Genomic DNA, 57,671 nt, shown 5'->3' on the forward strand with positions numbered 1-57,671 from the left:
GTTCTAAAAGTTTTTGTTCATTAGATTTAGGCATAACTGAGTCGCTTTTATTGGACATGTCAAAGTTACCATATTTTTTCAACCATGTTGCAACCGTGTGGCTACCTTGAATTCCATACTTGTCGTGGGCTTCTTTTACACTTATTAAACCCTGCTCAATTTCCTGAATTACAGCTAATTTAAAGCTATAGCTGTAGTCTTTTGAACTTCTTCTAACATACTGTTTCTCTGATTCTTCTTTCATAACGTTACTTTTTATGTATCGCTATTTCAGGACGAGACAATATATTCATAAAAAAAGGTCACGATAATTATCGAGACCTTTTTTTATGAATGAAAGAATGAAATTTATGCAAAAGAATTATTTGCCATTTGGAGGCGGCAACTGATTCAATATTTTTTGTGCCATCTTCGGAACGTTGTCGCTCACTATTTGATACACATAACAGTTGTTTGAATTGTAATGCACTTTAAATTTATCTCCGGCGATCTGTTTTCCATTTGCATCAAAGATTGAATAGTGTACAATAAATGTTCTTTCGTAGTTTAATGCAGCACGATCCAGACAGTTTTGATAATTCGTTTTCACTTCAAACTGATTAATGAAGATGTAATAATCAATGCTGTATTTCTCATTAAAATATTTGAAGAAATCCGGATTTCTAACTGCCACACCAAAGTACTTGCCGTTATCAGCAGGAGTAGAATATTGAGTCGGCACGTCGTTGTTGCTTCCGGTAATAGTACCTACCGAATTTTTTATCCAGTTTCCACCTTTCTTACTTGGAGCTGTAGCAGTAGCAGCAGAAGCCTGAGCATTTTGTGATTCAATAGAATTCGGATTATTTATAGATGCCTGATAATTATACGATACAGATGAATAAATTTTATTCAGATCTGTTAATGAATCATTATTCTTACCGCCTAATAAATGGATCGTTTCATAACCTGGTGCAATCAGTAATGTATTTAAACGTCTTCTGAATACCTCTCTTACTTTTGTACGCTGCATATTTGATTTTCCTGCAATTTCATCATCCGCATCAGAGAAATATAAATATGGATCGAAAGGTACTACCAGAATCTGCTTACGGGAAGAATCATATGTATATGGTGTTCCCAAATCATTAAATGGCGGAGCATATGTGCTTGTACTTACCAATACAGGCTGATCTGTTTTGATTGCAGGAGTTGTAGCGGGCTCAGTTGTTTTGGGAGTAGTCGTTGTAACCGTTGTGGTAGTAGTAGGTGTTGTAGGTGTCGTTGTCGTCGGATTCGTAGTTGTTGGTGTTGTAGGAGTAGTTGCAGTAGTTGTATTATTATATCCAACAACAATTTCCTGACCTGCTTTCAGATCCATATTATTCAGCTTAAGCAATTGCTCAACCGTTGTATTGTATTTTTTAGCAATACCATAGTATGTATCACCTGGCTGAACTTTATACACCTGTGCATCTGCTGGGGCTGCCTTTGGGGGTTTCGCCATTGCTGATGGATTGTATGGAATATTAATGACCTGCCCTACTTTCAATCCATTTTCCAATTCAGGATTGATCTCAAATAAATCGGATAATGAAATACCATACTTTGTTGATATACCATAGATCGTTTCACCGGGAGATATCAGGTATTGAATATGAAGTTTGTTATTCAATTTGGTTACTCCAATTGAATCTTGTACACCTGCGTTGCTTATCAACGAAACCAACACAAGTAAAATCGGTAGTGCAACTTTTTTTATCATCATAGTAATACGGTATAACACGGTTTATTAAAATAAATGTCGGATTGCATCATTGGAAATAGCATACAACATTAATGTTAGCAGAATAACCATTCCCACTTTCTGCGCATTTTCAAGAAACTTATCGGAAGGCTTTCTTCCTGAAATTATTTCATACAATATGAACATAACATGACCGCCATCCAATGCAGGAATCGGAAGCAAATTCATAAACGCCAATACCATCGATAAAGTTGCCGTTAAACTCCAGAAATGAGACCACTCCCACTTAGGACCATATGCATCAGCAATTGAAAAGAAGCTACCCACAGAATTGGATGCTTTTAACTCTCCTCTGAATATTTTTGAAAAGGCTTTAATCTGATCTGTGATTACTTTAACAGAATTTACAATTCCTTTAGGTACCGATTCTAAAAATGTATACTGACGCGTAGTCTCCTGCAATACATGTATAGGAGCAAGTTCAATACCGATCATGCCTGCGCTATCAACCTGAATAGATAAATGAGATTCTTTTTTATCTCTTATAATTGCAACATCAATTACGTTGTTTTTATTTTTTGCGAATTCTCCTTTTAATAAATGAAAGTAAGGAACCGCTGTACCATTGATGGACAATATGGAATCTCCGGCTTTCAAACCACCTTTCGCTGCTCTTCCATCTTTAATTACTTGTCCGACTTTATATTTATAAACAACACTTATAAATCCTGAAGCATCTTTTTCAGCGAGTTTATCAAGTACATTACTAGGCACGGGAATTACTTTCTCTTCACCATTTCGAATAATGGTAATGCTGCTATTCTCATTAATCAAGGTCTCTGCAACTTCTGAAAAAAGCACTGCTTCCTTTCCGTTTACAGCTTTAATACGGTCGCCTGTTTGCAATCCGATCTCCTTAGCAATAGGCTGCGCAACAATGCCGTATTTATTCAGTTCCTCAATACGAATATCTTCTTCTCCAACAATCCATAACAAACCGATACTAATAATAAAAGCAACAAGCACATTTACAATTACGCCACCCAACATCACGATCAATCGCTGCCAGGCAGGTTTGCTTCTGAATTCCCATGGCTGAGGTTCAGCTTTCATGGCTTCGGTATCCAACGATTCATCCACCATTCCGGAGATCTTAACAAAACCTCCTAATGGAATTGCGCCAACAGAATATTCCGTTTCTCCTTTTTTAAAGCCAAATAATTTGGGAGGAAAACCGATTGAAAATTTTTCAACCCGCATTCCAAAGAACTTGGCTGTAAGCATATGCCCTAATTCGTGCACTCCAACCAAAAACGACAAGCCCAATATTAATTGTGCTGCCTTAATTATTAAATCCATGTATTTTCCTAAAGCTTATTTAATTTTCATCTGCGTAATAGTGCGAGCCATTTCTCTGGTATTACGATCCGTTTGTATGTAATCATCCAAGGTCGGTATAGCAATATACGGTACTTTTGCCATACATTCAGCAATCAGGTCAGGCATTTCAAGAAATGTTAATTCATCCTGCAAAAATTTCTCAACAGCAATTTCATTTGCCGCATTCAGAATGCAGGCCATATTTCCACCTTTTCTTAATGCCTCGTACGCTAACGATAAATTTTGAAAGGTATCTGTATCAGGCTTTTCAAAAGTTAATGAAGGATAATTCAGAAAATCAAAACGCGGGTATTCAGAAGGCAAGCGCTCCGGAAAAGCCAATGCATATTGAATGGGCAGCTTCATATCCGGTAAACCCATCTGTGCTTTTATGGAACCATCTTCAAATTGCACCATCGAATGTATAATGGATTGCGGATGCACAACCACATCAATCTGATCTGCATTCAATCCAAACAACCACTTCGCCTCGATCACCTCTAAACCTTTATTCATAAGAGATGCAGAGTCGATTGTGATCTTTGCTCCCATGCTCCAATTCGGATGTTTCAGCGCTTGTTTTTTTGTAACCTGTTCTAATTCTGCACGTTTTTTCCCTCTGAACGGGCCACCTGAAGCGGTTAATATAATCTTCTCAATGGGATTCATTCCTTCTCCGGGTAAACATTGAAAAATTGCTGAATGCTCAGAATCTACCGGAAGTATAGCTACTTTATGTTTTTGTGCCAGGCTGGTAACAATATCGCCTGCCACTACTAATGTTTCTTTATTTGCCAATGCAATGTGCTTGCCAGCCTTAATTGCATGTATCGTTGGCATAAGTCCGGCGTAGCCTACCAAAGCTGTAAGTACAATATCAATCGTTTCCATTTCAACAACAGAAACTAATGATTTCGCTCCGCAATATACTTTAATATGTAATGGATCGAGTGCAGCTTTAACAGCATCGTACAAGGCTTCATTGCCTATAACAACCACATTGGGTCTGAATTCTGCAGCTTGCTCAATTAATAACGTAGCATTGTTTTCAGCTGTCAAAACTTCAACTACAAAACGGTCTTTATTATTTCGAATAACATCTAAGGCCTGTGTGCCAATCGAACCGGTCGATCCAAGAATTGCTATGTATTTCTTATTGGGGTCTTTCATCCTTCGGATTAATTCAAAATTGCATTAACAAAATTTCTATCATTAGACAAACGCGGTGATTTATTTTGTCCACCCAACTTACCCATTTTTTTCATTCCATTGATAAATCCACCTTCTGTAACAACGGTAATTACAAGCGGTCGCAAGACATTACCAACAATAAGATCTTTATAATAAATATTTCTTTTCACCATTTCCTGATCCAGATCCAATGCAAATTGAGTCGGGTTTGCAGGTTTTGAAATAAATTCTATAAACCATTCGTGATATGGCAATCCCTCTGCAGGCGTTACTTGTGGAGCAACTGTAAATTCTGTTACAGATGTTTCGGGATGCTTCTCTAATGCAGCTTTTAATGCCTGTTCTACTTCTTCTCCAATAACATGTTCACCAAATGCAGAAATATAATGTTTTACCCTTCCGCTAACAACAATACGATGTGGATTCTTTGAAACAAACTTTACAGTATCGCCAATAGAGTATCCGAATAAACCTGCATTTGTAGACATAATCAATGCATAGTTCACACCAAGCTCTACCTGTCCGATGGTTAAACGTGTTGGAGACGCTGTACCATATTCTTCCACAGGTACAAATTCATAAAACACACCGCTGTTTAACAACAACAGCAAACCTTCCTGACTGGGTTGATCCTGAAATGCGATAAATCCTTCAGAAGCCGGATAGGTCTCAATGGTATCAATATCTTTACCAATACTATCCATTAACTTTTTCTTATACGGAGCAAAATTTACCCCACCATATACCAACAATGAAAACGAAGGAAATACATCTTTTATTTTTTTACCTGTACGTTTATGAATAGTATCAAAATACATTTGTATCCAAGGCGGAATACCGCTGATCAGCGACATCTCCTGATCGATTGTCTCGTCTACAATGCGATCCAGTTTTTTCTCCCAATCATCCATGCAATTGGTTTCAAAACTTGGTAATTGATTCCCACGCAAGTATCCGGGAACATGGTGATTTACGATGCCTGACAAGCGGCCGATATAAATACCGTTTTTCTTTTCCATCACCGGACTTCCGGATAAGAAAATTAATTTCTTATCTAAAAAAGTAGACTTGCCTGTGGAATATACATAATTCAACAACGCATTTTTTGCTCCATTGATGTGATGCGGAATCGACTCTTTTGTGATTGGTATGTATTTAACACCGGATGTAGTGCCGGATGTTTTGGCGAAATACAACGGAATGCCAGGCCATAAAACATCCTTTGTTCCTTTTTTAACTTCTTCAATATAGTTTACAAATCCTTCGTATTCTCTGATCGGCACCAGACGACAATAGTCCTCATGTGTGCGAATAGATTCGAAATTATGATCTATACCAAAAGCAGTTTTTTTTGCAGATGAGAGTAAATACTGAAGCACATCATTCTGTGTTTCAATCGGTCTTTCGGACCAGTATTTTTGCTTTTTGACAACCTGCCGTGCCAATAGCTTGCTAAGAATTGAACGTATACCCATAATTTATAATAGCAAGTTAAAAAATATATAGTTAAATACATTCTTCTGCAACCTTAAAGCTAAATATGTTGCTTTATTGTGCCCCTAATCATAAATAATTACTAAATTCATGAATTATTTCTACCTCAGAATTTCACACATATTCAAAGCAATTTATCCTAATAAAGTACTCTTCGTATTACCGGCATTCTAAACAATGAAATTAATTTATCGTACGCTTATTATTTTTTTAGTTCTTTGGATAGGTTTGTTATTAATCACATTCAATAAACACCTAAGAAGGGAGCCAAATACGTATCACAGCGAAATATGGGCTGACAAAGCAGGCTATTATGTGTATCTGCCGGCTACCTTTATTTATCATTGGCAAGGAGATTCTATTCCGGAATCCATTCATAAACAAAAAGGTGACGGATTTAAAATTATTGGCAATCATGTTGTTACTAAATATCCAATGGGTGTTGCAGTAATGATGTCTCCTGTGTGGCTTGTAAATCATTATTTTATAGCAGATGTTAAAGATGGCTTTTCATTTTCCTATACGTTAGTTTCATCAGTAGCAGCAACATTTTATGTACTGATCGGCCTCTTTATCAGTTATGCCTGTTACAAAAAATATACAACATCAATACGCTCTTTATCGATTTGTATATTGCTATTCATTTCCACAAATTTATTTTACTATACCGTTCTTGAAAATGGTATGTCTCATGCATTTTCGTTTTTTTGGTTTTCTCTTTTATTATTTGTGATACTGGATATTAAACAAAGAACATCCATCACCTACAAAGACACCTTGTCACTTGGCATCATTACAGGTTTCATCATGCTGATACGACCGATTAACTGTGTATTCTGTTTGCCCTACTTTTTGATCTTGGTAATTCAAAATCCAAATATCAAGTCAACGATTAAAGAGCTTTTATTTACTACCAAAAGCCTTTTAATATACCTTTTGGCTATACTCATAATTACACCACAAATTATTTATTATAAGTCGATTTCATCCATAAAAGCACCTTACAGTGGCGAAGGCTTCTCCTATTTAACAAGTCCTAAAATACTAAGCGTATTATTTGCGCCGGAAAATGGCCTTTTCCTATATACTCCTATTGTATTATTTATATTCGTTTTGTTATTTATATACAGAAAATCCATCCCCTTTATAATACCAATATGTGTATTATTCAGCCTTGTAGTGTATGTATACGCCTCTTGGTCTAGTCCAGAATTGGGTTGCGCTTTTGGCTATAGAGGCATGGTAGAATTTTATTCGCTTATCTTTTTACCATTCGCATTCATAAATGTATCGAGAAAATTAAAATTTACATTTATCTTTATAGCTGTGCTTTGCACACTTTATACATTAAAACTTAGTCTTTCCTATGATGGCTGTTTTGGAGGCAGTAATTATTGGGACTGGAGTACGTATTCAAAATTGTTATTTTCAAATATAAAATAAAACATGTCTATTCAAACGCTCTCAATCGTAATTCCTGCTTACAACGAAGAACGCACCATTCATTTAATTCTGAATAAAGTGCTTGCTGTAAAACTGATGAACAACATTCAGAAAGAGATCATTTTAGTAAATGATTGTTCCAAAGACAATACGAAAGAAACAATTGAAAAATATATTGCAGATCACACATCTGAAAACATCGTTTTATATAACCACGAAGTGAATAAAGGTAAAGGTGCAGCTTTACATACAGGTATAAAAAAAGCAAAAGGAGATTATATTATTATTCAGGATGCAGATCTGGAATATGATCCGAATGAATACAATGCGCTTCTACAACCCATACTGGACGGCTTTGCGGATGTTGTTTACGGTTCCCGTTTTATTGGAGGAAAACCGCACCGCATTTTATTTTTCTGGCATACGATCGGTAACAAAATGCTGACAATGGCAAGTAATGTGTTTACCAATCTGAATTTAACAGATATGGAAACATGTTATAAAGTTTTTAAAGCAGAAATCATTCAACCTCTTCCTTTACAAGAAGCACGCTTTGGATTTGAACCCGAAGTAACTGCACATATTTCTAAGATTCCCAATATCCGCATTTATGAAGTTGGTATTTCCTACTATGGAAGAACTTATGAAGAGGGTAAAAAAATTGGAATGAAGGATGCTTTCAGAGCACTTTACTGTATTGTAAAATATAATTTATTCAAATAAGTGAAGTGAAGAATACGGAGTTTTTATTCAAAAAAATTGATAATGAAGGTATAGAAACATTAACCGTATTGGCCAGTGCGAATAAACTTAACATGTGGTTTTACGATACGATAAAACCTTTTTGTACTGGAAAAATATTAGAGATCGGATCCGGGATTGGCAATATTTCTCATTTTTTCATTCAGAATAAAAATGATATCACCTTATCTGATCTAAGAGCAAATTATTTAGAATCATTAACGAACCGTTTTCCGGACTTTCAAAAAACAAATTTCCATTCCTTAGATTTAGTCGATGTTGATTTTGACACAAAACACAAAGACAAATTTAATTCGTTTGATACCATTTTTGCGCTGAACGTAGTAGAGCATATATTTGATGACCAGCAGGCCATTAAAAACTGTTATAAGCTCTTAAAAAAAGGAGGGCGTTTAATCATACTTGTTCCCGCATATCAATCGCTTTATAATCGCTTTGATAAAGAACTCCAGCATTACCGTCGATACAATCAAACAACATTAAACACGTTGTTTATAAATGCAGAATTCAAATTAGAACACAATCAATATTTCAATGCTATGGGAATAATGGGTTGGTTTATATCAGGCAGAATATTAAATAACAAATTACTTCCTGAAGGCCAGATCAAATTTTACAATACGTTTGTGCCCTTCTTTAAAATTATTGATAAAATTTTGTTCAAAAAAATTGGTTTGTCTGTAATGGCTGTTGGGAAAAAATAAGTCTACCAACATTTATTTGCTCATATATATCCGCACAACATTATTTTCAGAAACCCTTTTGGAATATTCTTGTCTAAGATTTTTAAAAAGTGGATCATCCTTTTTGATATTGCAATCGACATTCATGAACCAATCTTCAGTAACCACCGCATAGCGCCCTTCAGGCTCACCTTGGTGTTTTAATGCTCCAATTCTCTTATACTTTGTTTCATCGAATACATCACAGCCCCATAAGGTCATAAGCGGAATGGATGAATAATAAATCACATCTGCTTTCATGGTATCTATTTTAATATCTTCAGGAATTTTTTTCATTGCAGCAGTTTCAGGATCCTCAACAAATTCCTTAGAAAATTTCCATGCACTTTTATTACTTGTAAAAGGAAACATAACGAGACAAACAATACAAAAAACTGTTACAATTTTTGCTTTATCAAATTTTTCCAGCAATTGGTTCAATAAATATAAAACCATCAATAAGCCTATTGGAACAATAGAAATTAAAACTCTGCTCATTCCAAACGAGTGAAACAATCCGAATTTCCAGAAAACCACATGTGCCAGAAAAAAAGAAAAGAATGATCCGAGCAACAAAAATTCAATCGTATTCAATCCTTCTTTAAAATTATCGACCAAACGACTGACCAGAATCTTCATTAAAAGAAGCGTAGCTCCCCAAAATAAAATCGTAAACGGAATACCCGTCATATAATAAAATTTACTAAAAAAATCCCCCCAGTTGCCTGAGCCATAATTATCAAAGCCATGATTCGCTGTATATGGATTGGTTGTAAATACCCAAAATATACTTTCGTATTGAAATATAAAACCTAAGACAGAAATGCATGCCAGTCCGGTCAGCATTAATAGCACATTTTTCCATTTATTCAACGCCAGCAAAAATACCGCAACAACTGTCATTGAAATAAATCCTTCACTTCTTACAAAAGGAAGAAATGAAATCGCTACAGCTGCCCAATGATAACGCTCAATAACGATTAAATATACCGTTGCGGTAAGCAGTAATGCATACAAAGGTTCTGTTAATCCGGAGTTTAGTGCTAAGGGGAAATTTGGAATGAAAAATAGCAAAAGCGCGCAATACGGAGAGATACTCCATTTTAATTGATGAATGATCTGAGCTACTAAACAACACGTTATTACTCCAGTAAGGGTATTAAAAAACGTGATACCCTTCCAGCCCAGTTGAGCAAAGGGTGAAGAAAGAATCGTAAAAACAGGTTTACCCCAATTATCAAATAACAACTGCGGGTGTTTCCATGAATAATGAGCAATAGCATAATGCGTGATACTATCTCCATTATCATATGTATTGTCGATTACCAGCCACAATATAAAGCCAATAATAGATGCCGCACCTACAAATATTTTAGAGTCAAATTTCCTATTTCCACTATTGTACATCTTAAAAAAGATTTTTTTAAATTTAAATATTATTTATGCGAATTCATATTTAAGTTTAGTGCAATGAAACATATTTTAACTCTTGCAATTGCTTTAACAGCAGGATTTATAGGTGCATTCCTATTTCAATCCACGCAGCCATCTGAAAATATAATTTCCGATGCTCCAAGCTATTCTACTCATCCGGTAGCCTACACTCCATCGCTTGTTAATACAGCTACGATGGATTTTACTGCTGCATCTGCAATCAGTACTCCAAGCGTTGTGTACATTACTACTGTATCTGCCAACCAAAACTCCAACAACTGGTTTGATTGGTATTTTAATGGGAATGGAAATAACTTTGTTGCAGGTTCTGGATCCGGTGTTATCTTTTCACATGACGGCTATATTATCACAAACAATCATGTGATTCAACGCGCAGAGAAAATTGAAGTCGTACATAATAAAACCACTTATCAGGCTAAAATAATCGGAACTGATCCTTCATCGGATTTAGCGGTATTAAAAATTGAAGCAGAAAATTTACCCGCAATCACATTAGGCAATTCCTCTTTGGTTAAGATCGGTGAATGGGTATTAGCCGTTGGCAACCCCTTCAACTTAACATCTACCGTTACAGCAGGTATTGTATCTGCAAAGGGCCGCAACATAAATGTAGTAAACAGCCGTTTCCCGATTGAATCATTTATTCAAACAGATGCAGCGATAAACCCTGGCAATTCAGGCGGTGCGCTGGTTAATACCAAGGGCGAACTTATTGGTATCAATACGGCAATTTTATCACAGACCGGAAGCTATACAGGATATGGTTTTTCTGTACCTGTTGATATTGTAAAAAAAGTTGTATCCGATTTGATCAAATATGGCGTTGTTCAAAAAGCATTTATCGGAGTTGAAGTAAATGAAATAAATTCATCTATTGCCAAACAGCTTGATCTATCTAGCCTTGACGGCACCTATGTAACCTATTTGCAAAAAGACGGAGCAGCAGAAAAAGCTGGTTTATTAAAAAATGATATCCTTCTGAAACTAGATGAAAAAATAATCGAATCAAGAAGCGATTTTGATGAATACATTGCTTATAAATCTCCGGGAGATAAAATAAAGATCGCATATAAACGCAATAACACTTTAAAGGAAACATATGTTACTCTTACAAATGAAGAAGGAACAAATGGCATTGTAAAACGTGAGCTATTCTCTTCTACAACCTTAGGTGCCGACTTCAGCACGATTCCTAAAGTTGAAAAAGATAAAATGGGATTGCAAAATGGTGTACGTATAGTAAATGTAAGAAACGGTCTTATAAGCAGACTTGGTCTGCAGGAAGGCTTTATCATTACAGCAATTAACAGAGCGCCGGTAAGCGACCCAAATGAAGTCATTCGCATTCTTGAAAACATTCGTGGGCAGGTTATTATTGAAGGCATTGCCAGCAACGGAGCACGAAGCTTTTATCAATATTATTTTTAAATTAAAAATTAACCTAAACTTTTATTCCAATGAAAAGAAAAATTGTATTGTTCACTTTATTAACGGGCGTTCTAGCATTAATGAGCTTCACGCACACAGACTTTCAAAAAACACTTGTTGGAAAATGGGAATTGCAAACAATTGAAAGCAACGGCAAACCTCCTATGAGTACAAAAGAAATATTAGGAGATATGTTCTTAGAATTTAAAAGTGATTTTACCTACATCGAAAGTACTGGTGGACCTGACACTAAAAAAGGAACGTGGAAGATTACAGATGGTGTGTACCTTCAAATGAAACGGGATAATCAGGCAGACTTTCAAGAAAAAGAAAAATTAAAAGAAATTTCACCAGACAAAATCGAATTGACACATTCAAACAAATCGAAATTTGTTTTTGCTCGTGTAAAATAACTTTTACCAAACTTCTGTTAAAAAGAAAGAGTGATGTTATTATATTAAGCATCACTCTTTCTTTTTAGGGCATAAAAAAACCGGCATGGCGTCCGGTTTTTTTCAATTAGAGGATTTATCTCTGACAATTTAAAATTAAGCCGATTTGATTTTTATTTTTTTAATCAAATCCTGCATCGTTGCTCTGAATTTTTTATCTGTATCCATCAAATCACTTACAGAAGTCAATGCATGAATAACTGTACTGTGATCGCGGCCACCGAAATGATTTCCGATAGATTTCAGTGACATGTTTGTATATTCTTTTGCAAAATACATTGCAACCTGACGAGCGATAACGATTTCTCTTTTACGAGTTTTATCTTTCATCTGCTCAATGGTTACTGCAAAATATTCTGAAACGAATTTCTGGATATAGTCAATGTTTACTTCTGTCTCAACATTCTGAACAATATTCTGAATGATCTGTTTTGCAAGCTCTAAGTCAATCTGACGGCCGCTTAACGTGTGTTGTGCAATCAATGAGTTCACTACACCTTCAAGGTCACGCATGTTTGTATCAACACTGTATGCCAAGTAATCAATCACATCTGGAGCAATTTCAATTCCTTCAAATTGCATCTTTTTACAAATGATCGCATTACGTGTTTCATAATCCGGCACTTGAAGATCCGCACTCAAACCCCATTTGAAACGAGACAATAAACGCTCCTGTAAGCCTTTAATATCTTTCGGTGCGCAATCACTTGTAATAATGATTTGCTTACCTGATTGGTGCAAATGGTTGAAGATATGGAAGAATATTTCCTGTGTCTTTTCTTTACCTGAAAGAAACTGAACGTCGTCTAAGATCAATACATCTAAGCCCAGAAATTGATTTGTAAACTCCTGAGACATGTTGTTTTTCATTGATTCAATGAATTGGCTCAAGAAACGCTCAGAAGGCATATATAATACCTTTTTATCTGCATGGTTTTTCTTGATCTGATTACCAATTGCCTGAACTAAGTGTGTCTTACCTAAACCCACATTTCCGTATACCAAAAGAGGGTTAAAAGACGTAACACCAGGCTTATTTGCAACTGCCAAACCAGCAGAGCGAGCGAGCTTGTTGCAATCTCCTTCTATAAATGTATCAAAACTATAATTTGCATTTAGTTGAGAGTCTAATGGTTGAGCTACAGAAAGCGATTCTGCCTTAGAATCTTTAGAAACTCCCGGGTTAACTGTTCTTGAAATAATACTGCCTTTATGTAAGATTGGTCCTGAAGATTTACGATTTAAATCACTTTTATCCACCAAAATCTGATATTCAAGTCTTCCTTCAGCACCTAATTGTTCGTCAATAGCTTTTCTTAACACATGTACATAATGCTCTTCCAACCATTCGTAAAAAAACTGACTTGGAACCTGTATTGTTAAGACATTATTAACTAACATCAAAGGCTCAACGGGCTCAAACCATGTTTTAAAACTTTGGTCTCCAACACATTGTCTGATATACTCCAAACAACTGTTCCAAACTGACTTACAGTCTCTTACATCAATCATATCCTAAGGGTGTTTAAAAATTCTAATCCCACTTTTTTGAGGGGATGACAAAGATGTGAAAAAATATTTTAGTAAAAAATTACTGTTATCACTTGACTTTTTCACTAGTCAGAGCACCACTAATTTAACAATTTCGAAACATTAAAATTCTTTAAATAATAATAAATATTCTTTTTATTATCCAGCAATTTAACATATGTTAATAACTATGTTATCAATTATTATTTAAGTGCACAACAAAATTCAGGTATGTAATAATAGCTATTGACAATATGAGATTTTTATGAACGACTGTGGAAAAGTACAATTTATAGAATTAAATCTGAGCAAAATTCAGTTCTTTATATAGAAATCTTTCTTAACTCTATCAAATTAGTATATAATTAATAATTGAGATCCCAAATTCAGTTTAATCACCTTATATTTTTACTATTTTTTAGTCTACTTAACCGTCATTTTTCCAAAGAGCAAAGAACTATCTCCGTAACTCAAAAATCGGTAATTGTTTGCCAAGGCTGAATCATATATTTTTTTCATCGGATCGACACCTATAAAAGAAGCGACCAAACAAAGCAAGGTACTTTTAGGTTGATGAAAATTCGTTATCAATGCTTTACATACTTTAAACTCATATCCGGGTTTAATAAGCAAAGAAGTTCTTGCAGAAAAAACGTTAGCGTTTCTTTTAGATATGAATGCAAGTAAATTTTCCATAGAATCCTTTAACGGCAAAGGATTCAAGGAATATGCATCCCATTGCTGAAGTTCAGGAAGTACGTCCGATCCTTCACTCAAATCATTTGTTAGCTTACAACCCAGCCAATACAGGCTCTCTAAGGTACGCATGGACGTGGTCCCAACAGGCACAATAAATTTATTATTATCATCTGCACACAAACATTCAATAATTTCTTTTGAAACTGTTATGTATTCGCTATGCATCGAATGATCTTTAAGAGAATCTGTTTTAACAGGCTTAAAAGTCCCCGCTCCTACATGCAGCGTAACTTCTCTGCATTCAATACCTTTTGATTTTAAGCTTTCAAAAACCTGTTCTGTAAAATGCAGGCCCGCTGTTGGTGCAGCCACCGACCCTTCATGCTTGGCATATATAGTCTGATAGCGTAGTTTATCGTTCTCTTCTGTTTTCCTCTTCATATAAGGAGGCAAAGGCAAATCTCCTAATAAAGAAAATATTTCTGAAAAGGTTATGTGTGTTAAATTCCAGGAAAATTCAATGATATAATAATCGTCTTTTTTATCCAGTTGCTTCGCATGAAATATTAATGCATCCCCTGATGGCAACATTACATTGCGCTCCAACACTGGTTGTTTCCAGCGTTTTGCATTTCCAACAAAACATTTCCATACCACAGGTCCCTTAGCACTCATACTTTCAGCGGGCCCGCCTTCATTTGGCTCAAGACTGAATATTTCAACTGCTGCACCTGTGGAGGTTTGAAACAAAAAACGAGCTTGCACCACACGGGTATTATTAAATACCAATAAGGAATTTGAAGGCAAGTGATCTGTTATAGAAGTAAATAAATCATCAACGATTTTTTCGTTCTTATATACCAATAAGTTCGATTGATCTCTTATTGCTAAGGGATATTCAGCAATACGTTCAAGCGGTAAGTCGTAATTATATGTTTCTATATTATCTGTATCAATCTTCATATTCTTAATAAACATAAGGCCCTCGTTGCTTGATAGGTTGATTCAGTGGTTTAGCGCTCAAGTATACAAAGCGGGCATTTGTGCCACCTATAATTGTATATGTTATGCCTGATTCTAAAAAATAAAATTGACCGGCAATCATTCCTGCATTTTTTATTTGAATAAATCCTTCGATCACATATACAAATGAAGTATATCCTGCTATTGGAGAAAAAATAATAGAGTCGCTTTTTAACTGTACATCCAGATAAGATAAATCGCAACCACAGTTCACGGTAAGCGAAGAACCTTTCCCTGCAATCGTGCGCACAATGCGTGTACTATCTTGTGTTGATTGAATTGGAAGAATATCTATCAGTTGGTAAGTTGCTTGTGTTTGCTTAACAGCCGTTGGAATATTCAGCCATAACTGCAATCCTTTATTGGCATTTGTTGTACCGGGCATTTCAGAATGAACCAATCCCTTTCCTGCAGTAAACCGCTGTGCCTGTCCGGCAATAATTGTATCGTTGTTACCAATATTGTCTTTATGTACAAAGCCACCTGCAATCATATAGGTGATTGCTTCAAAACCTTTGTGCTGATGAGCAGGAAAACCTGCAGGAGGTGATACATTAAAATCATCTAATAAAATAAATGGATCTGCGTGTTTGAATGACGTACCAGGAAACAACCGCAATACTTCCGCCCCTTCCCCATCCATAGCTTCTGTTGCAGTATATACGCGACCAGTCTGTTGAGCCAACACAGACGTGCTCAATACAAATGACATTAATAATGTATAAACAATTATAAGCTTCATAAATCTATTTTAGCAACAATCCAATTTAAACACAAAAGCCACCCATATAATTCATGGATGGCTTCTTAATTTATTTTGTATACTTATTCCTTCGTTCGCTCTTCGAATATCTGCATAATTTCCGGAGTCATGCCTGTTGACGAAAAGCCTCCATCATGCATCAAATTTTGCATGGTGATCTTGCGGGTAAGATCTGAGAACATCACAATCGTATAATCTGCACATTCATCTGCGCTTGCATTACCTAATGGAGACATCAGATCTGCAAAATCATAAAATGCTCCGAATCCGGAAATGCCTTTCCCAGCTGTAGTTTTTGTTGGTGATTGTGAAATCGTATTCACGCGAACTTTTTTTAATTTCGCAAAACGTGCTCCATAACCTCTTGCAATGGATTCAAGAGTAGACTTCGCATCAGCCATATCTGTATAATCCGGAAATGTACGCTGTGCTGCAACATAGGTTAATGCAATGATAGAACCATATTCATTCATTGCATCTTTTTTCTCTGCAACATGCATGATCTTATGAAACGACAATGCCGAAACATCCAACGTTTTCAAAAACCAATCGTAATTCAGTTCACCATATTCTTTCCCTTTTCGAATATTCGGACTCATACCGATTGAATGCAAAATAAAATCAATTTTGCCTCCTAATATTTCAATAGACTTATCAAACAAATTATCCAATTCTTCAATGGATGTAGCATCTGCTGGTATAACCGTTGCCCCACATGTTGAAGCCAATTTATTGATCTCCCCCATACGCATTGCTATGGGTGCATTTGTCAATGTAAAAATAGCACCTTCTGCATGTGCCCGTTCTGCTACTTTCCAGGCAATTGAGTTTTCATCCAATGCTCCGAAAATAATTCCTCTTTTACCTTTCAACAAATTATAAGCCATTCTTGTATTTTTTTATTGCTAATTCTATTCTGATAAAACAAAAAAATTAATTACTCATTAACATCTCCTTGGCATTTTTCAGTGCTGTTGCAGTTGGATTTTCTCCTCCGATCATTTTTGCAATTTCACTGATGCGTTCAGATTCTTTTAATTCTTTCATGCGGCTAATAGAACGCTGTCCACTGGCATCTTTGTAAACAAAATAATGTTTATCACCCATTCCCGCAATTTGTGGTAGATGCGTAATAACCATTACCTGATGACGTGCAGACATCTCACGAATCATTTTTCCCATTTTAATAGAAACCTCTCCGGAAATTCCTGTATCAATTTCATCAAAAATAATTGTTGGTAAAGCAACTTTATCTGCAAGTACATATTTAATTGCCAACATCAATCTCGAAAACTCACCACCTGAAGCAACTTGTTTCAATTCTCCTGGAGCAACACCTTTATTCGCGCTAAACAAGATATTTATTTTGTCTAAACCCTGCATCGATGGCTCATCCGGATTCAGTTGTATTTGCATCACTGCATCTGGCATGGACAATTCCTTCAACAAATTTTTAACTGCAGCTTCTAATTTAGGAGCACTACTTCTTCTATTTGCAGACACAGTACTTCCTTCTTTCAGGACTTCATTGTGTAATAATGTCAACTCTTTACCAAGCTTCTCAACTTCTTCGCTTAACTGGTCCGTAGAAAGCACTTTACTTTCAAGGGAATTCTGCAATGCAATTAATTCTGAAACCTCCTGAACCCGATGCTTTTTCAATAAGGTATTTAGCTTATTCAACCGATCTTCCAACGGAGCAATCAAGTGAGGATTATATTCTACCAGGGCAGATTCTGCGTCTAGCTCAGCTTCGATATCTTTCAATTCAATGTAAACAGATTGCATACGGTCTGCCAATGCTTCATACGCCGGCGACCACTGTTTAATGGATTGGATTTGTTTGTTGTAATTCTGTAAGACAGACAATACACTTTGTTCTGAATTATTCAGAGCAGATAAGGTTGCTTCAAGCTTTTGTTTAATATCTTCCGCATGCTCAATCTTTTTCAACGCTGTTTCCTTCTCTTCTAATTCACCCTCTGTTAAGTTGGCATCATTTAATTCAGAATAAATAAATTGGTTGTAATCAGATTGCGTTTGAAGTTCTTTTAATGCTTCCTTCTTACTTGCTAATTGTTGTTGCGCATCTTTATATTTTCTGAACGTCTGCTGATATTTTTTTAATGCTTCCTGATTTGAAGCAAAGGCATCTACGATTGATAATTGGTATGCCATACTGCCCAATAACAACGTATCGTGCTGAGAATGTACATCCATTAAATAGTCGCCTAATTGTTTCAGAACATCTAAGGTTACAGGCGTATCGTTCACAAACGCACGTGATTTGCCTGTGTTCGAGATCTCACGTCTGATAATGCATTGCGCAGAATGATCTAAATCGTGTGACTCAAAAAGAGATTCTAATTTATAGGTACCTATTTGAAAGACGCCTTCTATCACACACTTTCCGGCAGCATTCAATAATACTTTTGTATCTGCACGGTTTCCCAATAATAAACCTACAGCTCCTAACATGATCGATTTACCGGCACCCGTTTCGCCGGTAATAATATTAAAATTTGAAGAAGGGCTTAACTCTAAGTCTTCGATCAGCGAATAATTTTTGATACTTAATTGTTGCAGCATGTTTCTTAATAAGATGAAACGTTATCTGTAATGATTTCAGCAATCTGGTCTAAAGCAACAACGTGCTCGTAATTTCTAAAATCTTTAAACAGGCAGGTATTATTTTTTAATTGTCCGATGATTCCGTAAAAAGTTGATCCATTCAGCAAAACAATAGCAGCCTCAAGTCCTGCTAATTGTGGTAAAGATAAACGTATCTGTGGGCCACTTATTCGTGTTAAACGCTTACCCATATTTCTTTTATTATTTGTTTATAGTTAGATACATATTCACACTAACGTGTTATTGCCGAGTAAAACTGTGTATTTAACGGATCTAATTCGCGCAACAAATCAAATGCTTGCTGCTTCAATGCAGCATCCTGAGAATCTCTGAATATATTAATCAACTCATTTCGTTTTGACAAGAAAAATGTTCGGATTAAAATAGAATATGGCACCAGTTTATTTACTTCTTTAATTGCTTTAAACATATCTATCACCTTTAAACGAGCGGCTGCAGGATCCTTTAAATACGTGTCCAGCGCAAGACGATGGTAAATATAACTTTGATTTCTGTACGGCACCATCAACTGGCTATTCAAATTATACACCAATGCAAATCGGTTATTGGGATCTCCGCTTGTAGCCCACCCACCACCAGCTTCAACAGAAACATTTGCAATATTATACGCTTTTTCTACAAATGCCTGTCCGCCTAGTTTTCCAAAAGTGTCGTAATCCGTTGCCAGAATTACATTCGCATAAAATGCCAGCATGGCCGATAGATTTGAACTATACATATTGTCATTGTAATTGATTGGTTGTCCAACATTCAATTCAAAATTAAAATACTTATCAAAGAAATTAAGTGTAGTTGTCTCATAAGATGTACCATATACAGGTCTTGATGCTTGTATCTGCAATGTTGCTTCATATGTTGGAGAGCCTGGAGAGCCTTTAGTAAGCATAATAGAAAAATTGCAACGAATACGTTCTTCTGCTAAATATTCATCTGTAGACCATCTACGATCATTCAGAAATCTTGAAATGACTTGCTTCATATCATCAACAGTAGCACTCTGCATATTGGGAAGCTGGGTTGCATCAATCGTAACGTTAGCTAATAGTTCCTGGCCATGTGATTGAAGAGAATAAAAAAACAATACGACACATGTAACTTGTAAAAGGTATTTTTTCATATTCCCATTATGTATGTTAAAATTTCCCTGGCAATTATTTCTTTACTCTGTAATGTCGATTCGTATGCTGGCTGATGATTTGAATAAATCGTTATCTTATTCGTATCGCCGGCAAAACCTGCTCCTTCATCGTTCATTGAATTTAACACAATTGCATCAAAGTTTTTTGATTTCATTTTATTCAATGCATTCACTTCCTCATTATTTGTTTCAAGAGCAAAGCCTACAAACCGTTGATTCTCCTTTTTATGTTCGCCGCAGATCTTCGCTATATCCGGATTCTTTTTAAGCTGAATGGTAAAGGTATCTTCCGTTTTTTTAATCTTTATTTTTGATACAACTTCAGGAGTATAATCCGCTACTGCTGCTGCAAAAATAACAATATCCTGATGGTCAATAGATGTTTCTACTGCTTCAAACATTTGCTGCCCGGATACTACTTTTTTAACTTGAATATCCGCAGGCAGTCCAGCAAGCAGAGGGTCACTAACCGGCCCGCAGACAAGTGTAACCGTTGCTCCCATCTTCCATGCTTGCATTGCCAACGCAACGCCCATCTTACCTGAAGAATGATTACCTATAAAACGAACCGGATCAATTGCTTCGTATGTTGGACCTGCTGTTATTAATATTTTTTTAGATCCCAAAGGTGCTGTATTACCAATATACTCTTCAATAAAACGAACAATGTTCTCGGGTTCTGCTAATCTCCCCTGACCAATTAAACCGCTGGCAAGTTCACCACTTTCAGCATCGATTAATACAACATTATTGTCTTGTAATTTCTTGAGATTTTCTTGAGTTGAAAAATGTTTGTACATATCCAGATCCATGGCTGGACAAACAAAGACAGGACATTTTGCAGAAAAATAAATGGCTAAAACCAGATTATCACAAATGCCATGAACCATTTTACCAATGGTATTCTCTGACGCAGGTGCAATCAATATCAGATCAGCCCAAAGTGCAAGTTCAACATGGTTGTTCCATTCTCCCAACTCTCCTTCTGTAAAGGAATGTAATACCGGATTTTCGGATAATGTTGAAAGAGTTAATGGGGTTATAAAACCAAGAGCAGAAGGCGTCATTACAACACGCACTTCTGCTCCTTGTTTTTTAAGAAGTCTGACAATTAAAGCGGACTTGTATGCAGCGATGCTTCCGCATACTGCCAACAGAATTTTCTGTCCGCGTAAAGTCATATTCCTTTTATTATTTTTCGTCTTCTTTTCTTGGTGTTGCAGAAGCAATACCTGTATGACGGAACATAATTTTATCTTCTAGAAATTCTTCAGTAGCCAATGTTGAAGGTTTTGGCATTCTTTCATAATACTTAGAAATTTCAATTTGCTCACGGTTTTCAAAGATCTCTTCCAAATTGTCTTCTTTAGAAGCAAACTCTGCTAATTTAGAATTCAATTCTTCTTTTATCTTGATAGAAATTTGTCTAGCACGTCTAGAGATTACCACAAGTGATTCATAGATATTGCCAGTTTTGTCAGCGATCTTATCGTTGTCTCTGGTTACTAAGTTTGCGGATACAATTGGTGATTTCACTTTATTTATTTGCGTTATATGAAAGTACTTATTTTGTGGATTTCAATTCTTCTAAAGCCTTACTAATTTTGTCGTAATATTCAGTAGCATCTTTAACATGTTTACCATCCGGAAATTTATCTATATACAATTGATAATATTCAACTGCCTGATAATAGCGATCTATCTGAACTTTCCCTTGTACACTGTTTTCAGCTAAATGATACTGCGCTTCAAACCGTGTGAAGTAGGACTTATCTAAATAAGGCGAATTCGGATAATCTTTAATAAAATTACTGATGGCAACTACTGCTGATTTATAATTTCCAACTTTATGATACATCATTGAATGCTCATATGCCTTGTGCATCAATTTTGTATTCAATTCTGTGTAAATCATTTCACATTCTTTCAAATACGTTGTATTTGGATAACGCGTAGAAAACACAGATAATGCTTTTAAACATTCGTATGTACTTTGCTGATCAAGATTATAATCTGCTGAGCTTAAGTACAGCGAATACACATGCATATACATCGTCTCTTCTACAAATTTACTTCGAGGATATGTTAAGTAGAAATCCTTAAAGTAGAATGCACTCATTATGTACTGCTTCTGCTTAAAATAATTATTTGCCAAATAATACAATGCCTGCTCTGATTCTGCCTTACCTTTTAATATGGGCGAAACTTCTTCAAGTAATACACCTGCTTTGTATGAGTCATCGCTATTATAATACTCTATTGCTTTAGCCAGCTTTTCTTCCGGCGTTCCGGTTTTTTGTATACGGCTAAACTCGCTGCATGCAACATTTAGCATGAGTGTTAGAATACAAATAGAATATGTGAGTAATCTCTTAAAAGGCATAGCTTGCAAATATACAAAATGATTTTTGTTAAACCAATTCAAAATTAAACACTTAACTAATTGATTATAAATTCGTTCCAATCACACTGGTGCGCGTTGGACGCTCTTTAAAACGCCATTTAAAGCCTTTCAGCCTGGTATCTTCCTGTTTTATTTGCTGAGGCGGAATAAATTCGGCGGTTGGCTGTGTCACATATGTTATGGTACTCAACTTATCATCGGCAAATAAAACCACAATGGATCCTCCTTCGGCTTTATTTAAACCAATCAGTTTCTTTTCTTCTTCTAACGCATAATAAATGCTTTCCGCATTTCCTTCAACCAATATTTTATTGATGTGATTATTAGCAAATGAAGCCGTGATCTGACGGCCTCTGATTTGATTGAAATTGTCAAGAGTATCTTTTGAAATAACGAATGCATTTACACGCATATACATTTTATGCATCTTTCCATTCTTTTGTACCATCCAGATAGAATCGGCCACCAACTGATTTTTTCCATTCCACAAGACAGGATTCCGATAGAAATAGATTGTTGAATCATAAAAATTATATACCAGTGAATCACATGTTGCCTGCATGTCTTTACGAAACATCTGAACATGATAATAGGCCTTAAGTAATTTAACCTTATTCACTGTATCGTTGATAGATACTAGTGTATCCGCTTTTAAAAACAAGGTATCTTTTTGTGCAACCTGATACATCAATGGATTTCCTGTAACAATTGAATAGCCTTTGGTACCTGTATACTTTGCCTTTTGTCCTAAAACAGTTATGCTGTCTTTTTTATTTTCAATCCTTACATTTCCGGTAACAACTCCCAGTTTTGTTTTTTCTTCGTAGTCGATTTTATTGCCTGAAATTTTATTATCACCGGAGAAAACCTGAGCTCTTCCTCCAAAATACATAACTGCCGTGGACGTATTATATGAACCTTCCTGAGCTACGATTGTCCCGTCTTTAGTCGTTATTTTAGTCGCTCCCCGAAATGTTGCCAGCCTCGACAGTGTACTGTATTGCAAGGTATCTGCGTCGAGTAAGAAGCCTTGTCCGGGATTTGTGATATGGACATTACCTTTAAATGTAAATACTTTTGAGCTGGTATTATAGATACCGATTTTGCTGGTTAGATTATTTCCTTTATCGCTGACATTTGCGCCTGAAAAATAACTTACATTTTTTAAAACACGATCGTAATTAAGTGAAGACGTTTTTAAAATGGTTTGTTTATCTATGAGTATAACATTTCCAATTGCTTTAGCCTGTTTGGTATTGCCATCGTATTCGAGCTTTGAACAGGTCAGTGTAAGCGTATCCCCCTGCACCAGACGCACGCGTCCAAATGCTTCCACATAATTTGTCTTTGCATATTGAAACGCAGAATCACAATACAAAAACATTCCGCCTTGTTTAAAAATAACATTGTCTTTTAATTTCACATAGGGTTCTTTTCCTTCATGACCTTCTAAAGATCCTGCCTGAACCAATTCAATTTTTTCCTGCTCTGTCTGAGCAAAACATGTAATGCTATTCAAAATGATGAATATCAAGGCCGAGACAATACTTAATTTTCGAAACATGGACGTAATAATAATTACAAAAATAATTAAATTGTATATTGTAACCTATGTTACACGAATTGCGCCAATTTATTTCAGAGAAACAACTTTTTTCTCCAGATGAGAAGATTTTACTTACAGTAAGTGGTGGAATCGATTCGATTGTCCTTTTTGATCTATTTTTAAAGGCAGGTTTTTCTTTTGCTGTTGCACATTGTAATTTTTGTCTGAGAGGAGACGAATCCGACAAAGATGAACAGTTCGTTTCCGACCTGGCGATCCGTAATGGTATTTCATTTCATGTAAAACGTTTTGACACTAGTTCTTTTGCATCCGACAATGCATTGTCTATTCAGATGGCAGCAAGGGAGTTGCGCTATGCATGGTTTGAAGAACTTGCCCAGACATTTAAATACGATCGCATTGCAACTGCACATCAACTAAATGACATCATTGAAACAACAATGATTAATTTAAGCCGTGGCACCGGTATTGCAGGCTTACATGGAATTCCTGAAAAAAATGGCAACATCATCCGTCCGCTTTTGTCTTCAAGCAGAACTAGCATCCGGTCTTATGCAGAAGAGAATAATTTAGAGTGGCGCGAAGACAGTTCAAACATTGAAGAAAAATATGCCCGGAATCTTATCCGGCATCAGGTAGTTCCGGCTTTAAAAAAATTGAATCCAAATCTGGAAGAAATTTTCAAACAGAATACTGAACGTTTTAAAGGCACCGAGCAACTATTTAAACATCACATTCAACAATATCGAAAGGAATTATTAGTTCCAATTCTTAACGGACATAGTATCTCTATTGCCAGTATTGATGCAACTCCTGCTCCATTTACAATTTTAACTGAACTTCTTCTTCCATTTGGTTTCAATTTTGTTACCATTCAGTCAATCTATAAAAACAGATTCCAAGCATCCGGTGCTGCTTATTATTCACCTGCGTTTCTACTTCAAAAGGACCGGGAGGATTGGTTCCTGACTACGATTGAACAAATATCCGAATTTGAATTTACGGTGTATCCTGAATCTACTCTTACCGTCCCAACAGGTACAGTCCATTTTCAAACAATTAGTATTGAATCTTTTAAAGGATTCTCCAATGCTCAAAACATAGCCTACATAGATGCCGACAAGATCGACTGGCCGCTAACCATACGAAACTGGCAGGACGGCGATAAGTTTTATCCCTTTGGTATGCAGGGAATGAAAAAGGTTAGCGATTTTTTAATCGATTTAAAAGTACCCGTTTCCCAAAAGAAAAAAATCTCCATTCTTATTAATAAAGGTGAAATTGTATGGATTGTGGGATTTAGAACCGATAAAACGTATAAAATAACAGATTCAACAAAGAAAATTCTCATTGCAACCTTTTCACCGCTCATTCAGGACTTAGACAATATAATTTGAACGAACTAATTGAATATTTTTTACTAATTTGGAATCCTAAAATAATTGAATTTAACCAAACATAAATTATGAAAGTAACAGTAGTTGGTGCTGGTAATGTTGGTGCTACTTGCGCAGACGTATTAGCATACAGAGAAATTGTAAACGAAGTTATTCTACTTGATATTAAAGAAGGTGTAGCTGAAGGCAAAGCTTTAGATATCTGGCAAAAAGCTCCAATCACACAGTACGACACCAAAACAACAGGTGTAACAAACGATTATTCTAAAACTGCAAATTCTGATGTAGTAGTTATCACTTCAGGCCTTCCTCGTAAACCCGGTATGACGCGTGATGACTTGATCTCTACAAATGCTGGCATTGTTAAATCTGTTACTGAAAACGTTGTTAAATATTCACCAAATGCAATATTAATCATCGTATCTAATCCATTAGATGTAATGACATACTGCGCACACATCACTTCTAAGTTCCCAAGAAACAAAGTGATCGGTATGGCTGGTGTCCTTGACACTGCTCGTTACCGTGCATTCTTAGCAGACGAAATCGGCTGTTCTCCAAAAGAGATCCAAGGTATGTTATTAGGTGGCCACGGCGATACAATGGTTCCACTTCCTCGCTACACTACTGTTGGTGGTATTCCGGTAACAGAATTAGTTGCAGCTGATAAATTGAGCGCAATCATCGAACGTACTAAAAACGGTGGTGGTGAATTAGTAAAATTAATGGGTACTTCTGCTTGGTATGCTCCAGGTGCTGCTGCTGCTCAAATGGTTGAAGCAATTGTAAAAGATCAGAAAAAAATTATTCCGGTTTGTATCAAATTAGAAGGTGAATACGGTATCAACGATTGTTACCTAGGTGTACCTGCTGTAATTGGTAAAAACGGTATTGAAAAAGTTATTGAATTGAAATTAAATGCTGAAGAAAAAGCATTGATGGAAACTTCAAGAAAAGCTGTTAAAGAAGTAATGAGCGTATTAGATACAATTAACCAAGCTGTTTAATACAACTCCTCAATAAATAAAAAAGTCATCCCGATTGTTATCGGGATGACTTTTTTTATGCTTAGAAAAGTAGAATCTACTTTTATTCCTGAATAATAATTTTTTCAGAAACGATGCCCTTGTCTGTATACAAACGAACAAGCAATAATCCTTTAAATGTTGTTTTGAATTCAGTTGTAGCGAATTCTTCCGTTTGACCAGAAACGTTGCTTACAACTATTCTGTTAACAACTACATTATTTGCCGTTACATGCATTTGCCCATCGTTAGAAGGGTTAGGGTACAGGCTTAAACCAATATCAGAGGCTTTGGTAATTGCAGTTGTAAGTCCTGAAAGATTATACTTGATATTTCCAGTGTACACACCACCTGTTGAATTAGACGATGAATTGCTTGTGATGCTCATCGTAACTGTTCTATTCGTTCCATTAGTAGCAGACGCTGAAAGGTTAACCGTAAATGTTTGTGTAGCTCCTGCAGCAATTGTTCCGGTTAAAGAAGATTCGTTAATAGTAAAATCCGAAGCACCGCTTCCTGAAAGAACAATATATTTCCCTGATACCTGAGTCAATATAAGAGCGGCAGTGCCGGTATTTTTAATACTGACAGTAACAGGCAAATAATCTTTTAGATTAATTGGAATAGTCATATAATTTGTAGCATCAAATGTTGAACCGTTGGCAATTGTTTGAGTCAAGGTTGAAGCCGAAGCTGATATTTCAATTACCTGAGCATTCGCCACAAAGCCTAGTGTGATCAATGAAACGAAGAGGCTGATTTTTTGTATAATTATTTTCATAGTATAATTGTTTGAATTATTAATACAAAATACACAGTTTTGGTAACCAATTCTAACGAATCAACCTTTTTTTCTTTGCCATAAAAAATGGCCTATTTCATCAAAATGTACATTGTACGTTTCTTATCGGTAGCCGTCTCATAATTAATTTCATCTACCCTTGAAAAACCGGCCTGATCAGCATATTCCTTCATTTCTGAACTCAACGGGATATAACATTCTATTTCGCCAAAATCAGTTGTTAGTTTTATACGCTGCTGATCTATGTGATCGGCAATTGTTTTAATACCAATCCGCGGTATATCAATAAAAAGCTTTCCTTTTGCACTCAAAACTTGAAAGAGGTGCTTTACAACTGCCGCCTGCTCCTCTACAGAGAAGTCAATAATTCCCGACCACATCCAAAGCGCCGTGTCGATCTGGTTTTCAAATGAAATATTGTAAATATCACCTTCAATTACCTGCACACCATTTAAATATTTTTCGCGCAAATACTTACATAATACCGGGCTTTGCTCAACTGCAACGATTTTCCCTGCATGCTTTTTCTCAAATAAAAAATCCAGACACCGCCCATATCCCGCTCCTATTTCAACAATATTTTCAGAGGGTTGTATATATCTATATGCAATCTCCAGATCAACAAAGGTGTTAAAGCCACCTGTCTGAGCCAGTGATTGAAACGTATCAATTCCAATCTGGTTATAAAAATTAAAATTCTTCTTATTAATGTTTTCCATAAAATTGTTACAATACATTTCTCTATGCGCAAATTATAAGTACGCCCTTACAACGAGACTTATTAGCAAAACGTATGCCTTATTAAATTAAGAAGGGATTATTTTTCTATTATAGTTAAATACAAACTCCACTCTAAAAAGTAACTCTATGCAAGCGGCTTACCATCAGCCATTGTCATTTCGTTTAACGCAATTTTCACTAAATCATACAAAGACCAGATACCCAATCCTCCTAACGTAAGAAATTGAAAAATCCATGACTTATATCCCATCATAAAACGATGTCCTCCGGCAAAGCCTAAAAGCAAACAAACTACATACATCCGAGTTCGGGGTTGAACAGAAGGTGTTTTTAAGTAATAGGGTAAATTTATTATTTTCTTAAACATAAAATTAATGTACAATCTTACAACGCTCGTTTTTTAAAAGCTCAATATCATGCTCTTCAGAATGAGGTTGCTCGCCTAATTTTTTCAATTCTTTTTTGTAGAAGTCTTTTATTTCTTTACGCTTCATCGCATCCAGGAAATTTTTAACTTCTTCTTTTGTTTCAAGAATTAAACCAGGCACTTTTTTTATTAGATCGTTTTCATCTTTTGACACCATCGTAAAGTAAGACGTATTGGTATGGCGTACTGTTGAAGTATGAACATTCTCAGCGATTACTTTTATACCAATTACCATAGAACTGTTCCCCACATAATGCACAGAAGCAATTAATGCAACTAACTCACCTACTTCAATTGGTTGTAAAAAATCAACCGTGTCAACAGAAACTGTTACGCAGTATCCTTGAGAATGTTTGGATGCGCATGCATAAGCAGCTTTATCCATCAGCGACAGCAATATTCCTCCGTGAATCTTTCCTCCAAAATTTGCATAAGAAGGAATCATCAACTCGGTTATGGTTGTTTGTGAAAAACGAGCCGTTTTATAAAATTTTATATCTTCTGTCATGTTATTTCAATCGTTTCTCCAACTCAATTTTTATATCTCCTAACGAAGCTAATAACTGGTCATACGATTTAATGACAAAATATTTTTCCTGAAAATGATTTTTTACATAAGGTGTATCCATGATGATGGATACATTGTGATCATACTTTGGTACACCAGCATTTAACGCATATGAAGCCTCATTACGAGAAGTAATCATATGTGCACCATAAATACGTAACGATTTATTTACTTCCATCAAGCCATACTGAATCGTATGCCAATACACACGTTTCAAATATAAAATAGCTTTTGAATCATGGATATACTCCAACGCTAATTCACCTAGTTTTTCAAGGTATAAGCAATAGTCAGGCAAATACAACAACGAAGTATGTCCGAATACATCATGAAAAATATCGTATTCATCTTCCATTTTATCAACTTGATCGATGCTTCGAACCCATGTTCTGCAAGGATACAATTTTTCAGCAAGCATACTGATGAATTTGGTATCATCTACCATATCTTCTAATGGTACAATTCTCCAATCCGTATGCTTGGCAAGGTGTTCATTAATTTCATCTACATTGGGTACACGGTCTCCCGGTAAACCAATTGTCCGGATTCCTATCATTACAGTTTCGTCTGCAACATCTCCTAAAAAATTCAGGATTCTACTATAAGCAGTAGCCCAAATTTTATTTTCTTGTTCGGTATAATTATGAATCTGTTCCATCTAATGAAATTATTTACTTTCAAATTTAAGGAATTGAAGTGGATTTACCTTTTAATTCAATGATATGTATATAATATAAATATTACTTTATTCTCAGCTTTTTTGTTTCAAATCACGTTATAATACACCAGATAATTGTATATTTATAGTTCAACAGTTTCATTTTATGACTTTTAAGCGACTTTTCAAAGAGAGTTTTTTGGTAATGGCGTGGATATTGAGTTTTATTTGGGGCATCTCAAATATTCCGATCAATGCCGATGTTTTTAGCCCAATCTCTGATGCATTTAAAGATTTTGAGTTGACAGATATGTATTTCTCGCACTTTAAAGAAAGTGAGGGAGTGGAAGATAATATTGTTTTAGTCAATATTGGCAACCTTGATAGAGGGGGCGTAGCTGAATTAATCAATGTTTTGAACCAATACCATCCCAAAGCAATTGGCATAGATGCTTTTTTCAGAAGTCCTAAGGAACCTCAGTTGGACTCTGCGCTTGCACAAGCATTTTCAAGAACAACAAATCTGGTACTGGTTTCTGAATTGATTGAAAATGATTCGACTGGTAAGGTAGAAAGCATTAAATATTCAAATGAAATGTTTATGCGTTATGCGCAACCAGGTTTTGCAGATATGATTGCTCAGGGTAAACATAGTTTGAATACTGCGAGAGATTGTATTCCTAAAGAAATTGTAAATGGCGACACATTACTATCGTTTCCGTCCAAATTGGTCAGTATTTATGCTCCGGAAAAATTAAAAAGATACATTGCCCGAAAAAATGATGTCGAATCGATAAACTATCAGGGCAATATTAACGTACATGTCGAGGGAAGCACCGAAAACTCCAAAAATGTGTTTACTGCATTGGATTGGTTCGATGTTTTGGATAAGAAATTCACTCCTGAAACCATACAGGATAAAATTGTTATCATGGGTTTTATGGGTGAGACCATTGGTCAAAATAACTGGCAGGATAAATTTTGTACGCCATTAAATAGCCAATATGTGGGTAGAACTGCTCCTGATATGTATGGAGTTGTTGTTCACGCCAACATCGTATCCATGATTTTGAAAGAAAAATACATCAATGACATGCCTAACTGGCTGAACTGGTCATTATCATTGATACTTATCTTTATAATGGTATGGTTATTCAATTGGTTGTATTTAAATACTGCTGAATGGTGGGATGGAATTTCAATGATTTTATCGCTTATAGGCGTAATTCTGCTTTCTGTAGCGATGGTAATGATATTTGATTTCTATAATTATACATTTAACATTGCATTGGCATCTGTGGCATTATTGTTGTCAGGTAACTTAATAGAATTATACTGGGGAATCATTAAACCCCTTTATATGAGAACAAAAGAAAAAATCGTATCTTTAGAAGACCAAAATAATACAGGAGAATCGTTATGAAAAAATTATCACTTTTAATCGTAATTTTTGCTACTTCAATTTTATCTTTTGCGCAAGATGAAATTTTCAAAGTATTAATTACTAAAGGTAGCAATAAAGCAATCGTTGCATCTTCAACTACACCTCAAGACTTGATCGTTGGCAAAAAACTATATGCTACTGATAAAGTTGTTGTAGCAACAGGTGGTTACTTAGGCTTATCTCACAAGAGCGGTAAAACCATAGAACTAAAAACAGCTGGTACGTATGAAGTTGCTAAATTAGTAGAACAAGTAAATACACAAAATGCGAGTGTAAGTTCTAAATATGTTACGTATGTAGCAGGCCAAATGACAGCAAACAATGAAGATCTTGCTGCTAATCGTTACAAACATATGGCTGTAACAGGTTCGGTTGAAAGAAAAACAGATAAAATCAAGCCAATGGCACCAAGTCAGGCAACGGTTTTGGATGAATTGGTTATTCTTAAATGGAATTTGATCAAAGTCAACAATGAGCCTGCTAAAACATACGTAGTTACATTTACAAACATGTTTGATGAAGAATTGTTAGTTAAAGAAACTAGTGACACACAACTTGTAGTTGATCTAGCTAAATTAAACTTGAAGTCTGAAAAGAACATCGTTTGGTATGTAAAAGTTAAAGAAGCTCAAACCATCCGTTCCGATAAATACAATCTGCAATATGTTAGTGATGAGAAAAAAGCTGTTGAATTACACGATCAGTTTGCTGCATTAAAATCAGAGCTTTCTGAACAGACTGCATTAAATAAATTATTGCTTGCATCATTCTGTGCGGAGAACAAATTAACATTAAATGCAATGGAATATTACGAGGAAGCTATTGCTCTTGAACCTGAAGTTGATGAGTTCAAAGTGATTTATGGCAAATACCTTATAGATTCAGGTTTAGCTAAAGCCAGCAAATAAAAGAACACACTTATTATTTATTAGCATAAAAAAAACCTCTCGTAATGCGAGAGGTTTTTTTTTATGCTAATAAATAAAATAGTTAAACCATCTTTTTCAATTCTTTAATAGAATCTTCAGATAAAGGTTTTGTTATAAAATGAATTACATAATCATTGTCTACAATTCTATCAATGTCTTTTTTATTATCTGAACTTGAAAGGACAATAATTTTACAGCTATTTTTTATTGATTCAGGGAAGCTTTCAAATTCAAACAAAAACACAAAGCCATCCACAATTGGCATATTAATATCTAAGAAAATAACTTCAGGTATCAGCTCTGGATTATTCTTATTTGCCTCTAGATATTCTAATGCTGTTTTACCTGAGTTTTTTACTATAATTTGTTTAGAGAAATTTCCCATTTCTAAAACGCGCCTGTGAATGAAATTATCCGTTTCATTATCATCAACAAGCATTACTAATTTTTTATACGTTTTCTCTACTTCCATCATACGAACGTGTTAATAAATTGGGTAATTCAACGGTAAAGGTTGTTTCTTTGCCAAAGATAGAATCTAATTTTATTTTTCCTTCGAGCTTATCAACCGCACTTTTAACAATATATAAGCCCAGTCCTGAACCTTGTGATTTTTCTGAAGCTCTAAAAAACATCTCAAATATCTTGCTGTGAAATTCTTCAGCGATACCCGAACCATTATCATAAATTTTTATAATAGCTCGTAATTCAGAGACTTCAATTTCAATGTTAATATAAGGATTATTACTTTCAAAACTATGGTACTTGTATGCATTTGACAATAAATTGCTAATTATTGTCTCTACCCGATTGCTATCTGAATAAAATGCAATTTCTTGATTGATTGATGTTTCAATACGGATAGAAGTCGCATTTTCTTCATACTTTAAACTGCTATCTATCTTAGAAATCAGTTCATTAAAATCAATGTATTCTTTCACAATCGCCATTCGGCTGTTTCTGGAAAATTGAGTTAAATCTTTTATAAAAACATCCATATTACGGATGCTTCTAGTCATCATTTCTAAATACAATTTTACCGTTTCATCCGTATTCTCTTTTTGAGATAAATTAATCAACCCAAGCATAGATCTCAATGGAGCCTTTAGATCATGTGAAACTTTATAGACAAAACTATCCAATTCATAGTTTGTATTTAGCAGTTCATTTTCTGTCTCTATGCGCGCACTGATATCATGACAATTTACAATGATCCCATTTATTAAGGGATCGTTTAAAAAGTTAACGGCATTTACTTCGCAATGAATAATTTGACCAGTTTTATGGATCAATTTCAAATCATTTATAGCATAGGTAACGCCATGATTTTTCAATACTTTTTTAATTGAGACCCGATCCCGAAGTTCAATAAATGTATTGGAATTTAAGCCCAAGACTTCTTCAACTTCATACCCAAGCATTTTTTTAATAACCGGACTTACAAAAGTTATCTTAAAATCAGAGCTTAATACAATGATGATATCAAAAGCATTTTCTACCAGGATTTTAAATTTCTTTTCTCTATCAATCAGCAATCGCTGTTCAATTACCCCTTTTGTTATATCCCGGATTATTGCCTGATGCGCGCCATCATCAAATAAGCGTACACTCATTTCGCCATAAAAAGTCGACGTATCCTTACGAACAAATTCCTGTTGTACAACTACTCCTTTCTCTTCAATAATATTTGAAGAAAATGTCTGAAACAAATCTGCTTTTGAAACGATTAATTCATGAATGGGTTTATAAACCAATTCTTCATTTGTATAGCCAAAAAGGATGCATGCGCTTGGATTGGCATATGTAATCTCTCCTTTATTATTTACAAGATAGATCGCATCAGATGCTTCATTCAACAGTACTTCATATTTGCTCCGCTCAATCCTGAGTGAAGATTTTCCAATATGTATAGCTCGTTTTATGAAGGATTTGATACTACTTAGCATTGTTCTCTATTTAAAGTAATATATTAACAAGATACCTTATGTATTAAGGCAAGAGTATTTTTAATTGTTGCCCAAGACTTAAACTATAGTCGGGCAAATTATTCCATTTCTTTATTTCATCTACAGTTACATTATATTGTTTTGATATTTTATAAACTGTATCGCCAGCTTTAACAATATAAAGTATTTCTTTAGATGCTGCTTCCTTGGATTCCTTATTTTTATATCCGACAATTAATTGTTGATTCACCTGTATCGCATATCCTGTTAATTGATTCCATTCTCTGATGCTATCTGAATCAATTTGATACATTCTTGAAATTCCAAATACGGTTTCGCCAGGTTGCACTACATGATATATTGCATTGGTACTTATATTTTCAGACTTAGGAATTGCTGTAACAACAGTAACCGTAGTCTTTTCAATCAATTCAACCTTTACTTCTGTTACCGGTTTAGGTTCTTCCTTTACAATAGGCTTGGCAGCTGCTTTGTATTCAACCGGCGTGTCCTTAGGCCTTGTACTTTTCAACCATAGTACTCGATTCTCTTGAACGAATTGTTTTTTATCTAATCGATTATGCTTTCTGATAGATGCTGTAGTGATCGCATACTTCTGTGCAATCGAATGTATGGTCTCTCCTTTCGAAACTGTATGGTAAGCAACCAAAGCTTTACTACGTTTCAACTGCATATAATAAAAATCTCCTGCGGTTACCGTTTCATATCCTTTCAATTCATTGAAAAACATAAACGATGATTTTGACATACCCGCCTTAACAGCCAAACTATTAATATCATCTCCTTTGCCGGCACGAATGGCTTTGACTTTATTGATCAAAACAAAAATCGGGATTTTTAATGTATCCTGAAACGTTCGTATATCCGGAAATGATTTTGGTATTACCAAAACAACAACCTCCGGAGATTTAGGATTTACCACTACAGGTGAATCATCCGGTTTGTCATCAATAACCGGATTGGTACCATGTGCAGAAGGAACAATTACTATATACTCTTTATCGTTTGGCACATGTCCAGTCGTACACCATTTGTTGTATTCTTTTAACAATTCATAATCGACCTTTGATTGATTGGCAATATCCTGAAGAGACTTATTCTTAATACCTTTGTATTCGATCAATGAAAAATCCGGATGATTTGCTTTACCGATCAGATCCTGATATGCTATTTTGTATGCTAAAAAACGAATTACATACCAATGCATATCTTCATCAATTACCATCGTTCTGGCACCAACATTTTTTGTTTTAACATGAGATTTCACGCCACCCGGACCAACATTATAGGATAGCAAAGCATACACCCAATTATCTAATAACAGGTTGTTTTTTTTGAGATAAGTTGCTGCTCCTTTCGAAGCATATGAGATATGTTTACGCTCATCTACATTCGCATTCACTGTCATACCAACTTCAATTGCTGTTTCTTTTTTAAATTGCCAAAAGCCAACCGCATTTGAACTCGAAACGGCATCCGATACAAGACTTGACTCCTGAAGGGCCAAATATTTAAACTCTTCAGGAAATCCTGCTTCATGAAAAACATGTTCAATGATTGGAAAATATAAATTAGCGCGATCAATTTTTTGCTGCAGATATTTACCGCTGCTGTAGATCATTGTTACATCTGCTTCAATTTTTTTCTTAGCAGAAGCACTCAATTCCAATTTCATACCCGCAAAATCAATTACATCAGGCACAGATGGCTTCGTAAATGTCTGGGCATTGCTTAACAACGTTGCAATACTGAATATACTAACAATTATAATTCGCAACATGAACGACTATTTTTTTCTAATTACAGTAATACCATCTCGTACAGGTAAAATTACTTTGTCTACCCGAATATCTTTTGCAATGAATTCATTGAACTCATGGAGATTTTTTGTGTCCTTATCTTTATTGACAACTTCAGGTATTGCAACCTTCCCGTTCCACAATGTATTATCTACAAGTATAAAGCCTCCTTGCGGAACTTTATCAAACACCAAATTATAATAGGTTAAATAATTGTGCTTATCTGCATCAATAAATACCAGATCAAATTCCCCTTCTAACGCTGCAACAACTTTTGTTGCATCACCAATTAAATAAGTAATAGCTGAAGATTTTTCAGATTGTGTAAAATATGCACGAACACGATCTTCCAACTCCTCATTAATATCAACTGTGATCATCTCTGCACCTTCAGGTAACCCTTCTGCCAGACATAACGCAGAATAACCTGTGAAAGTACCTATTTCAAGTATCCTCTTCGGACGGATCATATGAGATAGCATAGACAATACCCTTCCCTGATAATGGCCGGATAACATGCGTGGCATTAATACCTCTGCATACGTTTCTCTATTGACTTTTTTAAGCAGATCCGATTCTTCTGAACTGTAAGCAGCAATGTATTCTTCTATAACAGGATTTGTAATGTCTATCATTTCACTTCAGGTTCATATATCAATTTACTCATGCGTGCAGGATTCATCAATTGATTTGCCAAATCAATAATCACATCTGCTGATATACCATCTATTTTTTTAATGATCTGATCAAAAGAATCTATCTTTCCAAAGTCAAGATAACTCTTACCCATCATCTGCATGAAGTTACTATTGTTTTCTTCAGCCATGATCAGCTGTCCCTTTATCTGTTCCTTCAACCGATGTAGCTGTGCAGTACTCAATTTTTTTCCTCTTACTTTAGCTACTTCCTTATGAAATACTTCAAGTGCCTTATCAAACTGCTTTGCTTCTGTAGCAAAATAAAAACTGTATACACCAGTGTCTATGTAAGAAGTAAAGTTGGATTCAATGGTGTACACATATCCTTTCTTCTCTCTCATGGCCATGTTCAGCATAGAAGTCATGCCTGGACCAGCCAGTAAATTAGACAACAAGAATAAGCCGAGTCTACGTTCTTCTTTTATATTTAAACCAAGACCTCCAATAACACAATGTGTTTGCGAGGCATCAATACTTTTAATGATTGTTGTAGGTTTAAAGCCTTTATTTTTATCTCTGACTTTTACGATGTGATGCGCCTTTACAAAGGGAATATATTTATCCGCAATCGATTTTACTTCTGAAAAAGAATGTGGAGATAAAACCACAAATGCTACACGACTTGTATCGACATTCTTTTTCAGAAATTTTATTAAATGATCTTGTGTGAATGCATGGAGTGTTTTTTCAGTTCCTAAAATATTATACCCTAATGAATGATCCGGAAAAATAATGGATTCGAACTCATCTTGAATAGCGTCTTCCGGATTATCTGCATACATATGCATTTCTTCCAATACAACTTTTTTCTCCTTTTCAATTTCCTTTTCAGGAAAAGTAGAGAAAAAAGAAATATCCGTAAGAACATCTGCAGCCCGCTCTAGATGTGTATATGGTAAAGAAGCATGAAACCAGATTTTTTCTTTTGTAGTATAGGCATTCAAATCTCCTCCTACCTCTTCAAGACTACTTAATATCTGGAACGTTTTTCTTTTTTCTGTTCCTTTAAAAGCCATGTGTTCCCAAAAATGAGCGAGTCCTTGGCTTTTCAAATTTTCATCTCTACTACCTACATCAAATATATACCCGCAATGAGCGATGCGTGTAGATAACACTTGCTTGTGCAACAACGTTATTCCATTCGGATATTGATGAACATTAAATTCTTTTTGCATGCTTAATTCAGTGAGCTATATATGCTCGTAAACAATATTATTCCCAAATAATTTCCAGTGTTAGAAATTCGTCTGCAACAACTGTTGTGCGCGCCACACCTTTACCTCTTTTTATTTTAAGTTTACCATTTTTAACAGAGATTCCTGGTCGGTTGATTAAATGAATTTTCGGTATCCATCTTTCAATTTTAATGATCGGGTTTTTCCGATCGCCTTTTTCAATAGAAACAACTTGTTGATTCATTACAATCGTTTCATTTTTCTTATTGAAAACTACTAAATCTACTGATATCGTTTCGTCAAACGTATATTTATATAAATCTTTAGATACAGTAATTGATACAACGTTATCAAACTTCTTTAATGTATCTTTAGAAAGCTCTAATGCCCGATCTGCTTGAGGAATACCATATCCTATATAGTTATTTCCATAAGGATATAAATGAGCAGACTTCTGAATAATATTTTTCAATTGTACGTTTGATAACGTAGAATCATTTTTCATTAAACACGCAACAAACCCAGCAATTGCAGGACATGAAAATGAAGTTCCGTTTGGAGAATAACAGGAAACATTTGGTTTTAAGTACGGCAAATTTTCCGGGCCAATACTGCTATACGATATTCTATCCCAATTTAACGAATTGGTAGCCCCTACTGATAAGGCACCTTCAGCATCTGCAGGTGCTGAAATAATACGCCAGTTGGTGTCGCCTTCATTACCGGCAGATACAGCTAATAATATTCCTTTTTGACTAAATGCAATTTGTGCGGCTTTGGTAATACGTGCAGTTTTACCATCCATTTGTTCCTCTGTATAATTGTCATTGGGGTCATCCATTTTGATTGCATAACCAAGTGAGGTACTTATCAATCGAACACCAACACTATCCATCCACTCCATAGCCATGATCCACATATCTTCTTCACCACGATATTCTCTATCACCATTCTCTGTACGGGCTAAATAAAATGATGCATTCACAGCCATACCGTATTGTGCCTTAAGAGTTGTATCATACCCGGCAATCATTCGTACTACCTGACGACCATGATCATCTGAAGACGTAGCTGCTTTTGAAATTAAATCCGTTCTTGAACGATCAATAAAATCTCGTTGTCCCAGTATTTTTTTATCTCTTACTAAATAACTTGTAGCCGGATCTTCATGCAGCTTATGAAATCCTGCATCTATAACACCAATTGTAATATTTGTGCCATCAATTCCATTTGAAGTAAATGTTTTTGCTTTCATCTGTTTCATTGCAGGATGCATTAAATCCGGTGCTACATTAATGTCTGTAGATGATGCAACCAAATAAACCCCTACAGGTTCTACAGAAGATACAAATGTCAATTGTCTAACCTGATTAACTTGTTCCGGAGCAAGATATGCAGTAACTGCATTCAACCACTTAGAGGTTGCAACAACTGTTACATCCAGACTGTTTAATGTTGAAATATTGGATGTTGTTACAGGTACATCTGTATACTGAAAAAGTGGTATATGCTGTATTGTTCTATTCGAAATCGTTTGTGCACTTAAATTATTTTCGTAATTATATCCACTGAGATCTTTATCTTTAAAAGAAATCCAATATTTTTGAATTTGGGCATTTCCTTGAAAGAAAAATGCGATCAAAAGAGAACTCACTATAATCGCACGTTGAATCGTTTGCATATACGTTGATTTATTAATTACTTCAACTATAAATTTAGTTAAAATGAAATACACCCCCATCGATAATAGCTTATTTATTCTCAATAGAAAGAAATTAGCAGAGAAGTTGCAGCCTTTATCTATCGCTATTTTTCATTCAAATGACATCTATCCTACCAATGCGGATGGCACCATGCCTTTCAGGCAGAACAATGATTTGTTTTATTTTTCAGGAATCGATCAGGAAGATACAATATTGCTGATCTTCCCTGATGCAGAGGACGCGCGGTATAGAGAAGTATTATTTATTCTGGAAACCAACGAACATTTGGCTATTTGGGAAGGTCATAAATTTTCTAAAGCTGAAGCGCAGAAGCTATCTGGTATAGAAACGGTCTTTTGGTTTCATGAATTTGAAAAGATATTCAAACAATTGATTTACGAAGCAACGAATATTTACTGCAGTCAAAATGAACATGGCAGAGCAGAAAAAATCATTGATACACGCAACGATCGGTTTATACAATTTTGCCAAAAGAATTATCCCTTACATGCATATAAACGCCTCGCCCCTATTACAAATGACTTAAGAAGTAAAAAGGAACCCCAGGAAATTGAGACCATTCAAAAAGCATGTAACATTACAAAGCTGGCCTTTGAACGCATCCTTAAAACAATCCGTCCGGGCATCAAAGAATATGAAATCGAGGCTGACATTATCCATGAATTTATCCGAAACGGATCAAGAGGACATGCTTATCAACCCATTATAGCATCCGGGGCAAATGCCTGCGTGTTGCATTACATTCAAAATGACAATATATGCAAAGACGGAGAATTGATCTTAATGGATTTTGGTGCTGAATATGGCAATTATGCTTCTGATCTGACACGTGTAGTTCCGGTAAATGGCAAATTCAATCCCCGACAAACAGAAGTCTATACTTCCGTTTTAACTATTTTCAAAGAAGTTAAAAAGTTGATCAAACCAGGCGCTACATTACAGGAATTGAATACTGCAACCGGCGAGATAACTACTAAAGAATTGATTCATTTGGGTTTACTTGCAAATGAAGAAGTAAAAGGCAAAAATGGCAATCTGGCGTACCGAAAATATTTTATGCATGGATTTGGGCATCATTTGGGTTTAGATGTTCACGACGTACATGTAAAAAATGAACCGTTGAAAGAAGGCATGATTGTAACATTAGAACCAGGAATCTATATTCCTCAAGAAGGTATCGGCATACGGTTAGAGAATGATATTCTGCTTACTGCTGATGGAAACAAAGATTTGATGGAACACATACCCATGGAAATAGCTGACATAGAAGCCCTAATGGCTTCTTAATTTGAATGTTAGAAATTTCCGTTTTTTTCACGTTTTTTTTTCAAAAAACTACAACCTAGGGGCCAAAATCTTCGTTTAAAATAGAGTATTAAGGTTAAGGCGCGACTTAAATTCTTACTAACCGAAACAGCCATGAAAAAATTAATTACATATTGTTCCATCCTTGCAGTATTGATTTTTGGATCATCTTTTAATCAGCCAGATGCTAAAAATTATTATGATACTGGTTTAGCAAGTTTAAACCAGAAGGACTATATAAAAGCTATTGGTGATTTCACCAACGCTATAAGTATGAATCCTAAATTTGGAGATGCTTATTATTATAGAGCATATTCAAAAGAATTATTAGGTAAGAAGATGGGCTTTGTTAGTTCTGAATTGTGTTCAGATCTGATTTATTCTATGGTTTATGGTAAAACTGAAGCTTCAGATAAGATTAACGAGTTATGCACGGGGGAATGCTTTAACATGGAATCTGCTTTTGTTGAACCTGAAATTGTTTATTGTGCTGACTTCAGCTCTCAGGTATTAACAGATCTACCTGCAAACATTGAAAGTCTTCATTATTTGATCAAGCTTAATATGTTCAATAACAAATTAGTGACATTGTCTCAATCTTGGGGACATTTAGATAAGCTAATTTCATTGGATTTGGGTAGCAACAGATTAACACTTTTACCTCCTGTTATTGGTAAAATGACTGAATTGAAGGAATTGAATCTGAACAAAAATTTACTTCCTACGCTACCTGCCGAAATAGGAAACTTGAAACACCTTAAAACATTAACATTGAGACAAAATGGTTTAAAAACGTTACCTCCTAATATTGGGTCACTTACTGAACTTGAAGATTTAGATTTAGCATTAAATATGTTAACGGTTCTTCCTTCTGAAATCGCTTATCTTAAGAATTTAAAGAAATTGATCTTAGTTGGTAACGAGATTTCAGCTAAAGAACAACAACGCATTAAAACCTTATTACCAAATACAACTATTGCATTTGAATAAGGATCAAAAAATAAGACATAAAAAAAGGTCCCGATAAATTATCGGGACCTTTTTTTATGTCTGTAAATAAAATTATGCTAAAGCAATACGAACGAATGCAGAAACAGTCAAACCTTTATGGTGACCATCTAACATTTGAGCAATTGACTTAGAGTTATCTTTAACAAATTCCTGGTTCAACAATGTATTGTCTTTGTAGAATTTATTCAATTTACCTAAGGCAATTTTTTCAAGCATCGCTTCAGGCTTACCTTCTGCTCTAGCTTGTTCTTTACCAATTTCAATTTCACGTTCAACAGTTGCAGCATCAACGCCGTCTTTATCTAAAGCGATAGGCTTCATAGCTGCAGCTTGCATTGCAACGTCTTTACCAGCTTCAGAGAAATCTTTTCCGCCTGTGTTTTTTAACGCTACCAATACACCTAATTTACCGTTTGAGTGAACGTAAGGAACAACTTGCTCACCATCAATAGATACATAAGAAGTAATTGCTACTTTTTCACCGATTTTACCAGTAAGGTCAATGATGTGATCCTGTACACTACGTCCATCAGCTAAAGCTAAAGAAGAAAGTTCTTCAGTAGTTTTAGGATTTTTAGCAACAGCAACATTTAAGATAGCTTCTGCTAAATTTTTAAAATCTGCTACTTTAGAAACCGGTTCAGTTTCGCAAGCTAAAGCTACTAATTTACCGTTTTTGCCATCTGCAGAAATAGTGATTCCTACGATACCTTCAGAAGTAGTATTTTCAGCACGAGCTGCAGATACTTTTTGTCCTTTTTTACGAAGAATGTCAATAGCTGCTTCAAAATCTCCACCTGATTCAGTAAGAGCTTTTTTGCAATCCATCATACCTGCTCCGGTCATTGTTCTCAGCTTATTAACTTCAGCTGCCGTTATTGTTGACATGATATAAATGTGTTAGTAGTTATGAATTTGATTTGATTTTAAAAAAAATTGAACATTGGAGGCCAATGTTCAATTTTAAATATGCTTTAGAAAACTAATTATTGAATCTCAGCCTTATCAGAAGCTTTTTTAGATTCTTCGTCTTCTTTTAATTTTTGATCATCTTTTTCTCTTTTTCTTTCAGACAATGCATCTTCAATTGCTGCACCGATAGAATGTGTTAAAATAGAGATAGATTTGAATGCATCGTCGTTAGCAGGAATTGGGAAATCAACGATTGTTGGATCAGAGTTTGTATCAACAATAGCAAAAACCGGGATACCTAATTTTTTAGCTTCAGCAATAGCAATGTGTTCTTTTTTAACATCAACAACAAACAAAGCTGCAGGAAGGCGTGTCAAATCAGCGATACCGCCTAAAACTTTTTCAAGTTTTTCTTTTTCACGACTTAATACAAGTCTTTCTTTTTTGTTCAATGAAACGAATGCTTCATCCTTCATCATTTTCTCCATTGAAGACATTTTCTTCAATGATTTACGAACTGTTGCGAAGTTTGTCAACATACCACCTAACCAACGTTCAGTTGCGTAAGGCATTTTTAATCTTTTAGCTTCAGCAGTAACAACCTCTTGAGCTTGTTTCTTTGTAGCAACAAATAAAACTTTACGTCCAGAACGAACGATTGTTCTTAATGCTGCATTTGCTTCATCTAAGCAAGATATAGTTTTATTTAAGTCGATTAAATGGATACCATTCTTCTCCATGAAGATATATGGTGCCATCTTTGGATTCCACTTGCGTGTAAGGTGACCGAAGTGAACGCCTGCATCCAATAAGTCTTTATATTCGATTTTCTTAGCCATCGTATTATAAAATAGAGAGAAATATTAACGTTTACTGAATTGGAATCTTTTACGAGCTTTTCTCTTACCGTATTTCTTACGTTCTACCATACGAGAATCTCTGGTCATTAAACCTTCTTTTCTCAAAGGAGATTTAAATTCACCATTTACTAATACAAGTGCACGAGCAATTCCTAAACGGATTGCTTCAGCTTGGCCAGTAACGCCGCCGCCTTGTACATTTACTCTGATATCATATTTTCCGGCTTCAGCTAATAAGTTAAGAGGGCTCTCAACAGATATTTGAAGGGGTTCCGTTTTAAAATATGTTTTGAAATCAAGACCGTTTACTACAATAGAACCTTTACCTGATTGTAGGTAAACGCGAGCTACTGACGTCTTTCTTCTTCCAATGGCGTTTAATACTTCCATCTAAACAATAAATTACAGTTGAATAACTTTTGGTTGTTGTGCTTCGTGTGGGTGTTGAGTTCCTTCAAACACGTGTAAGTGTCTGAATAATTCTCTACCGATACGATTTTTAGGCAACATACCTTTAACAGCTCTTTCAAGAACTTTTTCAGGATATTTTGCTAATGTTTCTTTTGGTGTCTGAAAACGTTGACCCCCTGGATGACCAGTATGTGATGTATATACTTTGTCATTCATTTTATTGCCTGTCAAACGAATTTTCTCAGCGTTGATGATGATGACATTGTCACCACAGTCTACGTGTGGAGTATAAGAAGGCTTATTCTTTCCTCTTAAAATCATTGCAACCTGGCTGGCAAAACGACCTAGTGTTTTACCTTCTGCATCAACAATAACCCAGTTCTTCTGAACTGTAGCTTTGTTTGCAAATGTTGTTTTGTAGCTAATGCTATCCATTTTCTTTAATCAATAAATAATTCGCCCTTCAATTCAAAAAGGGATACAAAGATACCTGTTTATAAAATTAAATGCAAACCTAGTTCAAAGAAATCACGAAGAATACTCTTCTAATTTTTTTACCAGCACCTGAAAATCCTTCGGATAGGGTGCTTTTATGTCCAAAATTTGCTCATTAATATCTGTAAATATCAGAGAATTAGCGTGTAATGCAAATCTCTGTATAAGTGGCCGCTCCTCTGAATCTTTTTTCAAATTAAATTTTTTTCTTTTAATTTCTGAAAGATAAAGCGGTTTCCCTCCGTAGGTTTCGTCTCCCACAATTGGAGCACCCAGGTGAGAAAGGTGAATCCGGATCTGGTGCATTCTGCCCGTAATGGGTAAACAACGCACCAAAGTGGCCGCCTTAAATGCCTGAATCGTAAAGAAGATCGTTTCTGCTATTTTGCCTTTCCCCTTGTCTATTTTGACAATGCCTTTAGGTAATGCCAGAATTGGCAGGTAAACATCTACCCCATCCAGATCATGCGTGCCATTAACAACAGCATGGTATTCCTTTGTAACATTTCTCGATTCGAACTGCATGGACAAGTGTCGGTATGCAGCAGGATTCTTAGCAACAGCTAATACGCCTGAAGTCTCTTTATCAATACGGTGGCACAACTGTGCATCCGGCCAATATTCCTTTGCGAGCCTGATAACACTGATCCCCTCTCCGGTACGTTCATCTAAAGAAGAAATAAAAGGCGGTTTATTAATAAAAAAGTAATCATCGTTTTCAAAAATGATCCATTCTTTAATATCAACCTTTTTCATTTATTACTTTTCCTTTCTTTAACCGGAATTGAAATTCCGTCCCTTCATTAATTTTACTTGACACGGTGATTTTGGAATCATGTGCTTCAAGTATGTGCTTTACAATAGATAAACCAAGACCAGATCCGCCTTGATCTTTGGATCTGCTCTTTTCAACTCTATAAAAGCGTTCAAAAATACGATTTAAATGCGTCTCTTCTATACCCGGACCATCATCTTTTACAGATATTAAAACAGAATCGCCTTCAATAACATATGAAAAAATAACTGTCCCGTTGTCTTTTCCATATTTAACAGCATTGACAATCAGATTGGTAACTACCTGTCCGATGCGCAATTTGTCGGCATATATATAACAGGACTTCGGAGCGTATTTATTGAATTTTAATCGTGTGCCTCGCTTTTCAGCCGCATCCTCTAATTGTTCAAAAATATCCTCTGTCAATTTCCGGATGTCGAAACTCTGGAAATGCATCTTGATCTCACCAATCTCCAATTGAGAAATGGTGATCAGATCTTCCACTAGAATATTTAATCCATCAAGGCTATACGCGGCTTTCTGGAGAAATCGATCTCGTACCTTAATGTCATCCATGGCGCCTTCCATAAGCGTATGGACAAAGCCTTGTGCAGCAAATAAAGGAGTTTTTAATTCATGAGAAACATCCGCTAAAAATTCGCGTCGGAATGTTTCCAGTTTTTTTAATTCTTCAATTTCCCGTTGCTTTTGAACGGCAAAATCTGAAAGTTCCTTACGGATCCGGACAATCGGATCCGTGGTATTAATATATTCGTTGTGTTCAGGATTGGGTTCCTTCTTTTTATATGGACGAAGTAAATTTGAAATATCATCCAGTTGTTTGTAAAGAGTCATGCTTAATAATATATAGCACGATCCGGTACTTGCAATAAAAAGAACCAGCAACAATATTTGCCAATGCTTAACAGCAGGTATTACTGAAAAGAAATAGAGCAATAAAGATGTTACAAGTGTTACAAAAGCACCAATAAACAGTGCTACATTTCTAGGATGCGTCATTTAATTCTTGCAATTATTCATCAATTGCAAATTTATACCCAATTCCTTTAATAGTTGTTATGTAGTCTTCACCAATTTTCTCTCTAATCTTACGAATATGAACATCTACCGTTCTGGGAACTACATATACATCCGTTCCCCAGATATTTTTCAGAAGTTCGTCTCTATTAAATACGGTGTTTGGACGGTTTGCTAAGAAGTATAATAATTCAAATTCTTTTTTAGGAAGAATAATTTTATTTGCTCCCTGCATTACGGTGTAGCTTGAACGATCAATAACCAGATCTTTGATAACAACACTTTCTTTTTCAGTGGTAGCTTTTGAGCCTCTTCTAAAAAATGCAGACACTCTGCTAATAAGTGCTCTTGGCTTTATAGGCTTGGTAATAAAATCATCTGCGCCTGCTTCAAATGCTGCTATCTCTGAAAATTCTTCTGAACGCGCTGTTAAAAATATCACATACGATTCTTTCAGTTTGGGTATTTCTCTGATTTTACGGCAAGCCTCTACTCCATCCATCTTTGGCATCATGATATCCATTAAGATGAGCTGAGGAAGAAACTCTTTCGCTTCCTCAATGGCTTTAATTCCATTATTTGCCGTGCGAACGTCATAGCCTTCCTTAGTTAGATTATATTCGAGCAACTCGATTATATCCTGTTCATCATCTACAACTAAAATACGACTGTTCGCTTTCATTTTATATTAAGGTTTATTTAATAATTCTGCCAATTTAGCTTTCAACTCTTCGCCGCGAAGATTTGTTGCTATTAAATTTCCTTCCTGGTCTATCAGGAATGTTGCCGGTATACCTTTTACATTATACAACTTAGCTGCATCTGATTGCCAGCCTTTCAAATCAGACACGTGATTGGGCCATACCAAACCATCTTTTGCAATTGCGGCCAACCACTGATCTTTATTGTTATCTAAAGAGACACTAAAAACAGTAAAGCCTTTATCCTTATATAAATTATATGCGGCAACTACGTTCGGATTTTCTCCTCTGCATGGTCCGCACCAGGATGCCCAGAAATCAATCAGAACAACTTTTCCTTTCAATGAACTTAATGAAACCTTATTGCCATTGGCATCTGCTGATACTATATCCGGCACGGGCTCTCCAATACCAGCCGCTCCTTTAGGCAATTTAGATTTAAGTTCTTTTGCTAATTCAGAGGAAGGATACTCGCTGATATATCTGTTGCATAAGCCCTTCGCATACTCCAGATCATTTTGAGAAAATAGAGGAATGATTGCAGCATAGAACACCTGCTTATTATCTGAGCCCGCCGGGCATGCTGCTAATAATTTTTCAGAAGCTGCTTTCCATGCATTCAGATCCTGCGGTACAAAATACTGAAAGTAGCTTTGTACTTTAGAATCCAGCATATCGCCTGCTGCATATTGTTTGTCGGTAAACTCTGCCGGAGTAAAAAGCGTTTCGGCTGTTTTACCTTCATACATGAACATTGAAATTACTTTCGTCATAAACGAGCCGGGGTATGCCGTTGAGATCCGAACCATCTCTGCATTATAGGCCTTATTCAAGGAATCACTTTTGGCTCTTAACACAACCACATATTGATTGAACAATTCTTCGGTCATGCCCGGCATTTTTTGCAAATCCTGAGCAGTTTTATTTAATGCCTCATTTTGTGCATTCTGAGTCTTATTTACTTTGCGATACAAGATATACGCATCGTTTTCTTTCGATTCAGTAATTGAAATACTGCGTTCAATATCTGGATTGCCAGTAATAAGAATGTTTTCATAACCTGCGATAATTGTAATAGCACTCACCTTATCGAAGCCTACTTTATAGAAACCTGTCGGAATTACATCTTTATATTTAAATTCAAAAACACCTTCTTTATAGTGTGTTGAATCATATACAGATATTGTAGTACCTAAATATTTATACAAATAAATTGTAGAGTAACCCGTTTTTATAAGTTTTCCTTTGATGCTGATTGGTTTTGCGTTTGCAACCAAGACCAAAAACAAAAAAGCAACTAACGAAATGGCAACTCTTTTAATGTATTTCATGCGTTTCAAATTTATATATAATTCAATAGAGATTACCCGTAAATTAAGAGAATTGGACAATAATAACAATTCCTTAATTTGCGGGTAATGCAAATATAATCTAAAGGGTGACTATTTTTTTGTAAAGACAATGGGATGCTTTAAGCCTGAGAAGCTTTTCAATTCAACTTCCACTTTACCGACAAACATATCCGCTTCAATCTTAACCGGAATTTTATTTGCGTCATCAGACAACCACATACGAATAGAATTACCGCCATCAAACATTTCATTATCCGGCATTACTGGTTGAATTTTAATTGCATTAATAACCCCATGACTCGTCTTTACACGGTCCTTGCCAGCATACCGTACGGTAAAATCATATAATTTATCTTCAAAGAATGCTTTCATTGTGATGTTCGTACCAACAGCCATTTTAGAATAATCCAGTGTACGCAAATAATATGCGCCACTAACTATGTCCTGTAAGTTACTGGATATAACGTATGCAGCAGTAGACTTCTTCAGCTCCTTACCGCTTTCTCTAATCACATTTGCTTTTTTATTTGTATAATCAAACATAACCATTTCTTTTAAACGGTATGAATTTTCAACAATGTCGCGCATACTTCTTTGCGGTATATTGGTAGCCGTATCAATATAGCTGATCCATTGGTCGCGCACATGCATGGCAAGATCGAAGGTACCTGTAGTTGATCCAATAACAGCAGTCTTATAGCAAACCTTATTGTTAATCAAATATAATGTCGGGTCCACTTCAATGCGTGCCTCACCGGCATTCACAAATCCATAATGTAATCTATATACCAATGCTTCCTTAGGGCCATAAGGCGACAACGCAGCTTCCGGCGCCTGCGATTGAAATGTAAAAGAGGCAATTGCAAGTACGATCAACGAAAGTATACCGAAACGTTTCATAATGGGTATTAGATTTAAAGAATATAGTTGGCAGTATACAAAACACATACCATTTATTATAATTTAATACATTTTTAGAACAATTCGTGTCATTTTAAATAAAAATCAACACAAAAAAGTGTTGATAAATGATTCGTTGAGGTGCCCATAAAAGTTTGTATCTTAGTAAGATAATAGAAAATTTTAAAATAAATACTAAAATAGTTAGTAAAAAGTTTGCTAATTATTTTAGTATTTATTAGGTTTGTATCGTCGGTTAAGTAATCGGCTTTATTAAAGGTTAACTGAAAGAGTAGAATATTTCATTTAACAGTTTCTAAAAACATCTTTAAAACTATTAAAATCATTGCCATGAGTAAAAATGCACCTAACCCAGTAAATGAAAAATTGAAAGCATTACAGCTTACAATTGACAAACTAGAAAAAACATACGGTAAAGGTACCGTAATGAAATTGAGTGATGAAGTAGTGATGGACGTTCCTGTCATTTCAACAGGCTCACTTGGTTTGGATATCGCTTTAGGAATTGGGGGATTACCTAAAGGAAGAATTGTAGAAATCTACGGGCCAGAATCTTCTGGTAAAACTACGCTATCAATGCATTGCATTGCTGAAGCTCAAAAAGCTGGCGGGATTGCTGCTTTTATCGATGCAGAACATGCATTTGATAAAACATACGCAGAAAAATTAGGCATTGATACTACGAATCTATTGATCTCTCAACCAGACAATGGTGAGCAGGCATTAGAGATCGCAGAGCATTTGATCCGTTCTGGAGCCATTGACATCATTGTGATTGACTCTGTTGCAGCTCTTGTACCAAAGGCAGAAATCGAAGGCGAAATGGGTGATAGCAAAATGGGTTTACAAGCTCGTTTGATGTCTCAAGCATTGCGTAAATTAACCGGAGCAATTAACAAATCAGGATGTTGCTGCATTTTCATCAACCAGCTAAGAGAAAAAATTGGTGTAATGTTCGGTAACCCTGAAACAACTACAGGTGGTAACGCTTTGAAATTTTATGCTTCAGTACGTCTGGATATCCGTCGTATTGGGCAGATCAAAGAAAGTGCTGACAACATTACCGGTAACCGCACAAAGGTTAAAGTAGTTAAAAACAAAATGGCGCCTCCATTTAAAGTAATCGAATTTGATATCATGTATGGTGAAGGGATTTCTAAAATTGGTGAAATCATTGACCTTGGTGTTGAACTAGGTATTATCAATAAGGCAGGTTCCTGGTTCTCTTACAACGGAACAAAATTAGGGCAAGGCAGAGATGCAGTAAGGACTATATTCCTTGATAATCCGGATATGCAGGATGAGATTGAATTAAAGATCCGTCAGAAAGTACAAGTAAGCGGAACTCCCGCTGCCATGGAAGCGACGAAAGAAGAAGAGCTCGAAGAGGAAGAAGCATAATCTTCCCCTGCGAATTCTACCGCAGGAATTTCTCATGGCAAAAGGCATCCAATCAGAAATGAACGGATGCCTTTTTTGTTTGACTGCATTATACTTTTCAGTTTAAATATATTTCACTAAGCTGGTGGCCAGAAAAGGCACAACAGCGAGTTGAGTCGTGGTTAGCTAAGAACGGAAAACGCCAACAGAAGTAAAAATTTTTATCAGAATGCTAAAATACACGACTCATTGGTCGTGCTGCCAGCCCTACTATTGCATTGCATTTGATTTTGCACAACCTAAGCCTTTCCAAAATTCTTTGGGATACTTCAATGTTATTTTATTCTTTGTTTCATTGGAGAACGAAGGGTATTCATACTTAACATTTAATTCATATACCGAATCCATGCTTTTGTATTCAACGAACTGGAATAACGTCGCGTCTAATGAACCCAGATACTGCAGCTCAGTCAGAGATGCCGGATATTTTCCATTTCTTAATTTGTGAAGTTCTATAGCACCTAGAGCCTTTTTGAACTCCTGGTCTGCAAACATTTGCTGCCCGGCTTTCATATTCGCATCCATTTCTTTTTTCATACTATCCGGAACGCAGGATGAAACAGTTACTATTAAACAAACAACGAAGAAAATCAGAATGCTGCTACTTTTTTTCATGCAATTTAATTTACTCTAATGAAATATTATTGTGTTGTCATACCCATCAGACATTATAAGCTAAAGTTACTTATATAGCGTGCATTTCAAAATTCCTTTAAAAAATTCTTTAGTTTCTAAAACATAAAAGCCCTTTCCTCTCACAACCGTATCAATTGCTGGAAGTTTTTGAGTTTGAAGATTGGTTGTCCATTTGAAAAATTTATACAACACCTTTACTCCTGCTTTTGTACTCCAGTGCATTAGACCCTTTTCAGGTATTGAAAAATCCGTTATATAAAGCAATCCATTGTTATTCAAATGTTGTTTAAACCGACCAACCAAGAAGGTTACATACATATCATCAAACAGATCTAAAAAATAATTGCAAACAATTATATCGTACTTTTCAAATGAAAAACATTCCGCACCTTCGTGAATAAAGATAATGCGATGTAATTCATTTGGAAGATTTGCTGCAATACGTTTTTGAGCAGACTCAATCATCTTTACAGAAGCTTCAACATAGGTAACCTGTATCGTTTTATTTTCTTCTAATATTTTTTGAAGAAAATAACCCGTACCTCCTCCTAATATCAAGCACGTAGCTTGATTCGAAAGATGCGATAAAAATGCAAGCTGACTTTTATTTATTTGATTGAACGAAAAAATACCTGCTATTGCATCGTAGATAGGCGCAATGCGATCGTAACCTTTATTCATTATTTGTTTGTTTCATCTTACCTGAATTAGAGTTCAACAATATATTATTTTATTTTAATCTTACCTGAGATATACAGATTAATAGCATCCTGCAAAATCTTTTCAAGCTTTTTAATCGGCAAATTCTTTTCTGCATCAAACAACATTATTTTCATACGCGAACGTTTCTCTTGTATAAGCTCCTCATACAGTAAATGTTTCCCTTCAACCATTCCAATATAAGGTTGCTTATATTTTTTATGTATCCATAAGTATGCAAACATTTTCCCCTTATAACAAAAAAATGGCATTCCATATTTTAGTGTAGTAGTTATATTGTTGTTCTGTGCAAGTATCACATTGCGCAATGCCAATAAGCAACTTTGAACAGGCTCTTCCTGTTGTAAATAAAAATTGTCGAGCTCTTTCATAATACACGTCTTAGGTTTAATGTGATAGCCAATGCTGCAAAAAATATATCCTCTTAATACTTTATAATCTGTAATTATTTTTCTGATTGTCTTTGAGCTTCACTCCCGATATTTGCTGCGATCGCATTTCATGCAACAGATATGAAATCTTTGCTACCGCCTGTTCATAGCTCAAGCCAGCAGGCTGAATATTTGAAACACAATTTCTTTTTTCATCTGTATTCCCGCTTTTCGGCTGATAGGTAATGTATGCACCTAAACTTGTAGGTGCGCTTAAACCCGGACGTTCACCTAATAAAATCATTGAGATCCGTGCATTCAATACTTCTCCAATCGGATCCGAAATACCTACACGACCTTGCTTCACCAATATCACCGGAGCAATATTCCAAAACGAAAGATCTTTTAATAATAACTCAAGAAATGGAATTGCATGTATGTTCACGGCATCGGCAGACAAACCATCAGCGAAGATAATGCACAAGTCTGTTTGTTCTATCTGCAATGCCTGCAGTTGTTCTTTGCTCTGTGCATGCAATAGTCTACCTTTATGCGGATGACGGATATAATCGTTCCGATCCAGTGCCTGACTATTTACCTGTTGCACATTAAAACCTAGCTCGAAAAGTTTTTCATTGAAGTATTCCGTTTGTACTTCTGATTGTACGGCATCACGCGCCATCGCGTGTGCTATTCGCAATTTCAATACTTCAGAAGTAGTCATAGCATTCCCTGCGCGTCCCGTTGCAATACGTGCATGTGTGTATTTTCGCAATTCGTGCCAATGATCTTCCTGCATAGCTATAATGTCAATCCATTTAAGTCGTCTAAAAAACGCATGCTGTTTTTTGCACCGGTAATTTCATATCGATCATTCATCATACCCATTCGTATCAGCCATGCTTCAAACTCCGGCGCAGGTCGTAGTTTCAATAGTTTCCGAATGTATAAGGCATCATGAAAAGATGTGCTTTGATAATTTAACATGATATCATCCGAACCCGGCACGCCCATAATAAAATTACAGCCTGCTGTACCAAGCAGTGTTAACAAGGCATCCATATCATCCTGATCTGCATCTGCATGATTGGTGTAACAAATGTCGCAGCCCATTGGCAAGCCCATTAGCTTTCCGCAGAAATGATCTTCCAGACCTGCACGTATAATCTGTTTTCCATCGAATAAATATTCCGGACCAATAAAACCTACTACAGTATTTACCAAAAATGGATCAAAGGCACGCGCAACTGCATAGGCGCGCGCTTCCAGCGTCTGCTGATCAACCCCATGATGTGCATTAGCTGAAAGTGAACTTCCTTGTCCCGTCTCAAAATACATTACATTATTTCCGATTGTCCCTCTACCCAGCGACAGCGCCGCTTCGTAACCTTCCTTCAACAAGGAAAGGTTTATGCCAAAGCTGCTGTTTGTTTGTTCTGTTCCTCCAATAGATTGAAAAACCAGATCCACAGGTGCACCTTGCTCAATGGCAAGAATGGTATTTGTGATATGACTCAACACACAGGATTGTGTTGGTATATCGTATTGCTGACGCACTGTGTCAATTAATTTTAATAATTGAATTTGTGTAGCTACGTGATCGGTTGCGGGATTGATTCCGATTACTGCATCACCGCTTCCGTAAAACAAGCCATCCAGCATGGAAGCCAGAATTCCTTTTATATCATCTGTCGGATGATTGGGTTGTAAGCGCGTAGACAAGCGTCCGCGGAGACCAACTGTATTTCTGAAACGTGTAACAACTTCACATTTTGAACTTACTAAGATGAGATCCTGTACGCTCATGATCTTGGATACAGCAGCCGCCATTTCCGGTGTAATGGCTTTTTGTAATGCAGTCAGCTCTTCTGCTTCCGTATCATTACTTAACAGAAAATTACGAAAATCGCCTACGGTTAAATGCTGTATAGTTTTAAAATTTTCCTGATCATGTGTATCAAAGATAAGACGTGTAACTTCGTCTGTCTCGTAAGGGATTATAGGGATTTCTAAAAAAGTGGTCAACGGTAAATTTGCCAAAGCCATTTGTGCCGCAACCCTTTCCTGATAGGAAGATGCTGCAACTCCTGCTAACTGGTCTCCGGATCGCAATGGCGATGCCTTCGCCATTAGCTCAGCTAAGGTGCTAAATGTAAATACATGTTGATTGACCGTATGCTTATACATGCACTATGTGGTTTACAGTACCCATGCAGACGTATTAAATATGACGGGATTAAGTGAATTAACCAAGTTTGTACTGTTAAATAATCAACTTCAGCTCCCTGAAAAAAGGGGAAATCAAATTCATGAAATGGTGTAATCAGAAGCTAGTGGCTCAATTACTTAATAACACTTCCGGATTTTTTCCTGAAATCCCACAAAAAACAGTATCTTTGTGTCTTATATTTTATACTTAAAAATTTAATACCGTAATATTAAATGAAATTATCAGAATTTAAATTCGCCTTACCGGCGGATCTTGTTGCACAGCACCCCGCTGCAAACAGAGATGAAGCAAGAATGATGGTTATCAACCGCAAAACCGGAACCATCGAACACAAAATTTTCAAAGACATTATCAATTACTTCGACGAAGGTGATATCATGGTTATGAACAATACCAAGGTTTTCCCTGCTCGTTTGTATGGTAATAAAGAAAAAACGGGTGCAAAAATTGAAGTTTTCTTATTACGCGAATTAAATGCTGAATTGCACCTTTGGGATGTATTAGTAGATCCAGCTCGTAAAATTCGTGTAGGGAATAAATTATACTTTGGCGATAGCGATTTAGTTGCTGAAGTAGTAGATAATACAACATCACGTGGTCGTACCATCCGCTTCTTGTTTGATGGAAATTCAGAAGATTTCGCAAAGATCATTGAAACGATTGGAGAAACACCATTGCCACGTTACATCAAACGTCCGGTTGAAGAGGCTGACAAAGATCGTTACCAAACCATCTTTGCTGAAGCTAAAGGAGCTGTAGCTGCGCCAACTGCAGGCTTACACTTTACAAAACAGGTAATGAAGCGCATGGAAATCAAAGGCATTAACTTTTCTCCATTAACGTTGCATGTTGGTTTAGGTTCATTCAGAACAGTTGATGTTGAAGATCTGACGAAACACAAAATGGATTCTGAAAATTTCATTGTTGGTGAAGAAACTGTTAGAGTGGTAAACAAAGCATTGGATTCAAAAAAACGTGTGTGTGCCATTGGCACTACGTGTATGCGCGCATTGGAATCTTCTGTTTCAGCAAACAACCGTTTGAAGCAAAATGCAGGATGGACTGATCGTTTCATCTTCCCTCCATATGACTTTAAAATTGCGAATGCAATGCTTACAAACTTCCACATGCCGGAATCTACATTGTACATGATGGCTTGCGCGTTTGGTGGTTATGATTTGATGACGAAAGCTTATAAAACTGCCATTAAGGAAAAATATAACTTCTTAAGCTACGGTGATGTAATGCTGATCATCTGATATAAGTGAGATCACACATAATAAAAAAGTCATCCCGATAGCTATCGGGATGACTTTTTTATTATGTGTGATCTGTTTTGCTTAACTGAATTCTACTTCTACAATCGCTATGGTAGGAATATGAATACCGCCTTTCAGCGTAATATATTGCTGATCTGCCGACCAGATCGTAGTATGCACCTTCATTAATTTCTTATCTTCTGTAAAAAACGTCATTTTCACTTTCCCGTGATATGCATTTCCCAATCGTTCTGCCTTTTCTAAATATATTTGTCTTAATCTTCTTTTTACAGGATCTTCTAATACGTCTATTTTTGAAAATAAAATGGATGATAATTCTTCTTTTTCTATTAGCGTTGCTTCCTGCTGCTGTATTTTTTCCATATTGTTCGCCCTCATTTTACAGTAATCCAATAATGTGTATTACGGAATTAAACAATTATTGTTACTCTATAGTTTGAAATGAAATAAATAAAAAAGGGATGTTTTTACACATCCCTTTCAATATAGAAATTAATTCTGAAGGAAATTAGTATCCCATTTTAGAATTTGCATTGAATGAATTCAAATCTTCAAATGCTTTATTTAAACGAGCTACAAATGTTTCTTCACCTTTACGTAACCAAACACGTGGATCGTAGAATTTCTTATTTGGCTGATCTGCACCTTTAGGGTTACCGATCTGACCTTGTAAGAATGCTTCGTTTCCTTTGTAATACTTCAATACACCTTCCCAGAATGCCCATTGCAAATCTGTATCAAGGTTCATTTTAACTACTCCGTAACCGATTGCTTCACGGATTTCTTCCTGAGAAGAACCAGAACCACCGTGGAATACGAAATCCAATGGATTTTCTTCTGTACGACCGTATTTAGCTTTGATGAAATCCTGAGATTTTCTCAAAATTTTCGGCTCTAATTTCACGCTACCAGATGTGTAAACACCGTGTACGTTACCGAATGCTGCTGCAATTGTGAATTTATCACTTACTTTCATAAGTTCTTCGTATGCATAAGCAACTTCTTCAGGCTTTGTATATAATTCATCCTGGTGAATACCAGAATTGTCAACGCCATCTTCTTCGCCACCTGTAACACCTAATTCAATCTCAAGTGTCATACCGATTTTGCTCATACGCTCAAGGTATTTTTTGCAGATTTCGATGTTCTCATGTAGAGGCTCTTCGGAAAGATCCAACATGTGAGAAGAATACAATGGCTTGCCATGTGCTTTGTAAAATGCTTCACCAGCAGTCAACAAACCGTCGATCCATGGAAGTAATTTTTTTGCTGCGTGATCTGTATGTAAAATAACACCTACACCATACAATTCAGATACCTGATGTACGTGGTGCGCACCAGAGATAGCACCTGCAATAGAAGCTTCCTGATTTCCGTTTGGTAAAGATTTACCAGCATAGAATTGACCACCACCGTTAGAGAACTGAACAATAACAGGAGAGTTTGCAGCTTTTGCTGATTCCAATACTGCGTTCACAGTACCAGTACTTACTACGTTTACTGCAGGGAATGCAAGCTTCGCCTTTTTAGCATCTGCAAATAGATTCTGAACCTGATCGCCAGTGATAACGCCAGTAAGCGCTTTGCTTTTTACATTTTCAACCATAATATTTTGTTTATTTCTTTGTAGTTGGATACATTTCTTTCCCTCCTAAAAGGAAGTTTTAAATATACAAAAAAAGCATAAAACCGACCACCAAATACCCTTAAAATTGCTTTAAATGTAATAAATCCTTTTTTTTTTGGATTATACCCATACTATTTATAAACATGCTTATAGCTTTAATTCCATGTTCTGCACCAAAACAAGCGCTTGTCATTTAGCCAGAATACTTACTACCTTGCAGTAGATCTATGCGTATCCTCTCAAAACCCGTTTTATGTAATTACTACGTCACATACCGGTGCAATGCCACCTGCAATTTTTGTGACATCTGGGAAAAACCTTCGCCCTATGTAACCCTTGAAACTGCGGAACAAAATATCCGCGATCTGAAGCGCCTTGGTGTTAAGGTTATTGATTTTACGGG

At 35.8% G+C, this 57,671-nt stretch carries 57 protein-coding genes and 1 pseudogene (1 of these 58 running past the window's edge); 14 read left to right on the forward strand and 44 right to left on the reverse strand.

What is annotated here, in order from left to right:
• From A3EE_RS0115720 to A3EE_RS0115740, 5 genes and pseudogenes are all read right to left on the reverse strand, one after another.
• Window positions 1-244, reverse strand: a pseudogene (locus A3EE_RS0115720) (transposase); the annotation flags it as partial.
• Between the two features lie 117 nt (window positions 245-361).
• The gene (locus A3EE_RS0115725) at window positions 362-1,747 is read right to left on the reverse strand and encodes a LysM peptidoglycan-binding domain-containing protein (protein WP_018344399.1); all 1,386 of its coding nucleotides are present in this window, start codon (window positions 1,745-1,747) and stop codon (window positions 362-364) included.
• Between the two features lie 24 nt (window positions 1,748-1,771).
• Window positions 1,772-3,085, reverse strand: coding sequence for an RIP metalloprotease RseP (gene rseP / locus A3EE_RS0115730; RefSeq protein ID WP_018344400.1), 1,314 nt, complete (start codon window positions 3,083-3,085; stop codon window positions 1,772-1,774).
• A gap of 15 nt (window positions 3,086-3,100) precedes the next feature.
• Window positions 3,101-4,276, reverse strand: coding sequence for a 1-deoxy-D-xylulose-5-phosphate reductoisomerase (locus A3EE_RS0115735; protein WP_018344401.1), 1,176 nt, complete (start codon window positions 4,274-4,276; stop codon window positions 3,101-3,103).
• A gap of 8 nt (window positions 4,277-4,284) precedes the next feature.
• Window positions 4,285-5,772, reverse strand: a complete 1,488-nt coding sequence (locus tag A3EE_RS0115740; RefSeq protein WP_018344402.1) for a GH3 auxin-responsive promoter family protein — start codon at window positions 5,770-5,772, stop codon at window positions 4,285-4,287.
• Between the two features lie 196 nt (window positions 5,773-5,968).
• On the opposite strand from A3EE_RS0115740, the gene A3EE_RS0115745 reads away from it, so the two are divergent.
• Genes A3EE_RS0115745 through A3EE_RS0115755 form a run of 3 tightly spaced genes read left to right on the forward strand, consistent with a single transcriptional unit; the run spans window position 5,969 to window position 8,700 of the window.
• Complete coding sequence (locus tag A3EE_RS0115745; protein ID WP_018344403.1) at window positions 5,969-7,234, forward strand: hypothetical protein; 1,266 nt, start codon at window positions 5,969-5,971, stop codon at window positions 7,232-7,234.
• A gap of 3 nt (window positions 7,235-7,237) precedes the next feature.
• The gene (locus A3EE_RS0115750) at window positions 7,238-7,957 is read left to right on the forward strand and encodes a glycosyltransferase family 2 protein (RefSeq protein WP_018344404.1); all 720 of its coding nucleotides are present in this window, start codon (window positions 7,238-7,240) and stop codon (window positions 7,955-7,957) included.
• A 5-nt stretch (window positions 7,958-7,962) separates the two neighbouring features.
• A complete protein-coding gene (locus A3EE_RS0115755) occupies window positions 7,963-8,700 on the forward strand; it encodes a class I SAM-dependent methyltransferase (protein WP_018344405.1) in 738 nt (245 codons plus the stop codon).
• A 12-nt stretch (window positions 8,701-8,712) separates the two neighbouring features.
• Here the strand turns inward: A3EE_RS0115755 and A3EE_RS0115760 are convergent, their stop codons facing one another.
• Complete coding sequence (locus tag A3EE_RS0115760) at window positions 8,713-10,125, reverse strand: hypothetical protein (protein WP_018344406.1); 1,413 nt, start codon at window positions 10,123-10,125, stop codon at window positions 8,713-8,715.
• Window positions 10,126-10,188: 63 nt separating this feature from the next.
• Here A3EE_RS0115760 and A3EE_RS0115765 point away from each other — a divergent pair, with 63 nt between their 5' ends.
• Window positions 10,189-11,601 carry a trypsin-like peptidase domain-containing protein gene (locus tag A3EE_RS0115765; RefSeq protein WP_018344407.1) on the forward strand — a complete coding sequence of 471 codons (1,413 nt, stop codon included), beginning with the start codon at window positions 10,189-10,191 and terminating at the stop codon, window positions 11,599-11,601.
• 29 nt (window positions 11,602-11,630) lie between these two features.
• On the forward strand, window positions 11,631-12,014 hold the full coding sequence (locus A3EE_RS0115770) for a lipocalin family protein (protein WP_018344408.1): 384 nt from the start codon (window positions 11,631-11,633) through the stop codon (window positions 12,012-12,014).
• Window positions 12,015-12,149: 135 nt separating this feature from the next.
• Here the strand turns inward: A3EE_RS0115770 and dnaA are convergent, their stop codons facing one another.
• The 11 genes from dnaA to A3EE_RS0115825 all read right to left on the reverse strand — a co-directional run bounded on the left by dnaA (window position 12,150) and on the right by A3EE_RS0115825 (window position 23,826).
• Complete coding sequence (dnaA, locus tag A3EE_RS0115775) at window positions 12,150-13,565, reverse strand: chromosomal replication initiator protein DnaA (protein WP_018344409.1); 1,416 nt, start codon at window positions 13,563-13,565, stop codon at window positions 12,150-12,152.
• A 441-nt stretch (window positions 13,566-14,006) separates the two neighbouring features.
• Window positions 14,007-15,245 carry an S-adenosylmethionine:tRNA ribosyltransferase-isomerase gene (locus A3EE_RS0115780; RefSeq protein WP_026209818.1) on the reverse strand — a complete coding sequence of 413 codons (1,239 nt, stop codon included), beginning with the start codon at window positions 15,243-15,245 and terminating at the stop codon, window positions 14,007-14,009.
• A 4-nt stretch (window positions 15,246-15,249) separates the two neighbouring features.
• Window positions 15,250-16,047, reverse strand: coding sequence for a pirin family protein (locus A3EE_RS0115785; RefSeq protein WP_018344411.1), 798 nt, complete (start codon window positions 16,045-16,047; stop codon window positions 15,250-15,252).
• Window positions 16,048-16,130: 83 nt separating this feature from the next.
• Window positions 16,131-16,955 (reverse strand): enoyl-ACP reductase FabI, encoded by an 825-nt coding sequence (locus A3EE_RS0115790; RefSeq protein WP_018344412.1) that lies wholly within the window; start codon window positions 16,953-16,955, stop codon window positions 16,131-16,133.
• A 46-nt stretch (window positions 16,956-17,001) separates the two neighbouring features.
• Window positions 17,002-18,657 (reverse strand): DNA repair protein RecN, encoded by a 1,656-nt coding sequence (gene recN, locus A3EE_RS0115795; protein WP_018344413.1) that lies wholly within the window; start codon window positions 18,655-18,657, stop codon window positions 17,002-17,004.
• A 5-nt stretch (window positions 18,658-18,662) separates the two neighbouring features.
• The gene (locus tag A3EE_RS0115800; protein WP_018344414.1) at window positions 18,663-18,890 is read right to left on the reverse strand and encodes a hypothetical protein; all 228 of its coding nucleotides are present in this window, start codon (window positions 18,888-18,890) and stop codon (window positions 18,663-18,665) included.
• A gap of 41 nt (window positions 18,891-18,931) precedes the next feature.
• Entirely contained in the window at window positions 18,932-19,837 is a 906-nt protein-coding gene (gene porD, locus A3EE_RS0115805) for a type IX secretion system protein PorD (RefSeq protein WP_018344415.1), read from the reverse strand.
• Entirely contained in the window at window positions 19,834-21,039 is a 1,206-nt protein-coding gene (coaBC, locus tag A3EE_RS0115810) for a bifunctional phosphopantothenoylcysteine decarboxylase/phosphopantothenate--cysteine ligase CoaBC (RefSeq protein ID WP_018344416.1), read from the reverse strand. Before coaBC ends, porD begins: the two co-directional genes overlap by 4 nt.
• A 10-nt stretch (window positions 21,040-21,049) precedes the next feature.
• Window positions 21,050-21,394 carry a DNA-directed RNA polymerase subunit omega gene (locus A3EE_RS0115815; protein ID WP_018344417.1) on the reverse strand — a complete coding sequence of 115 codons (345 nt, stop codon included), beginning with the start codon at window positions 21,392-21,394 and terminating at the stop codon, window positions 21,050-21,052.
• Window positions 21,395-21,422: 28 nt separating this feature from the next.
• Window positions 21,423-22,193 (reverse strand): outer membrane protein assembly factor BamD, encoded by a 771-nt coding sequence (locus A3EE_RS0115820; protein ID WP_018344418.1) that lies wholly within the window; start codon window positions 22,191-22,193, stop codon window positions 21,423-21,425.
• Between the two features lie 112 nt (window positions 22,194-22,305).
• Entirely contained in the window at window positions 22,306-23,826 is a 1,521-nt protein-coding gene (locus A3EE_RS0115825) for an OstA-like protein (RefSeq protein WP_018344419.1), read from the reverse strand.
• Between the two features lie 47 nt (window positions 23,827-23,873).
• On the opposite strand from A3EE_RS0115825, the gene tilS reads away from it, so the two are divergent.
• Both tilS and mdh read left to right on the forward strand, forming a co-directional pair.
• On the forward strand, window positions 23,874-25,226 hold the full coding sequence (gene tilS, locus A3EE_RS0115830) for a tRNA lysidine(34) synthetase TilS (protein WP_018344420.1): 1,353 nt from the start codon (window positions 23,874-23,876) through the stop codon (window positions 25,224-25,226).
• Window positions 25,227-25,294: 68 nt separating this feature from the next.
• The gene (mdh, locus tag A3EE_RS0115835; RefSeq protein ID WP_018344421.1) at window positions 25,295-26,233 is read left to right on the forward strand and encodes a malate dehydrogenase; all 939 of its coding nucleotides are present in this window, start codon (window positions 25,295-25,297) and stop codon (window positions 26,231-26,233) included.
• Window positions 26,234-26,315: 82 nt separating this feature from the next.
• On the opposite strand, the gene A3EE_RS0115840 is transcribed toward mdh, so the two are convergent.
• From A3EE_RS0115840 to A3EE_RS0115860, 5 genes are all read right to left on the reverse strand, one after another.
• The gene (locus tag A3EE_RS0115840; protein WP_018344422.1) at window positions 26,316-27,032 is read right to left on the reverse strand and encodes a T9SS type A sorting domain-containing protein; all 717 of its coding nucleotides are present in this window, start codon (window positions 27,030-27,032) and stop codon (window positions 26,316-26,318) included.
• Window positions 27,033-27,124: 92 nt separating this feature from the next.
• On the reverse strand, window positions 27,125-27,772 hold the full coding sequence (locus tag A3EE_RS0115845; RefSeq protein ID WP_018344423.1) for a class I SAM-dependent methyltransferase: 648 nt from the start codon (window positions 27,770-27,772) through the stop codon (window positions 27,125-27,127).
• Between the two features lie 146 nt (window positions 27,773-27,918).
• On the reverse strand, window positions 27,919-28,161 hold the full coding sequence (locus A3EE_RS20845; RefSeq protein WP_033418202.1) for a TM2 domain-containing protein: 243 nt from the start codon (window positions 28,159-28,161) through the stop codon (window positions 27,919-27,921).
• 4 nt (window positions 28,162-28,165) lie between these two features.
• Window positions 28,166-28,729 carry an acyl-CoA thioesterase gene (locus A3EE_RS0115855; RefSeq protein ID WP_018344425.1) on the reverse strand — a complete coding sequence of 188 codons (564 nt, stop codon included), beginning with the start codon at window positions 28,727-28,729 and terminating at the stop codon, window positions 28,166-28,168.
• A 1-nt stretch (window position 28,730) separates the two neighbouring features.
• Window positions 28,731-29,447 (reverse strand): phenylalanine 4-monooxygenase, encoded by a 717-nt coding sequence (locus tag A3EE_RS0115860; RefSeq protein ID WP_018344426.1) that lies wholly within the window; start codon window positions 29,445-29,447, stop codon window positions 28,731-28,733.
• 166 nt (window positions 29,448-29,613) lie between these two features.
• Between A3EE_RS0115860 and A3EE_RS0115865 the strand changes: the two genes are divergently transcribed.
• Both A3EE_RS0115865 and A3EE_RS0115870 read left to right on the forward strand, forming a co-directional pair.
• Window positions 29,614-30,870, forward strand: a complete 1,257-nt coding sequence (locus A3EE_RS0115865; RefSeq protein WP_245553853.1) for a CHASE2 domain-containing protein — start codon at window positions 29,614-29,616, stop codon at window positions 30,868-30,870.
• Window positions 30,867-31,799 carry a hypothetical protein gene (locus tag A3EE_RS0115870; protein ID WP_018344428.1) on the forward strand — a complete coding sequence of 311 codons (933 nt, stop codon included), beginning with the start codon at window positions 30,867-30,869 and terminating at the stop codon, window positions 31,797-31,799. Before A3EE_RS0115865 ends, A3EE_RS0115870 begins: the two co-directional genes overlap by 4 nt.
• An 82-nt stretch (window positions 31,800-31,881) precedes the next feature.
• Here the strand turns inward: A3EE_RS0115870 and A3EE_RS0115875 are convergent, their stop codons facing one another.
• From A3EE_RS0115875 to A3EE_RS0115900, 6 genes are read right to left on the reverse strand one after another with little or no spacing between them, the layout of a single operon-like run.
• Window positions 31,882-32,292 carry a response regulator gene (locus A3EE_RS0115875; RefSeq protein WP_018344429.1) on the reverse strand — a complete coding sequence of 137 codons (411 nt, stop codon included), beginning with the start codon at window positions 32,290-32,292 and terminating at the stop codon, window positions 31,882-31,884.
• Window positions 32,270-33,766 (reverse strand): PAS domain-containing sensor histidine kinase, encoded by a 1,497-nt coding sequence (locus A3EE_RS0115880; RefSeq protein ID WP_018344430.1) that lies wholly within the window; start codon window positions 33,764-33,766, stop codon window positions 32,270-32,272. The genes A3EE_RS0115875 and A3EE_RS0115880 overlap by 23 nt, the downstream gene beginning before the upstream one ends.
• A gap of 43 nt (window positions 33,767-33,809) precedes the next feature.
• Window positions 33,810-35,567 (reverse strand): LysM peptidoglycan-binding domain-containing protein, encoded by a 1,758-nt coding sequence (locus tag A3EE_RS0115885; protein ID WP_018344431.1) that lies wholly within the window; start codon window positions 35,565-35,567, stop codon window positions 33,810-33,812.
• 6 nt (window positions 35,568-35,573) lie between these two features.
• Window positions 35,574-36,221: an O-methyltransferase gene (locus A3EE_RS0115890; protein ID WP_018344432.1), complete on the reverse strand. Its 648-nt coding sequence runs from the start codon at window positions 36,219-36,221 to the stop codon at window positions 35,574-35,576.
• On the reverse strand, window positions 36,218-37,459 hold the full coding sequence (locus A3EE_RS0115895) for a M16 family metallopeptidase (protein WP_018344433.1): 1,242 nt from the start codon (window positions 37,457-37,459) through the stop codon (window positions 36,218-36,220). Before A3EE_RS0115895 ends, A3EE_RS0115890 begins: the two co-directional genes overlap by 4 nt.
• Window positions 37,460-37,496: 37 nt before the next feature.
• Complete coding sequence (locus A3EE_RS0115900; RefSeq protein ID WP_018344434.1) at window positions 37,497-39,140, reverse strand: S8 family peptidase; 1,644 nt, start codon at window positions 39,138-39,140, stop codon at window positions 37,497-37,499.
• Window positions 39,141-39,183: 43 nt separating this feature from the next.
• Between A3EE_RS0115900 and A3EE_RS0115905 the strand changes: the two genes are divergently transcribed.
• Window positions 39,184-40,470, forward strand: a complete 1,287-nt coding sequence (locus A3EE_RS0115905; protein ID WP_018344435.1) for an aminopeptidase P N-terminal domain-containing protein — start codon at window positions 39,184-39,186, stop codon at window positions 40,468-40,470.
• 132 nt (window positions 40,471-40,602) lie between these two features.
• On the forward strand, window positions 40,603-41,478 hold the full coding sequence (locus tag A3EE_RS21510) for a leucine-rich repeat domain-containing protein (protein ID WP_051081631.1): 876 nt from the start codon (window positions 40,603-40,605) through the stop codon (window positions 41,476-41,478).
• A gap of 72 nt (window positions 41,479-41,550) precedes the next feature.
• On the opposite strand, the gene tsf is transcribed toward A3EE_RS21510, so the two are convergent.
• The 9 genes from tsf to A3EE_RS0115955 form a co-directional block, all read right to left on the reverse strand.
• Complete coding sequence (gene tsf, locus A3EE_RS0115915) at window positions 41,551-42,387, reverse strand: translation elongation factor Ts (protein ID WP_018344436.1); 837 nt, start codon at window positions 42,385-42,387, stop codon at window positions 41,551-41,553.
• A 98-nt stretch (window positions 42,388-42,485) separates the two neighbouring features.
• A complete protein-coding gene (rpsB, locus tag A3EE_RS0115920) occupies window positions 42,486-43,250 on the reverse strand; it encodes a 30S ribosomal protein S2 (RefSeq protein WP_018344437.1) in 765 nt (254 codons plus the stop codon).
• A 24-nt stretch (window positions 43,251-43,274) separates the two neighbouring features.
• Window positions 43,275-43,661, reverse strand: coding sequence for a 30S ribosomal protein S9 (gene rpsI / locus A3EE_RS0115925; protein ID WP_018344438.1), 387 nt, complete (start codon window positions 43,659-43,661; stop codon window positions 43,275-43,277).
• Between the two features lie 12 nt (window positions 43,662-43,673).
• On the reverse strand, window positions 43,674-44,117 hold the full coding sequence (gene rplM / locus A3EE_RS0115930) for a 50S ribosomal protein L13 (RefSeq protein ID WP_018344439.1): 444 nt from the start codon (window positions 44,115-44,117) through the stop codon (window positions 43,674-43,676).
• Window positions 44,118-44,210: 93 nt separating this feature from the next.
• Window positions 44,211-44,933: an RluA family pseudouridine synthase gene (locus A3EE_RS0115935; protein WP_018344440.1), complete on the reverse strand. Its 723-nt coding sequence runs from the start codon at window positions 44,931-44,933 to the stop codon at window positions 44,211-44,213.
• Entirely contained in the window at window positions 44,920-45,972 is a 1,053-nt protein-coding gene (locus A3EE_RS0115940) for a sensor histidine kinase (RefSeq protein WP_018344441.1), read from the reverse strand. Before A3EE_RS0115940 ends, A3EE_RS0115935 begins: the two co-directional genes overlap by 14 nt.
• Before the next feature lie 13 nt (window positions 45,973-45,985).
• A complete protein-coding gene (locus tag A3EE_RS0115945) occupies window positions 45,986-46,672 on the reverse strand; it encodes a response regulator transcription factor (protein WP_018344442.1) in 687 nt (228 codons plus the stop codon).
• Between the two features lie 6 nt (window positions 46,673-46,678).
• Entirely contained in the window at window positions 46,679-48,022 is a 1,344-nt protein-coding gene (locus A3EE_RS0115950) for a TlpA disulfide reductase family protein (protein WP_018344443.1), read from the reverse strand.
• A gap of 111 nt (window positions 48,023-48,133) precedes the next feature.
• Entirely contained in the window at window positions 48,134-48,943 is an 810-nt protein-coding gene (locus A3EE_RS0115955; RefSeq protein WP_018344444.1) for a DUF3108 domain-containing protein, read from the reverse strand.
• Window positions 48,944-49,294: 351 nt separating this feature from the next.
• Between A3EE_RS0115955 and recA the strand changes: the two genes are divergently transcribed.
• Window positions 49,295-50,365, forward strand: coding sequence for a recombinase RecA (recA, locus tag A3EE_RS0115960; RefSeq protein ID WP_018344445.1), 1,071 nt, complete (start codon window positions 49,295-49,297; stop codon window positions 50,363-50,365).
• Window positions 50,366-50,614: 249 nt separating this feature from the next.
• On the opposite strand, the gene A3EE_RS0115965 is transcribed toward recA, so the two are convergent.
• The 5 genes from A3EE_RS0115965 to A3EE_RS0115985 all read right to left on the reverse strand — a co-directional run bounded on the left by A3EE_RS0115965 (window position 50,615) and on the right by A3EE_RS0115985 (window position 54,318).
• A complete protein-coding gene (locus A3EE_RS0115965; RefSeq protein WP_018344446.1) occupies window positions 50,615-51,019 on the reverse strand; it encodes a hypothetical protein in 405 nt (134 codons plus the stop codon).
• Between the two features lie 66 nt (window positions 51,020-51,085).
• Window positions 51,086-51,721, reverse strand: a complete 636-nt coding sequence (locus A3EE_RS0115970) for a class I SAM-dependent methyltransferase (RefSeq protein ID WP_018344447.1) — start codon at window positions 51,719-51,721, stop codon at window positions 51,086-51,088.
• A gap of 44 nt (window positions 51,722-51,765) precedes the next feature.
• Window positions 51,766-52,131: a DUF1801 domain-containing protein gene (locus A3EE_RS0115975; protein WP_018344448.1), complete on the reverse strand. Its 366-nt coding sequence runs from the start codon at window positions 52,129-52,131 to the stop codon at window positions 51,766-51,768.
• 61 nt (window positions 52,132-52,192) lie between these two features.
• Entirely contained in the window at window positions 52,193-52,930 is a 738-nt protein-coding gene (eutC, locus tag A3EE_RS0115980; protein WP_018344449.1) for an ethanolamine ammonia-lyase subunit EutC, read from the reverse strand.
• Between the two features lie 2 nt (window positions 52,931-52,932).
• Window positions 52,933-54,318, reverse strand: a complete 1,386-nt coding sequence (locus A3EE_RS0115985; RefSeq protein WP_018344450.1) for an ethanolamine ammonia-lyase subunit EutB — start codon at window positions 54,316-54,318, stop codon at window positions 52,933-52,935.
• A 255-nt stretch (window positions 54,319-54,573) separates the two neighbouring features.
• Between A3EE_RS0115985 and queA the strand changes: the two genes are divergently transcribed.
• Window positions 54,574-55,620 (forward strand): tRNA preQ1(34) S-adenosylmethionine ribosyltransferase-isomerase QueA, encoded by a 1,047-nt coding sequence (gene queA / locus A3EE_RS0115995; protein ID WP_018344452.1) that lies wholly within the window; start codon window positions 54,574-54,576, stop codon window positions 55,618-55,620.
• Between the two features lie 81 nt (window positions 55,621-55,701).
• On the opposite strand, the gene A3EE_RS0116000 is transcribed toward queA, so the two are convergent.
• Together A3EE_RS0116000 and fbaA are read right to left on the reverse strand one after the other, a co-directional pair.
• Window positions 55,702-56,004: a hypothetical protein gene (locus A3EE_RS0116000; RefSeq protein WP_018344453.1), complete on the reverse strand. Its 303-nt coding sequence runs from the start codon at window positions 56,002-56,004 to the stop codon at window positions 55,702-55,704.
• Between the two features lie 145 nt (window positions 56,005-56,149).
• The gene (fbaA, locus tag A3EE_RS0116005) at window positions 56,150-57,247 is read right to left on the reverse strand and encodes a class II fructose-bisphosphate aldolase (RefSeq protein WP_018344454.1); all 1,098 of its coding nucleotides are present in this window, start codon (window positions 57,245-57,247) and stop codon (window positions 56,150-56,152) included.
• Window positions 57,248-57,495: 248 nt separating this feature from the next.
• Here fbaA and A3EE_RS0116010 point away from each other — a divergent pair, with 248 nt between their 5' ends.
• Window positions 57,496-57,671 carry the start of a radical SAM protein gene (locus tag A3EE_RS0116010; protein ID WP_018344455.1) on the forward strand. 805 nt of this gene lie beyond the right edge of the window, so the window shows 176 of its 981 coding nt (coding positions 1-176); it begins with the start codon at window positions 57,496-57,498; its stop codon lies beyond the right edge, outside the window.

Source organism: Cytophaga aurantiaca DSM 3654, assembly GCF_000379725.1.
Classification (GTDB): Bacteria; Bacteroidota; Bacteroidia; order Cytophagales; family Cytophagaceae; genus Cytophaga; species Cytophaga aurantiaca.

Bases quoted from the DNA above. Each gene is read 5' to 3' on its own strand.
- A3EE_RS0115725 (WP_018344399.1), bottom strand. From the start codon at position 1,747: ATGATGATAAAAAAAGTTGCACTACCGATTTTACTTGTGTTGGTTTCG.
- rseP (WP_018344400.1), bottom strand. From the start codon at position 3,085: ATGGATTTAATAATTAAGGCAGCACAATTAATATTGGGCTTGTCGTTT.
- A3EE_RS0115735 (WP_018344401.1), bottom strand. From the start codon at position 4,276: ATGAAAGACCCCAATAAGAAATACATAGCAATTCTTGGATCGACCGGT.
- A3EE_RS0115740 (WP_018344402.1), bottom strand. From the start codon at position 5,772: ATGGGTATACGTTCAATTCTTAGCAAGCTATTGGCACGGCAGGTTGTC.
- A3EE_RS0115745 (WP_018344403.1), top strand. From the start codon at position 5,969: ATGAAATTAATTTATCGTACGCTTATTATTTTTTTAGTTCTTTGGATA.
- A3EE_RS0115750 (WP_018344404.1), top strand. From the start codon at position 7,238: ATGTCTATTCAAACGCTCTCAATCGTAATTCCTGCTTACAACGAAGAA.
- A3EE_RS0115760 (WP_018344406.1), bottom strand. From the start codon at position 10,125: ATGTACAATAGTGGAAATAGGAAATTTGACTCTAAAATATTTGTAGGT.
- A3EE_RS0115765 (WP_018344407.1), top strand. From the start codon at position 10,189: ATGAAACATATTTTAACTCTTGCAATTGCTTTAACAGCAGGATTTATA.
- A3EE_RS0115770 (WP_018344408.1), top strand. From the start codon at position 11,631: ATGAAAAGAAAAATTGTATTGTTCACTTTATTAACGGGCGTTCTAGCA.
- dnaA (WP_018344409.1), bottom strand. From the start codon at position 13,565: ATGATTGATGTAAGAGACTGTAAGTCAGTTTGGAACAGTTGTTTGGAG.
- A3EE_RS0115780 (WP_026209818.1), bottom strand. From the start codon at position 15,245: ATGAAGATTGATACAGATAATATAGAAACATATAATTACGACTTACCG.
- A3EE_RS0115785 (WP_018344411.1), bottom strand. From the start codon at position 16,047: ATGAAGCTTATAATTGTTTATACATTATTAATGTCATTTGTATTGAGC.
- A3EE_RS0115790 (WP_018344412.1), bottom strand. From the start codon at position 16,955: ATGGCTTATAATTTGTTGAAAGGTAAAAGAGGAATTATTTTCGGAGCA.
- recN (WP_018344413.1), bottom strand. From the start codon at position 18,657: ATGCTGCAACAATTAAGTATCAAAAATTATTCGCTGATCGAAGACTTA.
- A3EE_RS0115800 (WP_018344414.1), bottom strand. From the start codon at position 18,890: ATGGGTAAGCGTTTAACACGAATAAGTGGCCCACAGATACGTTTATCT.
- porD (WP_018344415.1), bottom strand. From the start codon at position 19,837: ATGAAAAAATACCTTTTACAAGTTACATGTGTCGTATTGTTTTTTTAT.
- coaBC (WP_018344416.1), bottom strand. From the start codon at position 21,039: ATGACTTTACGCGGACAGAAAATTCTGTTGGCAGTATGCGGAAGCATC.
- A3EE_RS0115820 (WP_018344418.1), bottom strand. From the start codon at position 22,193: ATGCTAAATGTTGCATGCAGCGAGTTTAGCCGTATACAAAAAACCGGA.
- A3EE_RS0115825 (WP_018344419.1), bottom strand. From the start codon at position 23,826: ATGTTTCGAAAATTAAGTATTGTCTCGGCCTTGATATTCATCATTTTG.
- tilS (WP_018344420.1), top strand. From the start codon at position 23,874: ATGTTACACGAATTGCGCCAATTTATTTCAGAGAAACAACTTTTTTCT.
- mdh (WP_018344421.1), top strand. From the start codon at position 25,295: ATGAAAGTAACAGTAGTTGGTGCTGGTAATGTTGGTGCTACTTGCGCA.
- A3EE_RS0115840 (WP_018344422.1), bottom strand. From the start codon at position 27,032: ATGAAAATAATTATACAAAAAATCAGCCTCTTCGTTTCATTGATCACA.
- A3EE_RS0115845 (WP_018344423.1), bottom strand. From the start codon at position 27,772: ATGGAAAACATTAATAAGAAGAATTTTAATTTTTATAACCAGATTGGA.
- A3EE_RS20845 (WP_033418202.1), bottom strand. From the start codon at position 28,161: ATGTTTAAGAAAATAATAAATTTACCCTATTACTTAAAAACACCTTCT.
- A3EE_RS0115855 (WP_018344425.1), bottom strand. From the start codon at position 28,729: ATGACAGAAGATATAAAATTTTATAAAACGGCTCGTTTTTCACAAACA.
- A3EE_RS0115860 (WP_018344426.1), bottom strand. From the start codon at position 29,447: ATGGAACAGATTCATAATTATACCGAACAAGAAAATAAAATTTGGGCT.
- A3EE_RS0115865 (WP_245553853.1), top strand. From the start codon at position 29,614: ATGACTTTTAAGCGACTTTTCAAAGAGAGTTTTTTGGTAATGGCGTGG.
- A3EE_RS0115870 (WP_018344428.1), top strand. From the start codon at position 30,867: ATGAAAAAATTATCACTTTTAATCGTAATTTTTGCTACTTCAATTTTA.
- A3EE_RS0115875 (WP_018344429.1), bottom strand. From the start codon at position 32,292: ATGGAAGTAGAGAAAACGTATAAAAAATTAGTAATGCTTGTTGATGAT.
- A3EE_RS0115880 (WP_018344430.1), bottom strand. From the start codon at position 33,766: ATGCTAAGTAGTATCAAATCCTTCATAAAACGAGCTATACATATTGGA.
- A3EE_RS0115885 (WP_018344431.1), bottom strand. From the start codon at position 35,567: ATGTTGCGAATTATAATTGTTAGTATATTCAGTATTGCAACGTTGTTA.
- A3EE_RS0115890 (WP_018344432.1), bottom strand. From the start codon at position 36,221: ATGATAGACATTACAAATCCTGTTATAGAAGAATACATTGCTGCTTAC.
- A3EE_RS0115895 (WP_018344433.1), bottom strand. From the start codon at position 37,459: ATGCAAAAAGAATTTAATGTTCATCAATATCCGAATGGAATAACGTTG.
- A3EE_RS0115900 (WP_018344434.1), bottom strand. From the start codon at position 39,140: ATGCAAACGATTCAACGTGCGATTATAGTGAGTTCTCTTTTGATCGCA.
- A3EE_RS0115905 (WP_018344435.1), top strand. From the start codon at position 39,184: ATGAAATACACCCCCATCGATAATAGCTTATTTATTCTCAATAGAAAG.
- A3EE_RS21510 (WP_051081631.1), top strand. From the start codon at position 40,603: ATGAAAAAATTAATTACATATTGTTCCATCCTTGCAGTATTGATTTTT.
- tsf (WP_018344436.1), bottom strand. From the start codon at position 42,387: ATGTCAACAATAACGGCAGCTGAAGTTAATAAGCTGAGAACAATGACC.
- rpsB (WP_018344437.1), bottom strand. From the start codon at position 43,250: ATGGCTAAGAAAATCGAATATAAAGACTTATTGGATGCAGGCGTTCAC.
- rpsI (WP_018344438.1), bottom strand. From the start codon at position 43,661: ATGGAAGTATTAAACGCCATTGGAAGAAGAAAGACGTCAGTAGCTCGC.
- rplM (WP_018344439.1), bottom strand. From the start codon at position 44,117: ATGGATAGCATTAGCTACAAAACAACATTTGCAAACAAAGCTACAGTT.
- A3EE_RS0115935 (WP_018344440.1), bottom strand. From the start codon at position 44,933: ATGAAAAAGGTTGATATTAAAGAATGGATCATTTTTGAAAACGATGAT.
- A3EE_RS0115940 (WP_018344441.1), bottom strand. From the start codon at position 45,972: ATGACGCATCCTAGAAATGTAGCACTGTTTATTGGTGCTTTTGTAACA.
- A3EE_RS0115945 (WP_018344442.1), bottom strand. From the start codon at position 46,672: ATGAAAGCGAACAGTCGTATTTTAGTTGTAGATGATGAACAGGATATA.
- A3EE_RS0115950 (WP_018344443.1), bottom strand. From the start codon at position 48,022: ATGAAATACATTAAAAGAGTTGCCATTTCGTTAGTTGCTTTTTTGTTT.
- A3EE_RS0115955 (WP_018344444.1), bottom strand. From the start codon at position 48,943: ATGAAACGTTTCGGTATACTTTCGTTGATCGTACTTGCAATTGCCTCT.
- recA (WP_018344445.1), top strand. From the start codon at position 49,295: ATGAGTAAAAATGCACCTAACCCAGTAAATGAAAAATTGAAAGCATTA.
- A3EE_RS0115965 (WP_018344446.1), bottom strand. From the start codon at position 51,019: ATGAAAAAAAGTAGCAGCATTCTGATTTTCTTCGTTGTTTGTTTAATA.
- A3EE_RS0115970 (WP_018344447.1), bottom strand. From the start codon at position 51,721: ATGAATAAAGGTTACGATCGCATTGCGCCTATCTACGATGCAATAGCA.
- A3EE_RS0115975 (WP_018344448.1), bottom strand. From the start codon at position 52,131: ATGAAAGAGCTCGACAATTTTTATTTACAACAGGAAGAGCCTGTTCAA.
- eutC (WP_018344449.1), bottom strand. From the start codon at position 52,930: ATGCAGGAAGATCATTGGCACGAATTGCGAAAATACACACATGCACGT.
- A3EE_RS0115985 (WP_018344450.1), bottom strand. From the start codon at position 54,318: ATGTATAAGCATACGGTCAATCAACATGTATTTACATTTAGCACCTTA.
- queA (WP_018344452.1), top strand. From the start codon at position 54,574: ATGAAATTATCAGAATTTAAATTCGCCTTACCGGCGGATCTTGTTGCA.
- A3EE_RS0116000 (WP_018344453.1), bottom strand. From the start codon at position 56,004: ATGGAAAAAATACAGCAGCAGGAAGCAACGCTAATAGAAAAAGAAGAA.
- fbaA (WP_018344454.1), bottom strand. From the start codon at position 57,247: ATGGTTGAAAATGTAAAAAGCAAAGCGCTTACTGGCGTTATCACTGGC.